Source organism: Brevundimonas sp. GW821-FHT10A07 (assembly GCF_059415785.1).
The window spans coordinates 109526-164071 of sequence record NZ_JBWKNX010000002.1; the positions used below are offsets into that span (position 1 = coordinate 109526).

The following is a 54546-nucleotide window of genomic DNA, read 5'->3' on the forward strand; positions in this document are numbered from 1 at the left end:
CATCCGGGCGTTGATGGCCGCGTCGTGATTGGCCAGGCGCAGCGCCAGCCGGTCGGCCTGGCCCCGCAGGGATGCGCTCTCGGGTCCCGAAGGGTCGCGCGGCGGATGCGGCAGGGTCAGGACCCCGCCCGCCAGCCGCGGACCGTCCGACCCGAACACCACCTCCAGTTCGGGCTGTTCGGCCAGGGCGCGGGCGGCATGGCCCAGCGCGCGCTTGAAGGTTTCGGCAGGAGTATCCGGGGCGGCCATGGCCCTCAGTTAATCCCTTCGCGCCTGCGATAAAAGCGCGATCAGCCCGCTTTTCGGATCGGCGTCCAGCGGCCGTAGGTCAGACAGCGCCAGACCCACTCCAGCGGCCCCATGCGGAAGGCCGCCAGCCATAGCGACGACCAGACCATTTGAACCGCCCAGACGGCCGCCACCAGGCCCCACATGCCGACATAGTCCACCTGGCCGAACAGGCGCGGACCCCAGGGCATGTAGAACAGACTGGTCATGATCAGGGTCTGGGTCAGATAGTTGGTGAAGGCCATCTGGCCCACCGGCCGCAGGGGCGCCAGCCACGACGCCCCGTGCCGGGTGATCAGGACGATCAGGCTGACATAGGCCAGGGTGATGAAGATCGGGAAGGAGGCGACGACCTCCGACAGGCCGCGCGTCGGGTGGCTCCCCCGGGGCGCCATGAACTCGGCCCATTCCAGAACGCCCAGCAGGGCCAGAACCGCGCCGCCGACCGCGATGACCGCCAGATAGAGCCTCGTCGGCGCCCGGCCGCTGAGGAAACCCGCCTTGAACAGGCCCATGCCCGTCATCATCAGGGCCACGGTCGAAAAGACGAACATGCTCAGACTGGCGCCCTGAAGGAACAGCCAGGCCGTCAGGTTCTGGCCCATGGCCCCGGCCCAGCCGCTGCGATAGGCGGCGATGGCGGCGTTGACGGCGTCGAGCGAATACTGCGGGCCGCCCTCGCTCATGGCGTCGACGACCACCGGCGGGCCGGCGACCATCAGCCAAGCCGCGCCCGCCTGCATGGCGCCCAGCGCCAGGGTCACGGCCAGGCCGATCCCGATCAGCAGCCGGGCGGAGAACGACCGCATCAGCATCACGAACAGGCCGGACCAAGCGTACAGCAGCAGGACGTCGCCGTACCAGAAGGCCAGGCCGTGGATCAGGGCGATGACCGCCAGCCAGAACAGCCGCCGTCGCAGCAGACGCCCGCGCGCCGCATCGCCCCGCTCGCCCCCGACCAGGAAGATCGAGGCGCCGAACAGCATCGAGAACAGGGTGATGAATTTCTGGTGTAAGAAGACATCCACCGCCCAGCGCGCCACGGCGTTGGCGCCGGTCACGGGAAAGGGGCTGAGGTCCGCGTCGCCATAGACCATGAAGGGCAGGCCGAACGAGGTGACATTGACGGCCAATATGCCCAGCACCGCCAGACCGCGCATGACGTCCAGGCTGACGATCCGCGCCCCCGCCTCGACCGGCGCCAGGACGGCGTCGCCGACCACGGCGTGGTCATTCCTCTGGTTTTCCATCGACATCGGATTCCCCAATCCCGCAGCCGAAAGGGCCGCCGGCCTCAGCCCCTCGGCATCAAGCCCAGCCGGTCCTTGACCGCCGGCTTGGCCTCGAAGGCGATGAAGGCGGCGCAAAGCCCCGCCCACAGGGCGTAGCTGACGCCCACGATCATGGCGATGGGCAGGCCCCCGACGCCGTAGATCAGCAGGGTCGTCTCGGTCGCGCCCAGAGCCTGCATCACGTCGCCGGCCTCGAACCAGCCCGAGATCACCATCCCCAGGGCCACCGCCACCTGCAAGCCCGCCGCGGCCAGTCCGCCGAACAGCATGAACCGCCACACCACGCCCAGGCGTGATCCCGGCCGGCCGCTGTCGCGACGCTCGACGATGATGCGCCACAGACCCAGGGGGACCACCACCAGTCCGATCAGCAGCACCATGAGACGCCAGTCCAGATCACGGCCGAGCGCGACGGCGTGGGGCGGCCACAGCGGCAGGGTCAGCAGCAGCGGCGGCCAGGCGGCGCCGGCGACGGACGCCAGGATCGGATACAGGGGCGCGGGGCGCGAATGGATCGTCGCCTGCCCCGGCAGGTCGCTGTAGCTCTCGAACCGGCTCATCGCGTCGGCGCCGGCGTGTCGCCGGAATAGTCATAGAAGCCGCGCCCGCTCTTGCGGCCCAGCCAGCCGGCCTCGACATATTTCACCAGCAGGGGGCAGGGCCGGTATTTGCTGTCGGCCAGGCCGTCGTACAGCACGTTCATGATGGCCAGGACCACGTCCAGACCCATGAAGTCCGCCAGCTCCAGCGGCCCCATCGGGTGATTGGCCCCCAGGCGCAGCGCCTTGTCGATGGAGGCGACGTTGCCGACCCCTTCGTACAGGGCGAAGATCGCCTCGTTCATCATCGGCACCAGGATGCGGTTGACGATGAAGGCCGGGAAGTCCTCGGCGTCGGTGGTGGTCTTGCCCAGGCTCTCGGCGAAGGCGACGGCGGCCGAATGGGTCTCGGCCGAGGTGGCGATGCCGCGCACGATCTCGACCAGTTTCATCACCGGCGCCGGCTTCATGAAGTGCAGGCCGATGAACCGGTCGGGCCGGTCCGAGGCCGAGGCCAGGCGGGTGATCGAAATGGAGGAGGTGTTGGAGGCCAGCAGGGTGTGCGGCCCCAGGTGGGGCGCGACCTGGGCGTAGACGCTCTTCTTGACCGCCTCGTCCTCCAGCGCGGCCTCGATCACCAGGTCGGCGCCGGCCACGGCGTCGGCGATGACCTCGGTGACGGTGATGCGGGCCAGGGCGGCGTCGGCGTCGGCCTGGCCGATCAGGCCGCGCGCGACATGGCGCGACAGGCTGGCGGCGATCTCGCCCTGAGCCAGCGGCAGTCGGGCGGCGGCCACGTCATAAAGCCGGACCGAATAACCGCCCAGGGCCACCGCGTGGGCGATGCCTGCGCCCATCTGTCCGGCGCCCAGGACGGCGACTGTGGTGATCGTGCTCATGAACCGTGGTCTATAATGGTCGGGCAGGCACCTTTAGGAAGGTGGCGGCGCGGCGCAAGGGTGGAATCGTCCCTGCACATGAGAATCCTGCGCACCGTGTCCGCCCGGACCGACGCCCGGCCTCAGCCCAGAAGCCCGATCAGGGCGGGGGCGGCGGCGCGGTTGAACAGGACGCTGGCGAACTGAAGCAGCAGGATCACCACGATGGGCGAGATGTCGATTCCGCCCAGGTTCGGGATGATGCGGCGGAACGGCTCCAGCAGGGGCGCGGTGATCCGGTCCAGGAAGGTGCCGACCGAATAGACGAAACGGTTGCGGTAGTTGATCACGTCGAACGCGACCAGCCAGCTCAGGATCGCCTGGGCGATGATGAACCAGATCATCAGACTGATGACGGCGTTGACCAGCCAGACGATGGCGAAACCCATGGACGCTTCTCCTGCTTGAGCGAGCGGCGCTTTTAGCCTGTCCGGCCCCCTTCCGACAACGCCCCTCGCGACCCTACTTCGATTGCGCGCACAAGCCCGTTGACACCACGCCCGCCCGCCTTCTATGTCCCGGCCTCGCCTGGAGGCCCGATCCAGCACTGGAAACGGGGCCGTAGCTCAGTTGGTAGAGCGCGTCGTTCGCAATGACGAGGTCAGGGGTTCGACTCCCCTCGGCTCCACCAGGCGTTACATAAGCATTTGATCTGCTTATGTTTCCATGAAAATCAGCCACTTAGGTATGCCGAAGCGCCCTGTGTCTGTTACACATGGAGCAATGGACGACATGCCTAAGGGAATGATGCGACGCGGAGGGGCTTACAGCCTTAGGCGACGTATTCCAGTGGACCTGATCGGCGCATATGGCGGTCGTAAAGAGATCGTGCGGGCGCTGGGCACCAACGACTATGGGGAGGCTAAACGGCTTCACGCCCGCATGTGGGTGGCACTCGATGACGAGTTTCAGAGCCATCGGTCTGATTTGGTGATGGGCGGCGTTGCGCCCGCACGACCGCGCCCTGCGGAAGAAAGCTGGACCTATGAGCAGTTCGAGTATGAGATGGAAAGCTTGGCGTATTTCGAGCAGCAATCTCTTGATTATGAATGGCGACAGGAAGATCGGGACCGCATCGAACGTGAGCTAGCGCAGCCTGACGACAAACTAACTGCCGAGCAAATGGCCGTCCGCGACTTGATACGAGACGCAAAGGGAGATCAGAAGCATGCAGAGCAAATGATGCTACTTGCTCGGACGCCATCCTCACCTGATCGTCAGACGATCAGCAAGATAACTACCAAAGTAGATGTTGATGCTTCGCCCTCCTTCGCAGAGCTCATAGATCAATGGGCCAATGAGCGTAGCGTTTCATCTAAAGGTGTCGCCGACCACAAAGCGGTGGTCCGATGGTTCGAGGAATGCGTGAGCGGTCTAAGCTTGACCAAGATTGAGAGGCGGCACGTCATCGATTTCAAGAATAGCCTCGTATCGAAAGGTCACTCTTCCGCAAATATAAAGGTCAAGCTTTCTCGGTTACGAACAATCTTTAGCTATGCCGTATCCAACGCCATTATTCAGGCGAACCCCGCCGAAGGGGTGACAGTCCTTGTGAAAGGCGACGAGGGCACGCCACGTATTCCGTTCAAAGCCGACACACTCAAGTTGATTTTTGACGGCCCCGTACATGCGGCAGGCGCTCGCCCCGCTGGCGGCAAGGGCGAAGCGGCATACTGGCTCCCTCTATTGGCCGTTTACACTGGGGCGCGCCTTGAAGAGCTTGGGCAACTTCGCGTCGTTGATTTGATAGATGAGACTTATCCGACCGTGGGGGAGACGTTTGCTACAGACAAGTTCATTTATATCCGGGCAGACGCCGACGATAATCTTAAGGTCAAGAATGCCGGGAGCGTGCGCATGGTGCCGGTTCACAGCGAACTCGTTCAATGCGGCTTCCTCCGATTTGTGGAGCACCAAAAGGAGATGGGACAGGAGCGCCTGTTTCCCGACCTCAAACCGAACAAATTTGGGCGGCTTACGGCCAAGTGGGGTGAATGGTTCAGCGGCTACCGAAAGGAATGCGGCGTGAGCCACAAAGGCCTCGTGTTCCATTCTTTCCGGCACACGTTCAAGCACTGGGCTCGACATGTCGGCATTATCGAAGGCGTGCAGCGGCAGATAATGGGACACTCCGCCAAGGACGTCGCGGACGGATATGGCGACGGTTACTCCCTCCACCAGATTGTCGAGGGAATGCGCCTCTACCGTGTCCCTGGCTTCAAGCCCCCGATCCACCCCAAGTTTGGCCAGCCTGCGACCGAGTTTTAGAACAAGACAGATTGCGCGCGGACGGCGGCTCCGCACACTTCAGGTCGTCAGCGTCCTGCCGATCTTTCCAAAACCCGTCATACCCACAAGTCCCGGCGAGGCCTGCCTTCCTGAGAGGCCGAGAAGGCCGATTTCCGGTGCCGGGAGCGGCCTTCATCGTCAACCGCGAGGATGGGGCCGCCAAGGCGACGCCGAGGCCTCCCAGCTCGAAAATTCCGCCGGTCGTGAGGTCCGCAGATTTCATCAAAGCGAAGCTCTTAAGAGGATGGCAGAGGGTTTCATTCCAAGCTCCCTAGCTATGCGCAGTATGTTGAGAAACGTCACGTTGCGTTCCCCCCGCTCAATCTTTCCCAAGTGGGATCTATCGATGCCCGGTGCATCAGCTAGCCACCCAACGCTGTACAGCGGTAAAGGCACGCGGCTTCCTAGGCCGGAGATCACCGCGATTGCCGCTCTTGCTGGAGCGGGTCGCGGTTCCGCTGGTAACGCGATAACGTCAAACATATTCCAGCTTGCGTTGGGTGAGGCGCTTATTCGGTTCAGCAACATCTACACGGCGAATAGGTTGAGGCTCAGCGAGAACGAAGACCGGCTGTTTCAAGATGCCTACAATATCTATCATGATACAAGCCTCGACCTTATCGACGCGTAGCGTAACTACTGGACAGTCATGGCACCGTCCATGATATTTACAATCGGCTTATTGGATAATATATAGAAGATATATGCTATCATATGTGACCAAAGATTGGATGAGTTGTTCGTAGGCTGCCCGGCTCTCTCCCCAAATAGATAGGATTTTGCCAGCTCAGCGCGCCAAACCTATGGATGTGACCATGAGTTGTCTTGAGCGTTGCGTGAGTTTTGCCCGGTGATCGCCGTTAGCTTCGCTAACCTCTCTCGGAATTGCTTCCTACCACGACCATAACCGTTGACGTAGGTCCCCCGCATCTGCGGACGGCTAAGAGCATCTAATTGCTCCTTTGCATGAGGGTATCAATTACAAACCGCTCAAAATCAAAGCTCACCGGCCTTGACCACCGCACTCGGCAATACGCCCAGCGCATCCGCCACCTTGCAGATATTCAGGAAGCTGACATTTCGCTTCCCTCGTTCGATGCGGCTCATATGTGAACGGTCGATCCCAGCAGCATCAGCCAATGCCTCTTGCGACAGGCGCAACTCCTCCCGAAGCGCCCTAATTCCCGCACCCAGCCGCACAAGGCGCTGATCGGCGTCCTGTTTGACCGACATTCTGACCACAGCCAGAAGTTCGTGACATGCGGATCATACGACCACGGCATTTACGGCAATTGCACAGCTCTGCTAGACGTATCCGCATTCTCAATGGGGGCCGACGGTGTTTGGAAAATTCAAGAGCTTGGTGAAGCTCACTGAGGCGGGCGGCATCATCGAAGATGCCATCCGAAGAACTAGCCCGTTTAGCCCAGAGTTCGATGTCAAAACTCTGTCTAGCCGCCTTGTTGCAATGCTCTATTCGACCAAGCCAGATTTGTTCGACGGAAAGATGGGGCTGCGTCCCCATCCGTTAGCAACCGCTGCCGCCTCTTTGGCTCAGGGCTTGAAGCAACGCCCCCAAGGTTTTTCCGAAGATGTCGATGCCTCCATGTTTCTGGCGCTCGGCAGTCTTTTGCAAAGCGCCTCGGCAAATTCGCAAACCTACCGCTTCGGCGGGTATGACGTGCCGCTATTGAAGGTGTCTGAGCAATCCTATTGGGAGCACGAAGCTAAAACGCGCGAAGCGACAGACAAAATTATCGGCTCGTTAGGCCTGTAGTATGCGGCTCTTGCTGTCGGAGGGATGCTCCACAATCAAGGACGAGCACTCCCGTCGCCGAACCCGTCGAAAATATCCCATCGGCCCTCAGGTCCGACTGTCGCGCGGGACGATGCCTGGGCGAAAAATCCTGACACCTTCGCCATATGCCCTGTGGAGGGTGGTGGGGCCGGGAAGGCGTCGGCGCCCCCCAAGGTCGAGCGGGCTGGAGAGGCCCGCCCACGGGCCGGAAATCCGGCCCAGCGTGGCCGCTGCGATCCCGGCCTATGCCGCCGCCTCATTGAGCAGCCGATAGACCGATGCGCGGCCCATTCCGAGGCGCTTCGCGATCTCCGTTGCGCCCACCCCCTCAGCCTTCAACGCCTTGACCTGATCGCGAGGAAGACTGGTCGGGCGGCCCTTATAGGCACCACGATCCTTGGCCTTCTCAATACCTTCCCGCTGGCGCTCTTTCCTCAGGTCCGTCTCGAACTCTGCGAAGGCTGCAAGCATGTTGAGCATCAACCGTCCGTTGGGCGTGGTGGTGTCTACGGCGGCCTGATCCAGAACGCGGAAGCCTACGCCCTTGGCGTCCAGTTGATCGACAATGGTGCGAAGGTCGGCGTCTTGTTTGACTGACGTTCGGACCACACCGAACCGTCCAGCGACTTGGCTGATACGGCCACGGCATTTACGGCAATTACGCTCCCGTGTATGTTCAGGTGTTTGGATGTTCGAGGGGCGAGTTGATGTGGGCTTTTCTAGCTGCGCTTGCGGCAGTAACTTTCTGGCTTGTCGCCGGGCGTCGTCTTTGGCGCGAGTACCGTTTAGGCATTCACCTCACTCGCATGACGAATGTGTTTGAGCAGATCGAGCTGACGCGGCTCAGGATGCCAATAGGCATGGGCGGCGGCATCGACAGCCTGTCATCAATCGAGCAGTCACGTGCGGTGCGCACCCTAGAACAGGGCGTGTTGTATCTCCGGGCGTTCCCCCGGCACGAAGTCACGACGGCCCTGATGCGAAACGCGACCATTGCTAACAGCTTGAATAGGACCATGCGGCTTCGCGGCATGGATCGCCTTCTCGACTTCCTCATTGGGCGCGATGTTGCGATTAACTTCGACGAGTTCGCCGCCTCCTACGCCAACTAAGCGCCCGCCTCGCGACTGGCTTTGGCGCTGTACCGCTTGACGGTCGCCAGAGACAAACCAAACTGCTTGGCGGTGTCCGCTATGCTGGCCCCGTTTTCTCGCCGCCAGAGGTTCACCGCAGTCCCGTCCTGGGCCATCGGTCGGCCGAGGCTGGACTTGCCTCTGTGGGTGCGCCCGGTGGCCGTCAGCGCCGCCCTTGCAACCTCTCGGCCAGCGCGGGTGCGCTCGGCGATCCGCTGCCTTTCCATGTCCGCAATCTGAGCGAGGACAGCTAGGATCAACTCGCCAACTCCACGCCCTATTGGACCTAAGCCGTGAACGTGGACCGTGACGTCCATGTCGAGAAGTCTGCGCACGGTGGTTTGAACGTCCAGCGCATCCCGCCCGAGGCGGTCAACCGCGTATACGTGAAGTGTGTCGCCTGACCGTACCTTCGTCAGCAAGTCTGAGAAGCCGGGCCGAGTGGCCGCGACCGTTGCGCCGCTGATACCCTCGTCGCTAAACTCCTGATCGAAGCCACCGCCCAGCGATGCGCGTTGGGCTTCGATGCTCTGGTCGCCGGTGCTGACCCGGTAGTACGCGATGCGGTGCATGATGGCTCACAAGTTAGGGGCGGTTCCTAAGTGGCTCATAACCATAGCGCATAACTGCCGTCAACATATCTTGTGAGCCATGGCGCACAACTTACAACTTTCGAGCCTATGGCGATCCTATAGGTGGTTGGCTGAACTTCATCCTAGTGCCCGGGAGGGGCGTGCGGGGGCAGCCCAGCTTCAACGGTTGGAGGTTGCCCCCTCGGAAATACGAGACAAATTTTCAGTCCGGGGTAGCTGCTTGCGTTGTGCGCCCTTCAGTGCCCCTACTGGACTAGACAGCCGTTCCACGGTTGATCAGAGTTGTAGGACAGGGAATTGGGCGCGGCGATGAAATACGCAGAGATGTGGCAAACGCCACTGGCGATAGCGGCAACGCTGATTGTCCTTTTGCCGATCTTAATCGCAGCGTTTGTAGCGGTGGCTTGCTTGGACTTCCTTCAGCGTCTGACCGGGACGTGGGAGGGTGATGGTTTAAGTTTCTATCTGGTCGGTATCCAATGGGGATTTGCCGCTGCTGGTGCGGTATTCTGTCCCCACTTGCTGTTTAAGCGCGCCAATCCTTACATAGTAGCTTGGGCGCTCATCGGTTTGGTTGCTGCAGTATTGCTTTTCCTCGCTGTCGGCACTCTCATCAATGGGGATCCGGCCAGCTTCAACCAATGGCTTACGTTTGTTTCCATTCCCGTGGGGACAGGCATTGGGGCCCTCTCGGGTGCCCAAGCCGTAAGGCGCAGAACGCCGAAATCAGCTGATGCATTAGCGCAGTCTTCTCGCGTATTGCCATGATCAGCCCAGATCAAGACCGGCGAATTCCTGTAGCGGTCTGGCTTACGACTGCGCTGCTGCTAATACTAGCGGCAGTAGGTTCTTGGCCGTATGGGTTTTACATGCTGCTGCGGTTGGTGGTTTGCGTGGCCTCGATTTTCGTTGCGTGGAGGCTTGGCCAGCACCGTCCATTAATGTGGGTCTTTATATTCATTGCAATCCTATACAACCCGGTTTTCCGCGTGGCATTTGAACGCGATACGTGGTCCATTCTTAATGTCGTGTCGGCCCTTCCATATGTCGTGGTAGGCTTTCTTCAACGACCAAGAAAGGCAGATCGTTAGAGGGGTCAGTCGTCGCTTAGCCGGCGTTGAACTCGTCTTCGCTCACCCGCTGCGGGCTCACGTTGCCTCCAGGAACGTTGTATAGCGTCAACGTTAGATTGCTCTTGATGATCTGGTTACCTTCATATTGCGTGATGAAGGTTTCTTTTCCCGGAAATCTCTGTGTTAGCACGTCCCCGGAAAAGCGGCGGCAGCTTTCATCAAGTACGTCACCTGTCGCAAACAGCATCTCGTACTCTCCATCTGGAAGGTCGTTGAATGATGCCTGCTGCCCACGTTTAACAAACATGGTCGAAACTATTTTCCTAGATGGATACTCACGAATTTTTACAAGCGCATCGCCGGAACCCCCGTTCTTTATGGTGATGCGATGCCCATCTTCCTCTAAGCCGTCGCGAGCAAACTCGTCCCCGTTCAAAGGCGGGGTGTCGCATGAGGCCAGAATAACTTTGGGCTCAGGAATTGCCTTAGGGACATTCGTTGGAGCCAACGGCGGGCCAGGGGCGGGCTCGGTGTACGTGGGAGAATACCGAGGTGGCGACGCGTAGCTTGATCCGCCATCAAGCATAACGACGGCTAGCCCGACTGCTGCCGGTAGACCAAGCAGTGAGGCTCCATGTATTGCCCAGCCTCGCCCAGCCGGTTTCCATCCGGACTTAAGCGCAGGATTGTTCTTCGGGACGCCGCGACGCTCCAGCTCATCGACAAGCCGAAGCGCTTCTAATGCTAGCCGCTCGTCGGTCGAGCCGCGAACCTGCCGGGCAATGGCATGAGCGAGGCTGAAATTCCCGCGAGAAGCAAAGGCGACTGCGTTGTAATAAGCTAAGCGATCATCGAGAGCAGGTTTCCTGTCTCCACCCGCAGCGTTCCGAACGATTTCCTTGATGGTCAGGATCGGCCCCCAAGGAACGCCCCACCACCCAAACAACCCTGTGGTTATTGAGGCTTTGATTGCTGTTTTTTGCGCGCAGTCAGAGCAAAAAATGCCTTGAACGGGCGTTGTGATAGTGGTGAGGATAACACTCACCACGCTTCTGAAGGTCACGTTCCGGGGTTGCGCGGTCACCTTTCGGCAGCGCGAGCAACTTATCGGCTCAAGAGCCTCGTTCGCTTCAATGTCTGAAGCCGCATGTTCGTAGGCGGCGCTGTCGTAATGAGCACGCTTATCTGGATCTCCGAGTATAGCGTACGCTTCAGAACATGCAGTAAACCTCTCTGATGCCCTAGGATCTGAGTTAACATCAGGATGGAGTGCTTTGGCGAGCGACCGGTATGCAGTTTTAATCTCGCTGAGGCTCGCATCAGGCGATAAGCCCAAGCGGCTATAGAAGCCTTTCGGATCGTGGTTCACGGTGCCCTCCCCAGAGGCCGTCACCCTAACGTTGCATCGCACAGCCCACTACCAAAAAAGTGGCAGGTTTCGCGACTGGCATCCGCAGGGGCCGGATGCTACACAGAGGGCCCACACGGGGCGCACGGCGTCACATATAAGTTATTGATTTTGTTAGGTTGAGCGAGCCTCCCCTCGGCTCCACCAGGCGTTTCTGATTTCCAAATGAAGAGTGTTCAGGTTTGGTGACTTGAACGCTCTTAGAATAGCGGCATCAGAGGACGCCCTTCGGTAGGGATTTAAAATCTACGAACTCATACGGAGGCGGCATAGGTCCGCGCGGCTCGCGGCTGCCATCTGTCCCGTTTGCTATAATTTCATCAACTAGAGGCTCTTTCCATACCCGCCCTAGTGCCACATCGGCTTCGTTCTGACCTGCCAACCGTCCCGAATAGACCCCGAGAAGACGGAACCCGTCGATCCCCATAATAATGCCTCCCTCTTCCCCAGTAGCTTGTCCTCTGAAGCGCTGAATTGCTGGCGCTCCCGACATTCCGGCTGCGGTCGCAGTGTCGATCAGCCTTAGCGGCAAGCCGTCCACGTCAACATCTGGCTCACTGGCGATGCTTGCACGCTTCCAGATGGCATGGCGATCAGGTCCAATGCCGCGAGGAAATCCTAAGACGAATACATCAGTCCCAACCTGGCGAAGCGCCTTGTGGGTGGGCGTCTCGTTCAAAGCGAAAACCGATCCGCCCCAGTCTCCCAGGGGGATCGACACGACATCGACTGCTGAGCGCCAGTAGCTGTGCTCCCGCCACAAGGGGGCACCATCAGCCGCCAAGATTGGCAGTTCCACGGTGCGTCGTCGGTTAAGATCTCGGCCTTCAAAGACGTCAATCAAAAGTCGATCTGGCTCGCCTGCGTGGTCTGACAAGTGCTTACCGGTTAGCGGGTGGCGGCCAGTCACAACATGCCAGTTGGTAAGGAGGTGTACACCTTCGCCGTGAGCCCAAAAAAATCCAGTAGCGATTGCGAGCTCTTGCGCTTTCAGCCGGCAGGAAAGCGAAGTCACTGCTGCGGTGCAACGGTCGATTGATACGTTCGCCATTGCTATCCTAGCTCTGCTTAGATGGCCTTGTGTGCGCCTCGCAGAGAACGCCTAGGCTTCATACGTCCCTATGACGTTTCCTACTTCAACACCGCATACCCGCGCTCCACCATCCGGCGCAGGGCCTCGTAGACTTCGGCGAGTTCGTCGAAGGCGGTGCGGGCGGCGGTCAGGCGGGCGACCTGGTCGGCGGTGACCGGCGAGCCCGAGTGGGCCAGGCGCAGGGCCTCGGCGCCCCATTTGGCGCGGGCGCCGGCGGTCAGGACGGCCAGTTTCTGCAGGGAGGCGGCGTCCAGCCCGGTCAGGGCCTGGCCGATCAGCTCTTTGTTGGCGACATAGGCGGCGTAGTCGATCTGCTCCAGCTGGCCGCGCAGGCGGCGCTGCTCGTGCGGATCGGTGTCCTGCGGCTCGAAATGGTCGCTGTGGCGACGCACGCTCGAGGTTATTTTGGTCGACATGGGCCGGCCCTCCACGGCCGATCCAGACGGTTGCTGGCGGCCACATGAAGACGAAGGTGCGCTGCGTCGGTTAACGCCGCGTTGCGCTGACGCTACGGAAACCCGATATCCGCCGCCTGAGCCAAAGCATGGAGCCGACATGGACCTGAAACTCACGCGCAAACGCGCCCTGATCTGCGGCGGTTCGTCCGGCCTGGGCCGGGCCGTGGCCACGGCCCTGGTGGCCGAAGGCGCCCATGTGGCCCTGTTGTCGCGCGACGCGGCCAGGCTTCAGGCCGTGGCCGACGAACTGAACGCCATGGGCCCGGGCAAGGCGGCCGTGGTCACGGCCGATCTGGCCGATCACGAGGCCCTGATGAGGGCCGCCGACCTGGCCGAGGAGCTGCTGGGCGGCCATATCGAGATCCTGCTGAACAACACCGGAGGGCCGCCGCCGTCGGGCGTGTCGGGGCTGGAGCCGTCGGTCTGGCGCGATCATTTCGAATCCATGGTGCTGTCGGTCTTCCGCCTGACCGACCGGGTGCTGCCGCGGATGCGGGCCGCCGGCTGGGGGCGGATCCTGAACGTCGCCTCGATCACCGTGGTCGAGCCGTCGGCCGCCCTGGGGGTGTCCAACACTTTGCGGGCTTCGGTCGCCGCCTGGGCCAAGACCCTGGCCAACGAGGTCGGGCCGGACGGGGTCACGGTCAACACCCTGCTGCCGGGCCGGATCGACACCCCGCGCATCGCCCGCCTGGACCAGGCGACGGCCGAACGCACCGGCGTGACGCCGCAGGAGGCCCGCGCCGAATCCGTGAAATCCATCCCCGTCGGCCGGATCGGCGCGACCGAGGAGTTCGGCGCCACCGCCGCCTTCCTGGCCAGCCCCCTGGCCGCCTATGTCACCGGCTCGCTGATCCGGCTGGACGGTGGCGCGGTGAGGGCGATCTAGTCACGCGGGAGATCGGGCATTACGCGCGGGGATGGGCCGCCGCATAGGCGTTCAGCAGGCGTTCGGCGTCGACGCCGGTGTATTTCTGGGTCGTCGAGAGACTGGCGTGGCCCAGCAGTTCCTGGATCGACCGCAGGTCGGCGCCGGCGCCCAGCAGATGGGTCGCGAAACTGTGGCGCAGGGCGTGGGGGGTGGTGCGTTCAGGCAGGCCCAGCCGCCCGCGCAGCCGCTGGACCGAGGCCTGGACGTGGCGCGGGCTGAGCGGACCGCCGCGCCGGGCGCGGAACAGGGCGTCGGACGGCTGAAGCGGAAAGGGCTGGAGCGCCAGATAGGCGTCCACCGCGGCGCGGACCGCCGGCAGGACCGGGACGATCCGGGTCTTTGATCCCTTGCCGAGAACACGCAACGTCTCACCCAAGGGAGCATCGGCGCGGGTCAGGGACAGGCCCTCGGAAATCCGCAGGCCGCAGCCGTAGAGCAGGGTCAGGACGGCGCGGTCGCGCGCGGCCTCCCAGGGTTCGGCGTCCGGGTCGGCGTCGGGTTCGGCCAGCAGGCCGCGCGCCTGATCCTCCGTCACGGGCCGGGGCAGGGACGGCTTGATCCGGGGGCCGCGCACCAGGGCCAGCTGGGGGGCGGGCGTGTCCAGCCGCCGGTCGAGAAAGGCGTGAAAGCCGCGAATGGCCGACAGGCTCTGGCTGAGGGACCGGGCCGCCAGGGGATGATCGCCGGATCGGCGCTCCGCCATATGGGCGCGGACCTCGGCGGCGGTGACGGTTCCCAGGCCTTTCAGCGACAGGGCCTCGCCGCGATGGCGTTCGAGGAAGGCGACATACAGCCGACCGATATGGCCGTAGGCCTCGAGGGTGCGCGGCGACAGCCGCCGCTCGTGCGCCAGATGCTCGAGCCAGGCGAGCAGGGCGTCGGCGGCGGTCAGTTCAACACCGGCCATCGCTCGGCCATCCGCTCCACCACCCGGGCCAGGAAGGCCGCCAGTTCGCAGCCCATGGTCGGGGTGAAACCCGCTTCCTCGGGCGAGCCGAAGGCGCACAGGCAGGACCGGGGCGGTTCGCCCGGCGTCAGATGCGGGGCCATGCGGATCAGGGCGACCGACTTCACCTGGTCTCCGGCCGCGCCGAACAGGTCCAGTCCCTCGAACACCGGCCCCAGCCACGTCAGGCCATGCTCGCCCAGCAGATTGTCCACCGCGCCGGGCTCCAGCGCACGCCAGCCGAAGGGCACGCCGCCCGGCTTTTCCATGGCGATGGCGGCGCCGGCCAGACCGAACCGGCCCTGGGCCGCGGCATCCAGACGGCGCGCCAGGTCGGAATGATTGCGCGCCTCCATCAGGTCCAGGGCGGCGACATGGGTCTGGGTCTGGGCGGCGAAATTGGCCCGGGCGATCATCTCGACCTCGCGCCGGGCGCCGGTCTCGCGTTCGACCACCGCCTCGAGCCGGGTCAGGGCGGCGGCGCCGAACTCGACCACATTGCGACCGTGCGGACGCAGGCCGATCTCCTCCAGCAGGGAGCGATCGTCCAGCAGGGTCTGGGCGTGCGTCTGCAGCCAGCCGCGCACCTCGGGCCAGTGCAGGCCGTCGCCCAGATGGGGGACCGGCTCCGCCTCGGCGGTTTCGAAAAGGTCCAATGAGCCGCTCAAACAGACCTCTCCGTGACGCGCGATTTACAGGATGGACTGACCGGTCTTGGCCCAGTCCGCCACGAAGGCATCAAGACCTCTGTCGGTTAACGGGTGCTTTACCAGGGCCTTGAATGTGTCGGCGCCGAAGGTGGCGGCGTCCGATCCGGCCACGGCGGCGGCGGCCACATGGGCGACATTGCGCAGCGAGGCGGCCAGGATCTGGGTCTCGAAACCGTGCACGTCATAGAGGACGCGGATTTCCTCCAGCAGGGCGATGCCGTCGGCGCCATTGTCTTCCAGCCGGCCGACGAAGGGCGAGACGAAGGTGGCGCCGGCCTTGGCGGCCAGCAGGGCCTGGGCGGCCGAGAAGCACAGGGTGACGTTGGTCTTGATCCCCTTGTCGGTGAAGACGCGGCAGGCGCGCAGGCCGTCCCAGGTCAGGGGCAGTTTGACGACCACGTTGGGGGCGATGGCGGCGAGCTTGTCGCCCTCCTTGACCATGGTCTCGAAATCGAGCGAGACGGCCTCGGCGGAAATCGGCCCCTCGACCAGGGCGCAGATTTCGGCGATGACCTCGGCGATGTTCCGACCCGACTTGGCGATCAGCGACGGATTGGTGGTGACGCCGTCCACCATTCCGGTGGGGACCATGTCCTTGATGACGGCGACGTCGGCGGTATCGAGAAAGAGTTTCATGAGTTTGGCTTTTAGCGGCGTGGAGATCGAGACGCGAGCCAAATCCTCCCCCGTCGGGGGAGGGGGACCGCGGAGCGGTGGAGGGGGCCTGCCCGCGCGCAGGCGCTCCACGCTCCACACCCAGTCCGCCCTTGCCCCCTCCACCATCCTTCGGGCGGTCCCCCTCCCCCAATGGGGGAGGATCGCATGAACGTCGCCTCGGTCTTCATTCCCCTGCCCGTGCCGGAAGCCTTCGATTATGAGGTTCCCGAGACGCTGAGCCTGGTGCGCGGCGATCAGGTCGCCGTGCCCCTGGGGCCGCGGCTGATCCGGGGGGTGGTGGCCGAGGTGTTCGAGACCACCGGCTCCAACCGGCGGCTGAAATCGGTCGAGTCGAGACTGGACGACCCTGCGCTACCGGCTGGGGTGATGGACTTCGTCGAATGGGCCGGCCGCTGGACCCTGTCGCCGCCCGGCGAGATGGCGGCGACCGCGCTGAAGGGGCTGCGCGCGCCGCGTCCCCGGCCGGAACGCCGGGTGCGGCGTGTCGGCGAGCGCCAGCCGGCGCGCGCCACCCCGGCCCGGACGGGGGTGCTGGAAGCCCTGGGCGACCGCGCCATGGCGGGCGCCGATCTGGCGCGCGCCGCCGGGGTGTCGTCGGGCGTGATCAAGGGACTGATCGACGAGGGGGTGCTGGAAATCGTCGAGATCGCGGCGGAGGCGGCGTTCGACCGGCCCGACCCCGACCATGCGCCGGCGACCCTGAACGGCGACCAGGCGGCGGCGGCTTCGGCCCTGGCGGCCGGGGTGACGGGCGGCGGTTTCCGGCCCTTCCTGCTGGACGGGGTCACGGGATCGGGCAAGACCGAGGCCTATCTGGAGGCGATCGCGCGGGTGCTGCGGGCCGATCCGGCGGCGCAGATCCTGATCCTTCTGCCCGAGATCGCCCTGACCCAGGCCCTGATTGAGCGGATCACGGCCCGGTTCGGCGCCGCCCCGGCCGAATGGCATTCCGGCGTCGCCCCGCCGCGCCGCCGTCAGGTGTGGGAGGCGGTGGTCGCCGGCCGCTGCAACATCGTGGTCGGCGCCCGTTCGGCCCTGTTCCTGCCCTTCGTCGATCTGCGGCTGATCGTGGTGGACGAGGAGCACGACAGTTCGTTCAAACAGGAAGAGGGTCTGGTCTATCACGGACGGGATCTGGCGGTGGCGCGGGCGCGGATCGAGGGGGCGGCGGTGGTTCTGGCCTCGGCGACGCCGTCGCTGGAGACACTGTGGAACGCCCAGGCCGGGCGTTACGACTGGCTGAAGCTGGGCGCCCGGCACGGGGTGGCGGTCATGCCCGACATCGAACTGCTGGACCTGCGTCAGCACACGCCTGATCCCCAGACCTGGCTGTCCCAGCCCCTGCGTACGGCGGTGGCCGAGACCCTGGCGCGGGGCGAGCAGACCCTGTTGTTCCTGAACCGGCGCGGCTATGCGCCCGTCGTCCTGTGCCGCGTCTGCGGACACCGCCTGACGGCGCCGGATACCGACAGCTGGCTGGTCGAGCATCGCTATACCGGCCGTCTGGTCTGTCACCTGACCGGCTTTTCCATGGCGCGGCCCAAACTGTGCCCGTCGTGCGGAGCTGAGGACTCCCTGGTCTCGGTCGGCCCCGGCGTCGAACGGGTCGAGGAGGAGGTGCGCCAGCTGTTCCCCGAGGCGCGGACGGCGGTGTTCAGCTCTGACACCGCGCCCGACGCCAAGTCGGCGCGGGCCTTGATCCAGCGGATGACCGACGGCGAGATCGACATCCTGGTCGCGACCCAGGCCGCCGCCAAGGGCCACAACTTCCCCCGCCTGACCCTGGTCGGGGTGGTGGATGCGGACCTGGGCTTGCGCGGCGGCGACCTGCGGGCGGCCGAGCGCACCTATCAGCTCTTGGCTCAGGCGACGGGGCGGGCGGGCCGCGCCGACCGGCCGGGGCGGGCCATTTTGCAGACCTGGACCCCGGAACACCCGGTGCTGATGGCGCTGGCCGCCGGCGACCGCGACGCCTTCGTCGAGGCCGAGATGGCCGAGCGAGAAGCGGCGTCCCTGCCCCCCTTCGGCCGACTGGCGGCGATCATCCTGTCCAGCGAGAATGCGGCGGCGGTGGAGAAGGTCGCCGCCGACCTGGCCCAGGCCATTCCCAACGCCGAGCGGCTGGAGGTCTATGGCCCCGCCGACGCGCCCCTGGCCCTGGTGCGGGGGCGACGCCGCAAGCGGCTGCTGGTGCGGGCCGACCGCGACGTGAACCTTCAGGCGTTTCTGCGGGCGTGGCTGGCGCGGGTGAAGGTCCCCGCCTCGGTCCGGCTGACGGTGGACGTCGATCCCTACTCCTTCCTCTGACGGCAAGGAGAGGATGGAGGCCTGGCCTCCGAGTCGAACGGAGGGTTTTCGGGCTTGCAAGCCCGCCGCGTAGCCACTCCGCCACCAGGCCGTAACGCGTAGAGACTGCCACAGGCCCGGCTGGGACTGATGTCGCGCGCGTTTCGACATGTAACGCGCTGTAGCGGCGAGATGGGGCGCAAAAACGCCTTGAGCGGGCGGCGACACGCGCATCGTCGGCGGCGGAGACGGTCATTCACGAAGGCCGGGTGGTCGCTCCCGCATGTCCGATGGCGAAGGCGTGCCCTCGTCTTCAGGGTCCAGTCATCGAGGGCCGGTCGTCGGCCCGGCATGAACAGGACGCCCGCCATGAAGACCCTTTCCGCCCTTTGCGCTTCCGCCGCTCTTGCAACCGCCCTGGCATCGACCTCCGCCTTGGCCGCAGACATCACCTTCGACTTCGACGTCGCTGCGCCGACCGGGCGGATCATGGTCGCCCTGTTCAACAGCGAGGCCAACTACGGCGGCGAGGGCCAGCCGGTTGGTTACGCCATGGTGGACGCGGCAGGCGCTTCCAAACAGGTCCGGTTCGAGGACCTGCCGGACGGCGACTATGCGATGCGCGCCTTCCACGACGTCGATGGCGATGGGAAGATGAAGACCAATCCGTTCGGCATGCCGATCGAGCCCTTCGCCTTCTCCAACAACGCCGCCGGAAACATGGGGCCGGCCTCGTGGGAGCGCGCGAAGTTCGCGGCGACAGGCGCCGTCGCCCAGACCATCAGCCTGAAGTAACCAGACCTAAGCCCGGAGCCGGACCATGACCCCTTCACGCCGTTCCTTCCTGATGGGCGCCGCCGCCCTGTCGGCCGCCGTCGCCACGCCCGAGATGGTCCGCGCCGCTGCGGCCCTCGACGTCGCCGCCCAGGCGGACTGGACCCTGGCCACCCGCGATGTCGAAGGCGACCTGCCGCGTCAGACGATGCGCCTGATCCACGGCCGCGCGCCGGCGGGGCTGGAGGGTGCCCTGTTCCGCAACGGACCGGGCCGGTTCCGGCGTCCGGGCGGATCGGTCACCCACTGGTTCGACGGCGACGGCCTGATGCGGGCGTTCCGAATCCACGACGGCCAGGCCACGCTGGAGGCCCGGTTCGCCGATACGCCCAAGCGTCGGGTCGAAACCGAACTGGACGCCGTCGTGACACCCGGCTTCGGCACGCGCGGAGACGCCCGCGCCCGCGTCGGCTCGAACGACGACGCCAACGCCGCCAACACGGCCGTCATGGCGGCGGGAAACCAGATTTGGGCTCTGTGGGAAGGCGGCTCTCCGCTGGCCATGGATGGGGCCGACCTGTCGACCCGAAGCTTTGTCACCCTGCGCGACGACCTGAGGGGCATGCCGTTCCAGGCCCACCCCCGCCGCGCGCCCGACGGTTCAATCTGGAATGTCGGCACGGCCGGAGACCAGGCCGTGATCTGGCGGCTGAATCCTGATGGCGGCCTCAAGCACGCCGAGATCATCCGTCTGCCGCGCGCCAGCTATATGCACGACTTCACCGCCACCGACCGCCACCTGATTCTGGTGCTCCAGCCGTGGATCCAGGAACGCCAAGCCATGCCGATCATCAACGGCCTGGTATGGCGGCCCGAGACGGGAACCCAGGTCATGGTGCTGGACAAGGACGACCTGACGCAGCGCCGGATCTACGACTTGCCCGGCTTCTTCCATTTCCATCTGGGCGACGCCTGGGCCGAACGCGACGGCACGATCCGTTTCGACGTCGCCGCCAGCGGCGATCCACGCTTCGCCGTCGACGGGGCGCGGGTGCTGGTCGAAGGCCATGGCGTCGTGCCGGGCGACCCGGCGAAACTGGCCCTGATCACCCTTCGCCCCGATGGCGCGGCGGAGATGTTCACCAGCGAGAGGGTCGGCGAGTTTCCCAAGTCGGATCCGCGCCGCGCCGGCCTGGCCCGCAGCCTGACCGCCCACACCTCGGGCGAGACGCGCGGCCGCCCCCTACCGACCGGCCTAGCGGTCCAGGACTGGAAGACCGGCCGATCGCAAGGTTTCGACTTCGGTCTTCACCAGATCGTCGAGGAGACGGTCTTCGTACCCAAGCCCGGGGCGACGGCCGAGGCCGAGGCCTGGCTGGTCGGGCCGTCGATCAATCTGCGCGAGGGCCGCACCGAACTGCACGTCTATGACGCCGCTCATGTCGAGGACGGGCCGGTCACCTCCTGGGCCGCCGACATCGCCCTCCCCGCAGGCTTCCACGGAACCTGGGTGGGATAGGGTGGCCAAGGCACGGCGCTTGCGGGCCTTCACGGTTCGCAAAGCCCGACGTGCCAAGGTGAGATCATGACCCCCGTCCAGACGCCCGCCGACCTGCGCCCCATCACCGCCCTGCGTTTCGGCGCGGCGATCTGGGTGGCCGTCTATACCTACTGGGAAAACCTGGCCGGCGCCGGGTCCTCCGGCCTTGTCGACAAGGGCTATCTGGGGGTCGAACTGTTCTTCGTCCTGTCCGGCTTCATCCTCAGCCACGTCTATCTTCAGTCGGCTGGCGAGAAGCGGTTTTCGTATCGCGGCTTCCTGTGGGCGCGGGTGGCGCGGGTCTATCCCCTGCATGTGGCGACCCTGGTCGGGGTGGGGTTGCTGGCCGCCGTCGCCCTGGTCGCCGGGATGAACGTGGACGGCAATGTGCTGTCGTGGGTCTCGCTTCCGGCCAATCTGCTGATGGTCCACGCCTGGGGCCTGGCCCCCGTCGCCGGTTGGAACCATCCGTCCTGGTCGATCTCGGCGGAATGGTTCGCCTATCTCTGTTTCCCCCTGTTCGCCTTCGTCTTCTGGCGCGCGCGTGAAAAGCCGGTAGCGGCCGTGGTCGGTACGGCCGCCTTCTTGACGGTGCTGTATTATGGGTTCGAGCGCGTCGCGGGCTTTCCGTTGACCGAGGCGACCATCCGCTGGGGCGCCTTGCGGATCGTGCCCTGTTTCGCCCTGGGCTGCGCCCTGTACCTCGTCTACCGCAAGGCGCCGCTGAAGGCGCCCTGGACCGCCTCGGCCGTGTCGTTCGGTCTGATGGTGTTGAGCGCGGCCCTGGGCCTATGGGACGGGATCACCGTCCTGCTGGCCGGGGCCCTGATCCTGTCCTTGGCCTCCCTGCCGAACGAGCGGGCCGGATGGCTGGCGTCCAGGCCGGCGGTCTATCTGGGGGAGATCAGCTATTCGGTCTATATGGTCTGCGTGCCTTGGAAACTTCTGGCCATTAACCTCGCGGCCAAGCTGACCGACGCCCCGGACAAGCAGCTTCAACTTTTCGTGTGGTTGGCGATTCTGGCGCTTTTGCCGGTCGTGGCGGCCCTGTCCTACCACCTGGTGGAACACCCGGCTCGCAAGGCTTTGAGAGGGATGGCGCAAGGACGCAAAACAGCGTCAAGCGACAAACCGCAGGACGGCGATACGCCGAAAAGGGTTTTTCAATCCTAATTTCCTATGGTCTAAAAAGACCATCGGCAGTCGGGACGAGACCTCAGCATGATGAAACGGCTCAAAGCCGCCGCGGTTGCGGCGACCCTCGGTTTTTTTGCGCTGGGCGTCACCCCCGTTTCCGCAAAGGCCGATGAGCCGTACTGGCAGTGCGTGACCTTCGCCCGCATGTTCTCGGGCATCAACATCTTCGGCGACGCCTGGACCTGGTGGCGTCAGGCCACCGAGAAGTTCCGCACCGGCGACGCGCCCGAAACGGGTTCGGTCTTGGTCTTCCGTCCCGAAGGCCGGATGAGCCGGGGCCATGTCGCCGTCGTCTCCGACATCCTGACCGACCGGGTCGTGCGCGTGACCCACGCCAACTGGGGCGGCAGCCGCGGCAAGGTCGAGGAAAACGTCACCGTCGTGGACGTCTCGCCGTCCAACGACTGGTCTCAGGTCAAGGTCTGGTACAATCCGATCAACGGCCTGGGCACGACCGTCTATCCGACCTACGGCTTCATCTACAAAGGCGCCCGCGACGCCTTCGACGCCGGTCGTCAGATCGCGTCGAACGCTTCGAGCCAGGGCCAGCACTAGGCCGGCTTGCGCATCCGCCCCCCGCGGGCGATAGCGGCGCATGACCCAATCCAGCGACATCACCTACGCCGGCTATCTGGCGTTGGACGACCTGCTCTCTACCCAGCATCCGCTGTCGGATCAGCATGACGAAATGCTGTTCGTCGTCATCCACCAGACCAAGGAGCTGTGGCTGAAGCAGATCCTGCACGAGACAGCCCTGGCCCAGCAGCTGGTTCGCGCAGGCGACCTGGTCCCGGCCTACAAGAGCCTGGCCCGGGTCTCGCGCATCCAGGCGGTGATGACCCACAGCTGGGACATTCTTTCGACCATGACCCCGTCGGACTATCTGCGGTTCCGGGGTTCGCTGGGCTCCTCCTCGGGCTTTCAGAGCGACCAGTTCCGCCGGTTCGAGGCCATGCTGGGCCTGAAGGACGCCAGCTTCCTGAAGTTCCACGCGGACCGGCCCGAGGCCCTGGCCGCGCTGGAAGCCGCCATCGCGGCCCCCAGCCTGTACGACGACGCCCTGGCCCAGATGGCCCAGGCGGGGCTGTCCATCCCGGCCGAGGTGCTGAACCGCGACGTGACCCAGCCTTATGAGCCGTCCGAGGCCGTCGAGGGGGCCTGGCTGGAGGTCTATCGCGACACCGAGCGCTGGTGGGCCCTGTATCAACTGGCCGAGAAGCTGGTCGATCTGGACGACGCCCTGCTGACCTGGCGGCACAAGCACGTCGTCACGGTCGAGCGGATCATCGGCCGGCGGCGCGGCACCGGCGGCACCGAGGGTGCGGCCTATCTGGCCTCGACCCTGACCAAGCGCTGCTTCCCGGAACTGTGGTCCCTGCGCACCAAACTTTGATGTCGCGGGGCGGCAACCAAGGCCTCGCCCAGCCATTCCGCCGTTCGACCGCAATCGCGGAGGAACGGAAGACATGACCAATCCCAACGCTCACGACATCAAGGTTCTGAACAGCCTGATCGAGACGACCCTGGACAGCGCCGACGGCTATGGCGAAGCCGCCGTGGAATCCCGCGATCCCGATTACACCAACCTGTTCGAGCGCCGCAGCATCGAACGCCAGCAGGTGGCGGACGACCTGTCCGAGGCCGTGCGGGGCCTGGGCGGCGACCCTGAGTCCAAGGGCTCGATCCTGGCCAAGGCCCACCGCGCCTTTCTCGACGTCAAACACGCCCTGCTGCGCAACGACGACACGGTCGTCGGCTCCATCGACAGCGGCGAAGGCTTTATCGCCGCCAAGTTCGAAAGGGCGTTGGAAGACGCCAGCATTTCGGCCACGACCCGCGAGACCATCCGTCGGGCCTACGCCTTGGTGAAGGCCGATCATGACGAGGTTCACGACCTGAATCGCAGCCTGGAAGGCCAGAGGGACGCGTCCAATCCCCTGTACCCGCAGTAGGGTCAGTCACCGCGCATGAAAAAGGCCCCGGCGGTGTCGCCGGGGCCTTCGTCATTTCAGCACGATCCGCGCTCAAGCCGCGCGCGACAATGTCAAATCAGGCTTCGTCGCCCTTGGCGGCCGAACCGGTTTCCGGAACCACGACGCCCTTGGCGGGACGGACGGTCTGGCGTTCGGCGATCCGGGCCGACTTGCCGCGACGATCGCGCAGATAATAGAGCTTGGCGCGACGCACGACGCCGCGGCGCTTCACTTCGATCAACTCGATGTTCGGCGACAGAATGGGGAATTTACGCTCGACGCCTTCGCCGAACGAGATCTTGCGGACGGTGAAGGTCTCGCTGATGCCGCCGCCGTCACGGGCGATGCAGACGCCTTCGAAGGCCTGGACGCGCTCGCGCTCGCCTTCCTTGATCTTCACGTTGACGCGCAGGGTGTCGCCGGGCTGGAAGACCGGGATGGTGCGTTCGCCCAGGACGCGGGCTTTTTCTTCGGCGTCCAGCTGTTGAACGATGTTCATGTCATTTCTCCTCGAGCTTTGCGCTCTTTGCCTGTGATTTGGCGAGATGCGCTTCCCAGAGGTCTGGTCGTCGCTCCCGCGTGGTCTCTTCCCGCTGCGCCTCGCGCCATTTGGCGACCTTCTTGTGGTCGCCCGACAGCAGCACCTCGGGTATCTCCAGTCCCTCGAACGTCCGCGGTCGCGTGTACTGCGGGTGTTCCAGAAGCCCGTCCTCGAAGCTTTCGGACGACAGGCTGTCTGCCGCGCCGAGCACCCCGGGGATCAGTCTTACGCACGCCTCGATCACGACCATGGCCGCCGCCTCGCCGCCAGCGAGCACCGCGTCTCCGACCGAGACCTCCTCGAACCCGCGTGCGTCCAGCACCCGCTGATCCACCCCCTCGAAACGGCCGCAAAGCACGACGATTCCGTCGGCTTTCGCCCATTCCTTGACGCGCGCCTGGGTCAGGGGCCGACCCCGGGCGCTCATGTACAAAAGCGGGCGCCCCCTAGAAGGGTTGGTCGGTCCCGGCAGGCTATCCACCGCCCGGGCCACCACGTCCGCCTTAAGCACGGCTCCCGGGCCGCCACCCGCAGGGGTGTCGTCCAGGAAGCCGCGCGTATCTGTGGAAAAGCCGCGAATGTCAACCGTATCCAGGCTCCACAAGCCTTTCTCGCGCCAGGCCGTGCCGATCAGCGACACGCCGAGCGGGCCCGGAAAGGCCTCGGGAAACATGGTCAGGACGGTTGCGGTGAAGGGCATGGCGGCGGCTCATACACATAAAGTCGGAAAAATCCGACTCCAGACCTTTCCCTCCCCGCTCCGGGGAGGGTGACCGAGCGAAGCGAGGTCGGGTGGGGGCGGCAAAGCGCCGTCCTCAGCAATTTTTCCGACATCATCAAGTGCGTTCCTGCCGGGCCGCTCCCACCCGGTCGCTTCGCGACCCCCCTCCCCCGAGGGGGAGGGAGAAGGGCGTGTCTAGGTCGTCGGCGCCCCGCCGCCCGCCGCGATCCAGCCATCGACCTGGTCTTCCAGCACGTCCAGCGGCACCGAGCCGGAGCCCAGGACCACGGCGTGGAAATCCTTGATGTCGAACCGGTCGCCCAGGGCCGCCTTGGCGCGGTCGCGCAGTTCCTCGATCTTCAGCTCGCCGATCTTGTAGCTGGTCGCTTGGCCGGGATTGGTGATGTAGCGCTCGACTTCCTTTTCGATGTCGCGCTCGGACAGCAGGGAGTTCTGACGGAAATAGTCCATCGCCTGTTCGCGGCTCCAGCGCTTGGCGTGCAAGCCCGTGTCCGTCACCAGACGCACCGCGCGCCACAGCTCGGTCGAGAGCCGGCCGAAGTCGGAATAGGGGTCCTGATAGAAGCCCATCTCCTTGCCCAGCTGCTCGGCATACAGTCCCCAGCCCTCGGCATAGGCGCCGTAACCGCCGAAGCGGCGGAAGCGGGGCAGGCCCTCGATCTCTTGCGCATAGGCGATCTGGAAATGGTGGCCGGGCGCCCCCTCGTGATAGCTGATGCCCTCGATCTGGGGCTTCAGCACCTGGGTCATGTCCGACAGGTTGACGTAATAGATGCCCGGCCGCGACCCGTCCGGCGCCGGGGAGTTATAGAAGGCGATCGAGGCCGTCGCCTCCCGGAACGGCTCCACCGCCCGCACCTCCAGCGCCGCCTTGGGCAGGGTCGAGAACCATTGCGGGGCCGCCGCCATCACCTGGGCGATGAAGCCGCGCGCGTCGGTCAGATACTGCTCCTTGCCCTCGGGCGTATTCGGATACTGGAAGCGCGGATCGGTCTTCAGGAAGGCGAAGAATTCCTGCAGCGAGCCGGTGAAGCCGACCTGGGCCTTGATGGTCTCCATCTCGGCCTGGATGCGGGCGACCTCGTCCAGGCCGATTTGGTGGATCTGGTCGGCGGTCAGGTCGGTCGTCGTCGAGAGCTGGAGCCGGGCGTTGTAATAGGCCTCACCCTGCGGCAGGCGCCATACGCCGGCGTCGCTGTCGGCCAGAGGCTGAACCTCGGCCAGGGCCGCCAGCACGGTGTCGAACCCGGCCTTGTAGGGGCCGGTCAGGGCGGCGCGTCCCTCGGACAGCAACCGGTCCTTGGTCGCCTGGTCGGCCTCCAGCGCCGCGACCTTCTTGTTGAAGTCGGCCCAGACCGGATTGTCGGCGCCGTCGTCGAACGGGGCGCCGGAGATGACGTTGCGGGTATTGGCGATGGAGGGGGCAAAAACGAAGCGGGGCGACACCACGCCGGCCGCCGCGCGTTGGCGCAGTTCGTCGGCGACCTGGCTCATCTGGACCTGGGCGGCGCGCAGCCGGGCGACATAGGCCTCGGCGTCGGCGACGCTGGAGACGCGGTGATTGTTGATCAGGAAGACGGGCAGACTGGTGGTCGGATTGCCATTGGCGGCGAACTGAAAGCCCCAGTCGCGCCACTGGTTCGATAGTCGGGCCTGTTGGACGCCGTATTCGAACATCCGCCACGACAGCCGCGCCTGAGGTCCCAGCTTCTGCGGATCAAACTCGGTCTTCATCCGGGCCAGCTGGCTTTCGGACAGGGCCAGGGCGCGGTCGGCGGCGGCGTCCGAGACGTCGTCCAGCCTGTCATAGTCGGTCTTGATGCCCAGCGAGGTCATCTGTTGCGGGCTGAGGGCGATGCGGGCCTGGAAGGCCTCTTCGAAGAAGGCGTTCAGCCGCGCGTCCTCGCTCTGGGCTTGGGCGGGCGGCGCGGCGGGCGGCGCCGCGTTTGGCGTCTGGGCCAGGGCTGGAACGCCGGACAGCAACGCCAGGACGGCGGTGGACGAGATCAGAAGACGACGCATGAACAACCCCTCGAAGAACAGGCGTCCACCTTCGGGGCGTCGCCCGTCCGACGCAAGCGTGTCAGCAGGGCAGCGTCACGACGATCCAACAGGGAGCGGTCGAAATCGCGATATGGCGCCGCTTGATGCAACCTATGCCCAGGCGCGGCGTTGGGGGACAGCTTGACCATAACATCCGGGTTTTCACCATGCGCAAGATCATCGCCCTCTCCATCGTAGCCGCCGCCCTGGCCGTGTCGGCCTGCAACACCATCTCGGGCGTCGGCCGCGACGTCTCCGCAGCCGGTTCGGCCGTCAGCCAGGGCGCCGAAAACGCCAAGCACTAGGACCGGCCAACGCTGGAACGAAGAAGGCCCGCCGGCGTCCGGCGGGCCTTTTCTTGGGCGTCGTCCGTCTCGTAATCCGACCAGAAGCGGACTAGTCGGCGGCGCCGACGGTCGCACGCTCCAATTTGCGGCGTTCGAACGTAAGACGAACCCATTCCAGTAGGCAGAAGGCGACGGCGACCAGCCCGATAAGGGCTGCGAACTGGAACATGGGCGCGAAGCCTTCGCGGTCAACCAGTTCTCCCAACGGCGCGCGCCCCAGTGTTCCGATAAGCAGGGCCAAGGACGCAAAGACGGCGAACTGCACCGCGCCGAACAATCTGTTGGACAGGGCGGACAGATAGGCGACGAAAGCCGCGCCCGCGAAGCCGCCCGCGATATTCTCGCCGGCGATTGCGGCCATCAGACGCGCCAACGGTTCTCCGACTCCGAATGCGCCGAACAGGCCGTAGAGGCCCGTCGCCCTCATGAAGGGGTCGATGACGGGCGCGCCCATCGCCAGGTCCATCATCAGTAGGTTGGTGGCGGCGCTGAGGACTGCGCCGATCAGAAGACAGGGCATGCGGCCGACGACGACCAGAGCCCAACCTCCCAGGCCGATGCCCAGGATGGTCATGACGACGCCGAAAGTCTTGGACGCCAAAGCAACTTCCGTCATCGTCCGCCCCAGGCCGCCGCCCTCCGTACCAAGATAGAAGGGATAGGCGAACGGCCCCCAGACGCCGTCGGTGATCCGATAGCTGAGCACCAGGCCCAGGACGATCAAGGCGCCCCAGCCGAGCCGACCCATCAATTCGACGAGGGGCGCGAGGATCGCATCATAGAATCGATCCCCGACACCCATCGACTCCTGACCCGTCGAGACCGCTGACCGGCCGCGCCAGACCAAGGCGCCAGCGAGAGCGGCCGGAAGCAGAACCGCCGCCGCCACAATGCCGGGTCCCCAGGACTGGATGAACTGACCCGCGCTCGGCGCGGGCACGGTCGTCAGGGCGGTGATCATGAAACGGATCAACATGAAGGCCGCCCAGGCCCAGGCCGCCAGGGTGACCAGCAGGGCGGCCCGGCGAAGCCGAGGCGAGCCTACCCGCTCGCGCGCCACGGCCTGATCGGCCACGACGGCCGGTTCCGGCGCGATCAAGCTTCCGGCCAGGCCAAGCCCCATCAGGACAGCCGCCGCCACAAATGTCGCCGGCCAGCCGGCCGTATCGGCCAGGACCAGGGCGCCGGCTCCGCCGACCAGGGCCGCCGTGCGGAATCCCAGTTGATAGACCGATGACAGAAGATCGACAGGCAGGCCGTCATCGGCCGCCTCGATCCGCCAGGTATCTATGACGATGTCCTGGGTGGCGGAGGCGAAGGCGCCGACGGCTGCAGCCATGGCCAGGACACCGATCGCGCCGCCTGTCGGATGCGATGCGGCGATGACGATGAAGACCAGGGCGAGGACCGACTGACAAACGACCAGCCAGGACCGGCGCCGGCCCATTCGTGCGACCAGCGGCAGCCGAAGCCCCACCGCAGGAGACCAAAGGAACTTGAAGGCGCCGAAAAGACCCACCCAGGAGAGGATGCCGATGGTCGCGACCGAGACATCGACCTCCGAAAGCCAGGCGTTCAGGGTGCCGAACAGCATGGCGAACGGAAGACCGGCCGAAAACCCAAGCAAAAGCATGGCCAAGGTCCGACGTTCGCGGAAGGCGGCCTTGATGACGCCAAATCCCTTGGGCTGAGGCCGCAGGGCTGCGACTTCTTCGGCGGGGGTGGCTTGATCGGTCATGCACGGCTCCGGCGGCGGCCGGAATCGCGGGCGCCTGTAACTCAGCCGACCTTGGCGCGGATGTCGCGTTTCGTCCAGCGGGCCAGGGCGGCGCGCAGGGCCTCGGCGTCCAGCGGCTTGACCAGATGGTCGTTCATTCCGGCCTCCAGGCACAGGCGCCGGTCCTCGGCGAAGGCGTTGGCGGTCAGGGCCAGTATGGGGGTGGCGTCGCCCGCAGCGCGGATGGCGCGGGCGGCGGCGGGACCGTCCATGCCCGGCATCCGCATGTCCATGAAGACCAGGTCATAGCGGGCGCGCGCCAGGGCGGCGACGGCCTCATGGCCCGTGGCGGCGGTCTCGACGGTGCAGCCCTCGCGCCGCAGCAGGGTGCGGGCCAGAAGGGCGCCGACCGGATTGTCCTCGGCCAGCAGCACGCGGACGCCGGCGAACCGGGCGGGGATCACGCGGTCGTCTTCAGGCGCGGAGACGGCGGTCGGGGCGGCGGGGTCCGCGCCCACGGCGGCCAGAACCCGTTCGGCCAGGGAGGCCCGGCGCAGGGGCTTGATCAGATAGCCGTGGAAGCCGGCGGCCCGATAGCGGGGGATCAGGTCCCGTTCGGACGGTTTCAGCAGCACGACGCCCCGCCCTGCGGGCGGAAGAGGCGCCAGGTCGCCGGCGGGGGCGCCCGCATGGTCGACCAGGGTCACCGGGGCCTTGGCGGCGACCCTGCCTCCGGACGCCTTGATCTGATCGGCGGCGGCGGCGCGGACGAAGGAATCGGGCGAGTCGATGCAGACCGTCTGGCCGTGCAGCGGGGTGTCGCGCGGGCCGGCGACGGGCAGGAAACCGGCCTCGAAGCGGAAACGGGCTCCGCCGCGAGCATCGGCGTCGGCGCCGTGCGGTCGATCCTCGACCCGAGCCGTCCCCCCCATCGCCGTCGCCAGTTTGCGCACCACCGCCAGGCCCAGGCCCGCGCCGTCATGGCGCACGGCGTCGGAGGAATCGGCGTGGCCGAACTCCTCGAAGATGCGGGCGCGGGCTTCGGCCGGCACGCCGGGGCCGGTGTCGTCGATGATGAAGGCCAGGCGGACGCGCTCCTCGTCCATGTCGGAGGGATCCGGGGTGACGCGTTCGACCGACAGACGCACGCCGCCGGTCTCGGTGAACTTGACCGCATTGCCGGCCAGATTGAACAGCACCTGTCGCAGCCGGCCCTCGTCGGCCAGGATGTCGGGGGCGTCGGCGGCGACCGACCAGACGATCTCCAGCCCCTTGTCGTGGGCGCGCGGGCTCAGCAGTTCGGCGACGCCGCGCACCAGGCCTTCCAGATCGACCGGCGCCAGGTCGAACTCCAGCGACCCCGCCTCCAGCCGGGCGTAGTCCAGCAGGTCATTGACCAGGCCGAGCAGATGTTCGGCCGACTGGCGCGCATTCTCGGCATAGGCGCGCTGGGCGCCGTCCAGCCGGGTGCGTTGCAGGAGGTTGATCATACCCAGCACGCCGTTCAGCGGCGTGCGCATCTCGTGGCTCATCAGCCGCAGGAACTGCTGGGCCGGATCCACGGCCTGCGTCGCCTGCGTCTCGATCCGTTTCGTCGCCGCCCGTCGCGCCATCATCGTCTCCGTAGACCGGCAATATAGGGGTGGCGGGTTAAGGATTGCCCCTCTCACGAATAGAGGAAGGGCGTCTGTTCCAGCGTCGCCTCCCGGATCTCGGACCCCTCGCCCCGCTGGGCCTGGCGTCGGTCGAAGTCGGCCTCGGCGCCCACGGTGGTGCGGCGATAGATCAGGGCCTCGGCGATGTGGCGCCGCAGCACGCCGGTGCAGCCGTCCAGGTCGGCGATGGTGCGGGCCAGGCGCAGGGTGCGGGTCCAGCCCCGTGCGGTCAGCCCCCCGGCCTCGCCCGCCCGCATCAACAGCATCCGGCCCGCCTCGTCGGGCGTGGCGAACCGATCCAGAGTGTCGCCCGAGGCGCGGGCGTTCAGCCCCTGGGCCGGGTCCAGCCCCGCCTCGCGGACCCGATCCTCCTGCATGGCGCGGGCGGCGGCGACGCGGGCCCTAGCCTCGGCCGTGCCTTCGGCCGGCGGGGGCAGGGTCATGTCGGCGGCGGTGACGGGCGGGGTCTCCACCGTCAGGTCGATCCGGTCGAACATCGGGCCGGAGATGCGGTTCTGGTAATCGCGCTGGCAGCGGGGCGCCTTGCCGCAGGCGCCGCGCCCGGCCCCGCCCATGCCGCACCGACAGGGATTCATCGCCGCCACCAGCTGGAACCGGGCCGGATAGCGGATATGGGCGTTGGCGCGGGCCACCACGATCTCGCCCGTTTCCAGCGGCGCGCGCAGCGAATCCAGGGCCTGGGCGCTGTATTCCGGCAGTTCGTCGAGGAACAAAATTCCGTTGTGCGCCAACGAGGCCTCGCCCGGCTTGGCGCGCAGACCCCCGCCGGTCAGGGCCGCCATCGAGGCTGAATGGTGCGGGCTTCTGAAGGGCCGGTCCCGGGTCAGGGCGCCGCGCTCGATCAGGCCGGCGACCGACCAGACCATCGAGGTCTCCAGCAGTTCCTGCGAGGTCAGGGGCGGCAACAGGCCCGGCAGGCGTTGCGCCATCATCGACTTGCCCGATCCCGGCGGGCCGACGAACAGCAGATTGTGCCCTCCCGCCGCGGCGATCTCCAGCGCCCGCTTGGCCCCCTCCTGGCCCTTGACCTCGCGCAGGTCGGGCGCGACGCCGCCGGTCGCCAGCGGGCCGGGCTCCGGCGCGCGCAGGACCTGGGTTCCCTTGAAATGATTGACCAGGGCGATCAGAGAGCGGGGCGCCAGGATGCGGGCGCCGCCGGCCCAGGCCGCCTCCGGCCCCGTGGCCTCGGGACAGATCAGCCCCAGCCCCATGGCGTCGGCGGCCACGGCGGCCGGCAGGGCGCCGCCGACTCGCGCGATCTGGCCGTCCAGCCCCAGTTCGCCGATGGCCGCCCAGCCGTCCAGGGCGTCCGGCGCGATCACCCCCATGGCCGCCATCAGGGCCAGGGCCAGCGGCAGGTCGAAATGACTGCCCTCCTTGGGCAGATCGGCCGGGGCCAGATTGGCGATGATCCGTTTGGCCGGAAGCGCCAGGCCGATGCCGGCAAAGGCCCCCCGCACCCGTTCGCGGCTTTCGGCCACCGCCTTATCCGGCAGGCCGACGATGTTGAACACCGTCTGCTGATCCTGGCCGACCAGCTGGACCTCGACGTCCACGCGCCGGGCCTCGACCCCGTCGAAGGCGACCGTGACAACCCGCGCGACCATGACGTCCTCTCCCACCCGGAGAAGGAACGAACCATGAACTGAAATCTAATTCAAGTGGCGATCACGCAACCTGTGCGGCGCGCTTGGCCTCAATCACGTCCCACATCAGGGCGGTGGCGTCGACGCCGGTGAAGGTCTTCAGCTGCTGGGCGCCGGTGGGGGAGGTGACGTTGATCTCGGTGAGATAGTCGCCGATCACGTCGATGCCGACGAAGATCAGGCCGCGCTCTCTCAGGGTCGGGCCGATGGCGGCGCAGATCTCCAGGTCGCGCGGCGTCAGCTCGACCGGCATGGCCGTGCCGCCGACGTGCAGGTTGGAGCGGACGGCGCCGGCCGCCGGCACGCGGTTGATCGCGCCCACCGGCTCGCCGTCGATCAGCAGGATGCGCTTGTCGCCCTTGGACACGGCGGGGATGAATTTCTGGATCACCAGCGGATCGCGGCTGCCCACGGCGTGGATCTCGATCAGGGCGTCCAGATTGGGGTCGTCGGCGCGCAGCTTGACCACGCCCGAGCCCCCGTTGCCGTGCAGCGGCTTCAGCACCACCTCGCCATGCTGCTCGTGGAAGGCGTTCAGGGCGACGGGATCGGCCGAGATCAGGGTTGGCGGCTGAAGGCCGGGGAAGGCGGTGACCAGCAGTTTCTCGGGCGCCGAACGCACCTGGGCCGGGTCGTTGACGACCAGGGTCCTGGGGTGGACCGTCTCCAGCAGATAGGTGGCGGTGACATAGGCCATGTCGAACGGCGGGTCCTGGCGCATCAGGATGACGTCCACGTCCTCGGCCAGGTCCAGCTTCACCCAGTCGCCGAAGTCGACGTGGTTGCCGACCTCGCGTCGCACGATGATCGGCCGGGCGCGGCAATAGAGGCGGCCCTCCTCCAGCGCCAGGGTGCGGAAATCATAGACCCACAGCTGGTGCCCGCGCGCCTGGGCCGTCTCGGCCATCAGGAAGCTGGTGTCCCCGGCGATGTCGACGGCCTCGATCGGGTCCATCTGGATGGCGATTTTCAACATCGGTAGGCCTTCTCTATGTAGCGGGTTTACGGGATGGGAACGCCGGAACACCGGTGAAACCCCCATCCGCTCATCCCGGCAAAAGCCGGGACCCAGTTCTTTCGCTCGGCAGTGCGTGGGGACAAGGCTGTGCGAACCACACCGACCTTTCGCCCAAAGCACTGGGTCCCGGCTTTCGCCGGGATGAGCGGAGTATAAGTCAGTCCAGCTGACGGGCTTCCTCGGCCAGCATGATCGGCACGCCTTCGCGGATCGGATAGGCCAGTTTGGCGCCGACGGAGATCAGCTCGCCCGCGTCGCGGTCGTAGGTCAGCTTGCCGCGCGTGACCGGGCAGACCAGCACCTCGAGCAGGCGGGGATCGACGGAGACGGGCGTGTTGAAGGCGTCACTCATTGTTCTGGGCCTGTCGCGCTTTGCGCTACTTGAGGGTTCTTTAGGGGGCTACCGCGCTTCGCGCTACTTGAGCCCGTCATTGCATGGACGGCGCCGCGTCGTCACCGGCGTCGGCGGCGTCGATGCGGAGCAGGGCGGTCAGGGCCTCGGCGCGGGGCAGCAGGCCCATGGCCTCCAGAAGGGCCTGTTTCTCGGCCGGTTCGAACGGCAGGGCCATCGACAGGCTGTTGATCAAGGCCTCCATCGGCGCGCTCTCGGCCGTATCCCAGTCGATGTCCAGCAGCCGGTGGGTCATGTAGGCGCGCAGGGCGTCGAGGAAGGCGTGGCGGTCGAAGTCCGGCTCTTCCGGCGGGGGCGCCAGATCGTCCTCATAGGCGTCGAAGGCCGCGCGCACCTGGCGATAGGGCGCCTTGGACGGCAGTTCGGCGGCGATGCGGAACCGCGACACCCCGGTCAGGGTGATCAGATACCGACCGTCCGAGGTTTCCGCAAAACCGGTGATCCGCCCGGCGCAACCGACCGGCGACAGGCCGGGCAGGGCCGGAGTCCCGCCCTTGGGCTGGACCAGGCCGATGATCCGGTCCCCGGCCATGGCGTCGTCCACCATGTTGAGATAGCGCGGCTCGAAGATGTTCAACGGCAACTGGCCGCGCGGCAGCAGTATGGCCCCCTCCAGCGGGAACACCGGGATCACCTGCGGCAGATCGAGGGCTCGAACATAGCCTTGAGGCATCATGTCTCCTTGGCCTATCGCCCTTCGGGCTGCTTGAGGCCGGTGTTGCTTGGCCTATCGCCCTGCGGGCTATTTGCGGCCGGTGTTTTGGCGCCTACGAGAAAAGAATGGAGGACAGGCGGCGACGCCCGTCCTTGGCGACGTCGGAACTGACGCCGGCCGCGTCGAAGATGACCAGCAGCTGCTTGCGGGCCGCCTGGTCGTTCCACTCGCGATCGGCCTGGATGATGTGCAGCAGATTATCGACCGCGCCCTTGAAGTCGCCGGCCGCGCTCTGGGCCTCGGCCAGGTCGAACCGGGCCTGGTGGTCGTCGGGGTCGGCCGCGACCTTGGCCTCAAGCTCGGCGGAAGCCCCGGTCGGCGCCTTGGCCGCCAGGGCCAGTTGCGCGCGCACGCTCTGGACCGCCGGCTCCTTGGAGTCCTGGGGGGCCATGGCGATGGTCTGGGCGGCCTGTTCGGGATCGCCGCTCGCCAGATAGACCCGCGCCATGCCGGCGATGGCCTTCTCGTTCTCGGGCTCGATCGACAGGACGTGGGCGAAGGCCTGGGCCGCGCCGCCGAAGTCGTTCAGGCCCAGCGACTCCTCGCCCAGCTCCAGCAGTTGCGCCGTCTCGGTCGAGCCGCCGGCGCCGCCGGTCAGCTTGTCGATGAAGGCCTTGATCTGGCTGTCGGGGATCGCGCCCTGGAAGCCGTCCACCGGCTGGCCGTTGACGAAGGCGTAGACGGTGGGGATCGACTGCACCCGCAGCTGGCCCGCATAGGCCGGGTTGGCGTCCACATCGATCTTGACCATCTTCACCGCCCCCTTGGCGGCGCGCACGCCCTTCTCCAGCGCCGGACCCAGGGTCCGGCACGGCCCGCACCAGGTGGCCCAGAAATCGACGATGACCGGCTGATGCTTCGACGCCTCGATGACGTCGGTCATGAAGGAGGCGTCCGTGCCCTCCTTGATCAGGTCGCCCGAGAGATTGGGGTCCAGGGTGGGGTCAGCGAAGGTCATGTCGGGGGTCCGTGCTGGGTCGAAGGATCGTAACGGCTCAGATGGCGACGGGATGCGCCGGCATCAAGCGGCGAATTGACCCGCTGTGACCCAGGGCGGCGCCCCGCCGCGCGGAATTCAGACTCGGCCTGCGGAAAAACACCGTCTGAATCGTATGAATCGTCTGAAATCCCCCGCCTCACGCCCGGTTTCGCCGCGCCGCTGCATCCAGATGGGGCGCCGGGCGCACGGTTCAAGCGGCGAAAGCCGTCATCGCCCGCTTCGGCCGGGCGGTCCTAGTGCTGGTTTTCCGGCAGGCGCACGACCAGGCCGTCCAGGGCGTCGGACACGCGGATCTGGCACGACAGCCGGCTGTTGGGCTCGACCTCTTCGGCGAAGTCCAGCATCGACTCCTCCATGGCCGAGGGTTTGCCCGTCGCCTCGCGCCAGGCCTCATCGACATAGACATGGCAGGTGGCGCAGGCGCAGGCTCCGCCGCAATCCGCATCGATTCCCGGCACATTGTTCCGGATCGCGCCCTCCATGACGGAAAGCCCCGGTTTCACGTCAACGACGTGCTCGGTTCCGTCATGCTCGATATAGGTGATGCTGGCCATGGCCCGCTCATATCAAGCCGGGGGGATGGTGCAAGGGCGCTCATCGACGGCGCAGACGCTCCATGGCATCCTCCCCCCATGACCGACAGGCGCAAGATCCCCGCCGCCCCGCCCGCGCGCCCTTCGGCGCGGTGCCCCAACGCGACCGGTCAGGGCGTGACGAAAACCCTGCGCCAACCGCTGGGAACCCTGGCCCGTTCCGACTGGAGCCGCCGGATGCTGGCTCTGGAAGGCCGCGCGCCGCTGGACCTAGATCTGGACGACCTGCGCCGGGACGGCGCATAGACTGATTGAAACGGCCGGTTTGTCGCGGTCGAACTTGTCCTCGGCCCTAAATCTAGGCTCTCGCATCCAGCCAATCCGCGAGCGGCTGAAGATCATGGGACCAAAAGACCAGGACATCGCTGTCGAGCAGACGCGCCACATCCTTGTACGCGACCACCCCTTGCAGTAGGGCCGCCGTCTGGATGAAGCCGCCCCATTGGTCGTTCCAGGCCTTAGTCTTGTCCATCACGTCGCTGACGCGCTTCACCGAATTGGTGGCGTCGTTGGACACCTTGCACTCCATGGCCATGATCAGGCTGGGGTTCACGCCGTAGGCGATGTCCACCTCCTTCGTGGCCGTACGCGTTTTACAACGCGTCTTGCGCATGAAGTGCTGCGGCGGAAGGTCGGCGGTATTGTTGACCGTGGTCGAGGGCGAGCGAACCCAGCCCTTGGTCTCCAGCAGGGCGACCACCGCCTTCTCCTGCTCGTCGGACAGGCGATTGCGCCGGACCGTGTTGAAGATCTGACTGCTGATCATCGGCGTCAGCGTGTCCAGAAGCTTCTTGACCTGTCGCCGGTTCGGGTTGGCGTTGGTCGATAGCCAGGCCGTGAGGTTCTTGTCACGTCGCGCCGCAAAGGCGGCGGCGAAATCATCCGCCGCCTGTTTCGACAGCCGGGTCGAGCCTTTCTCCGCTCCCTTGGGGTAGGATTTCACGATCAGCTTCAGCTGATCCTGGCTGATGGGCGGCGCGAAAAGGTGACGCAAGACCAGGATATGCCTGCCGGTTTTCGTCAGGGACTCCTGAAGATCGCGAAGTCCCTTTGTCTCTATCAGCGTGCGCAGGATTTCCTTGCGAACAGCACGACAGACCTGTCGCCATTCAGCCGCCAGCGGGTCAGGCGCCATGCCCCCGACATAAATCTCGACCGCCTTCGCGGCGGCTTCGCGGTGATAGGTTTCGTCAGTCCCAGACTTCGCCGTCGTCATGCGCGAACGAGGACGCGGCGTTTTGCCGGCGCCTCTCGGCGCGACGGACCGTTCCGGCGCTCCTCGCGCCGAGTGTAATCAATGGCGGATTGAAGACGCTCCGGCAACGGCGTAGGCGCGGCCCATGTCATCTTCCGGTCCTCGCCCTCGCAAGAGGCCAGCAGCGTCGCCCCCACTGCCTCGGCCAAGCGCGGCGGAACAGCATTGCCGATCAGTCGATATTGATCGACACGCCGACCGGTGATGATCCAGTCGGTGGGGAAGCTTTGCAGCGCCGCGCACTCTTTCGGCGTCAACCGGCGTAGCCCGTGCCGTGGATCGCGGACCCAGTCCTGCTGCGGATTGGCCGTGACCGTACGAGCGGGTAGGGCGGGATCAGCGACGAAAGCGCCCTGTTTGTAGCCCCAATGACCACCAGGCCGTGTCGCTTCTGATTTGCCGGGGCTCTTGACGCCTGACCCCGGTTTGATGCCGTCCAAATCCCGCGCGAGCTTGCCCGTGGGCCGAATGATTTCTTCCTCAGACAGCGGGGTCAAGGCGCCGATACACTCTCCAAGGCTGACCCAGGGCCGTCTGCCGTCCTCCTCGAGTTTGTCGTGCGTCGGATCAGGCAGTCGTGGCAGATCGCCCGTCCGGTAGCCGACCAGCACCACACGGACCCGGCGCTGGGCGACGCCGTAGTCGGCCGCGTTGAACAGCTCGACATGGGTTTGCCAGCCACGCGCGAACAGCTGCTCGCGCAGCCAGGCCAAAGCAGACCCAGGAACGCCGTCCGGGCCGCGCGCCGTGATCAGGCCGCGCACATTCTCGAAGAGCAGATAGCGACAGTCCAACTCCGACGCGATGCGCAGATAGTCCTTGATCAACTGGCCCCGAGGATCGTCGAAGCCCAACTGGTGTCCTGCGCTGCTCCACGACTGGCAGGGCGGCCCGCCTGCAAGCAGACCTATATCCCCGCGCCGCTGTCCCGACTTGGCCAGGACATCCTCGCCTCGAAGCACACGAACGTCTCCGACTTCGATGTGCGCGTCACCCATGAACCCTCGCCCGCCGGCCAGGCGGCGACCACGGTTCGCCTCAAGGCTCTCAATCGCGCGGGGATCGATGTCGGTGGCGTAGACACAATCCCAGCCTGCGGCTTCCAGACCCAAATCGAGTCCGCCCAGACCGCTGAAAAGCGACACGACTTTCTGCATCTGTCTCGCCTCCGCTGGGCATGCTCTCTGTCGCGTTTCGGAACGCGTCCGTTGCGCGAGGATCATGTTGTACAAGCCGTTAACAGTCGGTGTTTCGGCCGATCCGTCAATCTGATCCCGGAAAATCACCTCGGCCTAGCCAAGGGTTTTGGGAACAGATCGCAGCATTTATGTTCTTATCTTGTTCTGGTCAAGTTCGGCCCGGCGAGGGCGTTAACGCCCCTCGCACCTACACCCACGCCTCCGCCGCCGCCGTCATGCGCACCCGGCGATTAAGCCTCCGCTCATAGGCGTCGGCTGCGGCCTATCCCAGACGGTGGCCTCAGAGAGCGACCGAAGACGGCCGTCTGGACCGCCGGGTCCTGCAGCGTGCCATAGGCGAACAGCAGGACCTCAGCGGTCATTGACGCCGCGGCGTCGGCGGTTAGGCCGCCTGTCTCTTCCGGCTCGGCGAAACCATCAGCTTCTTGGTTTCGGCGATGGCCTTGGCCGGGTTCAGGCCCTTGGGGCAGACCTGGGCGCAGTTCATGATGGTGTGGCAGCGGTACAGTTTGAACGGGTCTTCCAGGTCGTCCAGACGTTTCTGCGTGGCGTCGTCGCGGCTGTCGGAGATCCAGCGATAGGATTGCAGCAGGGCCGCCGGGCCGAGGTATTCCTCCTGGTTCCACCAGTAGCTCGGGCAGGAGGTCGAGCAGCAGGCGCACAGGATGCACTCGTACAGGCCGTCCAGCTTCTCGCGCTCGGCCGGGGTCTGGAGCCGTTCCTTCTCGGGGTCGGGCTCGTCCGACTGGAGATAGGGCTGGATCGAGTCGTACTGGGCGTAGAACAGGCTCAGGTCCGTCACCAGGTCCTTGACCACCGGCTGGTGCGGCAGGGGGGCGATGGTGATGTTGTGCGACTCGCACTCGTCCCAGCCCTTGGTGCAGGCCAGGGTGTTGCGCCCGTCGATGTTCATCGAGCAGGACCCGCAGATGCCCTCGCGGCAGGACCGCCGGAACGACAGGGTCGGGTCGATGGTGTTCTTGATGTGGATCAGGGCGTCCAGCAGCATCGGGCCGTGGTCGCCGGTCGGCACCTCATAGACGTCCCAGCGCGGGTCCGCATCGACCTCGGGGTCGTAGCGATAGACCTTGTAGGTGCGGACGTCCTTGGAGCCGGGCGCGGCCTTGTGGACCTTGCCCTTGGTGGGCTTGGAGCCGCGGGGGAGGGAGAGTTGAACCATCTGCGTTCGACCTCAGTAAACCCGAGCCTTGGGCTCGATGTACGCGATGTCGTCGGACATCGTGTAATTGTGCACGGGGCGGTAGTCGATCTGGACCTGCTCGCCCGGACGCTTCCACGCCAGGGTGTGTTTCATCCAGTTGGCGTCGTCCCGATCCGGATAGTCCTCGCGGGCGTGGGCGCCGCGCGATTCCGTGCGATTCAGGCCGCTCTCGATGGTGACGACGGCCTGGGCGATCAGGTTGTCGTACTCCAGCGTCTCCATCAGGTCGGTGTTCCAGATCAGGCCGCGATCCGTGGTCTTGATGTCGGCGCCGGCGGCGTCGATGGCCCGCAGCTTGTCGGTGCCCTGTTGCAGGGTCTCGCCGGTGCGGAACACCGCCGCGTCGGCCTGCATGGCGCGTTGCATGGACAGGCGCAGCTCGGCGGTCGGGGTCGAGCCGTCGGCGAAGCGGAAGCGGTCCAGGCGGGCCAGGTGGGCGTCGGTCTGGGCCTTGGAGGCGGACGGCACGGCCGAGGCCTTGTCCACCACCTCGCCGCAGCGCAGGCCGACGGCGCGGCCGAACACCACCAGGTCGGTCAGGGAGTTGGAGCCCAGGCGGTTGGCGCCGTGCACCGAGACGCAGGCCGCCTCGCCCACGGCCATCAGGCCGGGCACCACGCTGTCGGGGTTGCCGTCGCGCAGCGTCAGGACTTCGCCGTGATAGTTGGTCGGGATGCCGCCCATATTGTAGTGGACGGTCGGCAGGACCGGGATCGGCGCCTTGGTCACGTCGACGCCGGCGAAGATCTTGGCGCTTTCGGAAATGCCCGGCAGGCGCTGGTGCAGGATCTTGGGATCCAGGTGGTCCAGGTGCAGGAAGATGTGGTCCTTGTTCGGACCCACGCCGCGGCCTTCACGGATTTCGATGGTCATGGAGCGGCTGACCATGTCGCGCGGCGCCAGGTCCTTCACGGTCGGCGCATAGCGCTCCATGAAGCGCTCGCCTTCCGAGTTGGTCAGATAACCGCCCTCGCCGCGTGCGCCCTCGGTGATCAGGCAGCCGGCGCCATAGATGCCGGTCGGGTGGAACTGGACGAACTCCATGTCCTGCAGCGGCAGGCCGGCGCGCAGCACCATGGCGTTGCCGTCGCCGGTGCAGGTGTGGGCGCTGGTGGCGCTGAAATAGGCGCGACCGTAGCCGCCGGTGGCCAGAACCACCATCTTGGCGCGGAACTGGTGAAGCTGGCCGTTGTCGAGCTGAAGCGCCGTCACCCCGGTGCAGGCCTGAGTTCCATCAGACTGGGCCTGCATGATCAGGTCGAGCGCGAAATATTCGACGAAGAACTTCACTTCCCGGCGCACCGACTGGCCGTACAGGGTGTGCAGGATGGCGTGGCCGGTGCGGTCGGCGGCGGCGCAGGTGCGCTGCACCGGGCCTTCGCCGAAGTTGCGGGTCATGCCGCCGAAGGCGCGCTGATAGATCTTGCCTTCGTCGGTGCGCGAGAAGGGCACGCCCCAGTGTTCCAGCTCGTACACGGCCTTGGGCGCGTTACGGACCAGATATTCAATCGAGTCCTGGTCGCCCAGCCAGTCCGACCCCTTGACGGTGTCGTACATGTGCCATTGCCAGCTGTCCTCGCCCATATTGCCCAGCGAGGCGGAGATGCCGCCCTGGGCCGCGACCGTGTGGCTGCGGGTCGGGAAGACCTTGGTGACGCAGGCGACCTTCAGCCCCTGCTGGGCGGCGCCGAGCGCGGCGCGAAGGCCGGAGCCCCCGGCGCCGACGACGACGACGTCGTATTCGTGATCGATCAGTTCGTAAGCGGCCATCAGCTAATCAGGCTCCGAAACCAGCGGGCAGGGGCGCCGAACCCAGCGCCATCCGCACGATGAAGAAGACGCTGGCGGCCGCCAGCACGAGGAAGACCAGGTTCAGCAGCGCCACGAGCGCCTTGCGCGTTCCCGGCTGGGGCACATAGTCCTCAAGGATCACCTTCCAGGCCACGCTGACGTAGCCGAAGAAGACCACGGCCGTCAGCGCCAGCAGGCCGGCGTTCAGCCGGTTGGCGAACCAGTCCTGCACGGCGTCATAGCCGGCGCCCGTCAGGGTGAAGGCGGTCGAGGCGACCCACAGGCCCAGCGGCAGCACGACGGCCAGCAACACCCGCTCGGCCAGCCATTCGCCGGCGCCGTGGCGCTCGGAAATCTTGACGTTGTTCTTGAACCGGGCCCCGTTCCCTTTGACTTGACCGCTCACAGCGAAACCCTCCCGACGGCGAACAGGACGACCCAGAACAGGATCGCCAGCGGAACCGGCGCCCAGACCGCGATGCGCGACAAGGTCGTGGACGACTTGATGGTCAGGCCATTGCCGGTGTCGTTGATCGTGTGACGCGTCCCGTTCAGGATGAAGGAGAACAGCACGACCGTCAGGCCGAAGCCGACGAACAGGCCCAGCGGCGACCCGGCCAGGGCCAGGGCGGCCGCATAGGCGTCCGGTCCGAAGGCCAGGGCCCCCAGCCAGGCGACGACGATCAGCGCGCCGACCGTGGCGGCGATGATGGTGGCCCGGAACAGGATGGAGGCCGCCATGGTGACGTGCCAGCGCCAGATGCCGATGTGGGGCGAAAGCGGTGTGACGTGACCGTTGGGCTGGGTGACGAAACGACCGGTCCGGTCGCTAGAGGCGCCACCCGAGGTCGGGCTGGGCTGGGTCATGCGAATGGTTCTCAAAAGCGAATGAATTCAATCGCCGTGTGCGGTTGCGAAGGCTTTTGTGTCTCTAGAACGACGGTGTCAACGGACCGTGACCAACATCGCGAATTCTTGCCGCCTGTGGCCTGTTCCGTGTCGTGGTCGTCGGATTTGCGCATGATCGATCCACGCTCTGTCTCGGATAGAGGATTTACGCAGGCGGCCGGGAATTGGATTTTTCCGATCTGGCGGCGCTTCAAGCCCGTCTCCGATCTCGCCATGTCCAATCCGCCACCCTATATGTGACGAATGACCGAGATCACGCCCCGCCCCGTCCTTCGCCTGCATCCCGCCCATCGCGACGACATCGGCGACCTGACTACGCGCCGCCCGGTGCCCGGTCCGGGCCTGGACCAGGTCGATCCCTTCCTGTTCCTGAACCACCACGGGCCCCAGACCTATGCGCCGGGCAACGCCGGCCTGCCGTTCGGCCCGCACCCGCACCGGGGGTTCGAGACCGTCACCTTCATCCTGGACGGCGAACTGGCCCATAACGACTCCGGCGGGGGCGAGAGCATCATCAAGGCGGGCGGCGTCCAGTGGATGAACGCCGGCTCGGGCCTGATCCACGCCGAACTGTCGCCGGCCGACTTCAAGCGGAACGGCGGGCCGATGGAGATCCTGCAGCTGTGGGTGAACCTGCCGTCGCGGCTGAAGATGACCAAGCCCGACTATGTGGGACTTCAGGCCGCCGACATCCCCACCTTCACCACCGAGGGCGGCGTGGTGGTCGAGCCGGTGTCCGGCGAATGGCTGGGGGTCAAGGCGCCGATCCAGTCGCTGATCGACATCCATCTGGCCGTCGTCCGCCTGCCTGCCGGCGCCCGGTTCCAGGTCCCGGTCGCCGCCGGCCGCAATGTCTTCTTCTATGCGGTCAAGGGCCAGGTCTCCGTCGCCGGAACCCCCGTGCCCGAATGGAACCTGGCCGCCCTGGGCGAGGGCGACGCGGTCGAGATCACGGCCCAGACCGACGCCGTCGTCCTGCTGGGCCACGCCGAACCGATCAACGAGCCGGTCTTCAGCCACGGCCCCTTCGTCATGACCACCCGCGAGGAAATCATCCAGGCCATCCAGGACTACCAGTCCGGCAAGTTCGGCCCGCCGCCGAAGGTGTGAGGCGCATGAGAGGGGCGGTTCATCGAACCGCCCCTCGCCGATCAGTAAGGCCAGTCGGGTGGCAGATACGGCCCCATCTCCGAGCAGACGAACATAGGCGTCTCGTCGTAATAGGCGGTAGGGATGTTGGGCCTTATGACGTAGATGTTGTTGCCGCTTTTGCGGCATGTGTCCCAAGCTGTACCAAGCTGCTGAGTCTTGGCCGCATCGGCGTAGTAGACATAAGAATAGGCCACGTGACTAGGATCCCAGGAACTCTGGACCAGGGCCTCGGCAGGGCCGAAAGCCACCGTCGTCGTGGCGACCGTCGCGATCGCGATGGCGAGGTTTTGAACGCGTTTCATTTCAGTCCTCTCAAGAGGCGCGAAATTGCGCGCTTCGAACGTGTGCATCAATCAATCACAAGTTCAACTCACATGTTTTGACCTCTCGCAGGTGTCAGCACCCGACCTTAGAGCAGCTATCCAGGACGTTGCCGATCATCACCAGCCAAAAGGCGACGACCACCAAGGGCGCCAGTAGGAGAGTGCGCAGACCTTTGCGGCCATTATTCCGAACATCAAAAACCACGAGTGCGATCCAAGCGCCAGCTATCGCAATTTGAAGGTAAAGCCAGGGCGGCTGCGCTATTGGGAAAATGTAAAACAGCATTGCCATCACCCTGATTGGACTCGTGACAATCGACGGCTAGCGCCCTGTGCGCAATGTCCGCAACGGGTCGGTTTGCGAAACCGGCCTTAGCCCTGAAATCCGACCTTGGCGTTGACGCAGGTGGACCCGTCGGCCTCCCGGAATCCTCAGAAACCGATCGTCACCGACGGCGCGCTACGCCGCGCCTCGCCATGGTGCACAGCTTCGATGTTGTTGCCGTCGGGATCGAGCACGAAAGCGGCGTAGTAGCCCGGATGATAGGCCCGCTCGCCCGGCGCGCCGTTGTCGCGTGCGCCATGGGCCAGCGCCGCCCGATAGAAGGCGTCGACCGTCGCGCGGTCCTTGGCCTGAAAGGCCAGGTGATGCCGACCCGTCAGGACGCCCCGGCTCTCCGCGCTTTCCGGCGAGGACACGACGAGTTCATCGGCCCAGAAATAGCCGTCGGCCGTATCGATGACGGGAATCTGCAGCACGTTGAGAACAGCCGTGTAGAATTCCCGACTGAGCGCGAGATCACGGACGACCAGCTGGATGTGGTCTATGAGCCGACCGCGATGCAGTTGTGTCGTTCCCATGGTCTGTCCTGTTTCCTTGGCGTCGCGACCTCGAATTCCATCCGGGTTTCGAGCCGACCTGTGTCACGCCCCAGAATGGGGCGTCTCGCCAGGATCGCCTTGATCTTTCGCAAAGCCATCCCCCGGTTCGACCGCGACGGGCGCTGTCAGGTCGAAGTTCGTCGTGGGGGTCGGGTCGGGCGTCATCCGCCCGAGATGCGAAAGGAGGGGGCGGGACCAGATGATGCGTTCCCCGACAAAACCCTATATGACGCCGGTTCCTTGCGACGACCGAGCCGAAGACACGCCCAAATGCCCAGCCTGAACGAGATCCGCGCCACCTATCTGAACTTCTTCGCGGCCGACGGCCACGAGAAGGTGCACTCGGCGCCGCTGGTGCCGCAGAACGATCCGTCGCTGCTGTTCGTCAATGCGGGCATGGTGCCGTTCAAGGACTATTTCACCGGCGCGTCCAAGCCGCCCTATCCGCGCGCCACCTCGTCGCAGAAATGCGTCCGCGCCGGGGGCAAGCACAATGACCTGGACAATGTCGGCTACACCGCCCGCCACCTGACCTTCTTCGAAATGCTGGGGAATTTCTCCTTCGGCGACTACTTCAAGGAACACGCCATCGACCGGGCGTGGAAGCTGGTCACGCAAGAGTTCGGCCTCGACGCCAAACGCCTGCTGGTCACCGTCTATATCGACGACGACGAGGCCGCGGCGATCTGGAAGAAGGTCACCGGCTTCGGCGACGACAAGATCATCCGCATCGCCGGCTCTGACAATTTCTGGGCCATGGGCGACAGCGGCCCCTGCGGTCCCTGCACCGAGATCTTCTGGGACCACGGCGACAAGATCCCCGGCGGCCCTCCCGGTTCGCCGGACGAGGACGGCGATCGCTACGTCGAGATCTGGAACAACGTCTTCATGCAGTTCGAGAAGGAGAACGACCAGATCGTTCGCACCCTTCCCAAGCCCAGCGTGGACACCGGCATGGGGCTGGAGCGGATGACCACCGTGCTCCAGGGCGTGCATTCGGTGTTCGAGACCGACCTGTTCAAGACCCTGATCGCCGCTTCGGAAGACGCCACCTCGACCAAGTCGGACGGCGAGCGCGCCGCCAGCCACCGGGTCATCGCCGACCACCTGCGCTCCTCCTCCTTCCTCATCGCCGACGGCGTCACCCCGTCGAACGAGGGCCGGGGCTATGTGCTGCGCCGGATCATGCGCCGCGCCATGCGCCACGCCCACCTGCTGGGCGCCGCTGATCCGCTGATGCACCGTCTGGTCCCGACCCTGGTGGCCCAGATGGGCGACGCCTATCCCGAACTGGCCCGCGCCCAGCCCTTCATCGAGGACACGCTGAAGCAGGAAGAGGTCCGCTTCCGCACCACCCTGGGCCGGGGCATGGCCCTGTTCGACACGGCGGTTCAGGGCTTCAAGCCGGGCGACATGCTGGACGGCCAGACCGCCTTCACCCTATCCGACACCTACGGCTTCCCGCTGGACCTGACCCAGGACGAGGCCCGGCGTCGCGGCTTCTCGGTCAATGTCGACGGTTTCGAATCCGCCATGGCCGAACAGCGCCAGCGTTCGCGCGAACACTGGAAGGGCTCGGGCCAGACCGCCAACACCAATGAATGGCTGGCGATCCGCGACCGCATGGGTCCGACCGTCTTCACCGGCTATGACGCCATCGAGGGTTCGGGCGAGGTCCTGGCCATGATGAACGGCGGCGCTCCGGTCGAGACGGCCGAGGCCGGCGACATCGTCGAGATCCTGTTCGACGCCACCCCCTTCTACGCCGAAAGCGGCGGCCAGAGCGGCGACCAGGGCACGCTGGAATGGCCCGGCGGGGAAGCCGAGGTGCTCGACGTCAAGAAACACGCCGGCGACCTGCATGTCCTGTCGGCCCAGATCACGGCCGGGACGCTTGAGATCGGCGCCCGCGTCGCCCAGCTGGTGGACGCCGACAAGCGCACCACCACCCGCGCCAACCACTCGGCCGCCCACCTGCTGCACACGGCCCTGAAGAATGTGCTCGGCCCGGCGGTCGCCCAGAAGGGCCAGTTGGTCGATTCCGAGCGCGCCCGCTTCGACTTCAGCCACGGCGCCCCCGTGACCGAGGACGAACTGGCGGCCATCGAGGCCGAGGTCAACGCCGTCATCCGCCAGAACGTCCCAGCGGAGACCAGGCTGATGGCCCCGCAAGAGGCCATCGAGGCCGGCGCCATCGCCCTGTTCGGCGAGAAATACGGCGACGAGGTCCGGGTCCTGACGCTGGGCCGGTCTTTGGTCAGCGACAACGCCCCCTATTCGGTCGAACTGTGCGGCGGCACCCATGTGGCCCGCACCGGCGACATCGGCCTGTTCAAGGTGGTCCAGGAAACCGGCGTCGCCGCCGGCGTCCGCCGCATCGAGGCCCTGACCGGCGAGGCGGCCCGCCTCTATCTGGAATCCCAGGCCAAGGTGACGCGCGGCCTGGCCCGCGACTTCAAGATCCAGACCCAGGACGTGCCCGGCCGGGTCGAGGCCCTGCAAGGCTCGGTCAAGACGCTGGAGAAACAGGTCGCCGAGCTGAAGAAGCAACTGGCCCTGGGCGGCGGCTCGGGCGCGGCGTCTGCGCCCGAAGAGATCGGCGGGATCAAGCTGATGGCCCGTGTCCTGGACGGCGTCGACGGCAAGGGTCTGCGCGGCGTGGCCGAGGACTTCCGCAAACAGGTCGGGACCGGCGTCGTCGCCCTGATCGGCGTGACCGAGGGCAAGGCCGCCGTCACCGTCGCCGTCACCTCGGACTTGGCCGGTAAGGTCAACGCCGCCGACCTGGCCCGCGCCGCCGTCATCGCCATGGGCGGCCAGGGCGCCGGCGGCAAACCCGACTTCGCCCAGGGCGGCGCCCCGGATGGATCCAAGGCCGAAGACGGTCTGGCGGCGGTGCGGGCGGCCCTGGCGGGCTGACCTCGACTTTCGTCATCCTCCGACGAGCGTAGCGAGATCGGGGGACCCAGCGGCGCGCGATAGCGCGAACCTGTCGCGGATTGCGTGTCTCGATATCGTGCGGCGGAGACATCGCCTTCGGCGCCGCTGGGTCCCCCGGTCTGCGCCGCGAAGACGCGGCTTGCCGGAGGATGACGAAAGGAAAAAGGTGGCGGCGTCAGACAGTCTTCAAAGTTCAGCCTGCCTCAACCCATCGGATCCGGCGTCAGATCCACCCCGGCCAGTTTCCAGTCGAACATCCCCCGACGCTCCAGGATCAGCACCAGGGCGTCGTCGGGCTGGTCGTCGCGCGTCAGGGTGACGGCGAAACGGTCGAACCCGCGATAGGCCCAGGACTGGTGGATTTCGGCCTTGGGCGCGGCCGGGGTGTCCGTTGCGGGCACGGGCCGCTCCGGCCGAGGCTTTTCGCCCGACCGCACCATGGCGGCGACGGCCTGGGGGGTGACGAAATTATCGACGGCCCCGTCCACCAGCGACGGCGCCAGCAGCATGCCCAGGGCGGCCAGGCCCGTGTCGTCCCCCGCCCGGTGGCGGATCTCCAGGGCGGCCCGGGCGTTCAACTCGCTCTTCAGACTGGCGCGGAAGGCGGGAAAATCGACGCGGCGTTCCAGTCCCGCCGCATCCCCGGTGCGCGCCGCCCGGATCAGGCCCTGGGCGGCCACGAAGGGCGAGACGAAACAGGTGATCAGCAGGCCTGCGGCCACGGCGGCCAAAAGCCCGACGACGATCTTCTTCAGCATAGGAACTCCATCCTCACTCAACGCGGATTCCGGCCGGCCGGTTGCCTCAGCGTGGGGCGGCGGCCGTCTCGCCGGAAACCGCAGCGACAGGCGCGGCCACGGCCGGCGCCGCGCCGTCCGGCAGGCCGATCTGGACCAGGATCCACTCAAACGGACCCCGGCGCTCGAAGGTGAAGATGGTGCGCGATCCGCCCTGGTCCGCCACCGCCATCCGCGCCCGGTTCACGCCCCAGAAGATCGGCTTGGGCCAGGGTTGGGGCGCATCGTCCGCAATGGCGGTCGCGGTCATGCTGGACCGTTGGCTGGCGTACCGGCCCTCGCCGCGCGTCAGGGCCGCCAGGGCGGCCGGGGTCAGATAGGCGTCCACGTCCGGCCCGTTCAGCACCGGGTTCCGCTCCATCTGGCGCCGCACGGCCCCGATGGGGTCTTCCAGGAAGGAGGGCGCGGGCGCCAGGGCCAGGGCCTTTCCGGTCAGCTGCGGCCGCAGCGACTGGCGCACGGCCGCAAAATCGATCAGGCGCGCCAGGCCCTGCACGTCTCCCGCCTCGGCCGCAGACCGGATGGCGAAGAAGCCGACGGCCGGCGCGGCGAAAAAGGCCACGGCCGCGGCCAGGACCGCCAGGATCAGAAGATTGCCGAACAGTCGTTTCACGAAGCCTCCCCGACGCTGGAACCGATCATGCACGGCCTCCGCGACGACGCAATGAAAAGCCCCGCCGGATCGTTCCGGCGGGGCTTCATTCTTGTTTGTCCTACCGCGCTTCGCGCTGCTTGAGGACGTTGAGCGTCCTGTCGGCAAGGGGTTGCTGCCGGATCTTGTGGCTCAGCCGACGTCGGGCAGGGCGGTCTTCAGGTTCTCGGCGACCTTGTCGAGGAAGCCCTCGGTGGTCAGCCAGCCCTGTTGGTCGCCGACCAGCAGCGCCAGGTCCTTGGTCATGAAACCGGCTTCGACCGTCTGGACCACAACCTTTTCCAGGGTGTCGGCGAACGTGCCTAGGGCTTCGTTGCCGTCCAGCTTGGCGCGGTGCTTGAAGCCGCGGGTCCAGGCGAAGATCGATGCGATCGAGTTGGTCGAGGTGGCCTCGCCCTTCTGATGCTGGCGATAGTGGCGGGTCACGGTGCCGTGGGCGGCCTCGGTCTCCAGCACCTTGCCGTCCGGCGTCATCAGCACCGAGGTCATCAGACCCAGCGAGCCGAAGCCCTGGGCCACCACGTCCGACTGGACGTCGCCGTCATAGTTCTTGCACGCCCAGACGAAGCCGCCCGACCACTTGATCGCGGCCGCGACCATGTCGTCGATCAGACGGTGTTCGTAGGTCAGGCCCTTGGCCTTGAAGTCCTCGGCGAATTCGGCGTCGAACACTTCCTGGAACAGATCCTTGAAGCGGCCATCATAGGCTTTCAGGATGGTGTTCTTGGTCGACAGATAGACCGGGTAGCCGCGTTGGAGGCCGTAGGACAGCGAGGCGCGGGCGAACTCGCGGATCGACTCGTCCTGATTGTACATGGCCATGGCCACGCCGGCGCCGGGGGCCTTGTAGACCTCGTGCTCGATCACTTCGCCGTCGTCACCGACGAACTTGATCGTCAGGGTGCCGGGTCCGGGCATCAGGAAGTCGGTGGCCTTGTACTGGTCGCCGAAGGCGTGGCGGCCGACGACGATGGGCTGGGTCCAGCCGGGCACCAGGCGCGGCACGTTCGAGCAGATGATCGGCTCGCGGAAGACCACGCCGCCCAGGATGTTGCGGATGGTGCCGTTCGGCGACTTCCACATCTTCTTCAGGCCGAACTCCTTCACCCGCGCCTCGTCCGGGGTGATGGTGGCGCATTTCACGCCGACGCCGTGCTTCTGGATGGCGTGGGCGGCGTCGATCGTCACCTGGTCGTCGGTGGCGTCGCGGTGCTCCATGCTCAGGTCGTAATAGTCCAGATCGAGATCCAGGAACGGGAAGACCAGCTTGTCCTTGATCATCTGCCAGATGATGCGGGTCATTTCGTCGCCGTCGATGTCGACGATGGGGTTTTCGACCTTGATCTTGGCCATGCGTGAGGTCCGCCTCTGAACTTTGGGGAATGATATCGTGGCGGGGATATAGCGGGGCTGGGCGTCCGCGCAAACCCCGCCGTCCGTTAACCCTGCTTGGAAAAAACCTGACGGCCAGGTTGAACCCGCGTCACGGGTTTCGGCTTGTTAGACCCCAAGGGCCTGACCGGTCGCAGCGGCGGACGACGGAATGACGGATGAAGAGCGCGAACTCGTCGAGCGGTGGATCATCACCTTCTGCGAGACGCCGCCGGTGATCGATGTGGAACTGATGCGAAGGCTGATCGCTGAACAGCAAGCGACGCCGCAAGGAGTTCACCCATGCCAGCCAAGACCTTCAGGACCGGCGACCGCGTAAGGTGGGATCACAGCCAGGGCGCATCCGTCGGCCAGGGGGGCAGGACGATCACCGCCGAAACCCACATCAAGGGGCACAAGGCGGCGGCGTCGTCCGATAATCCGGAGTATGTCGGCGAGAGCGCAAAGACCGACGCCCGCGCGGCGCACAAACCTTCGGAGCTGAACAAGGCATGAGGACCATCGATCTGTTGCGGGGCGTCGCCCTTTCGGCGCTGGCGGCGTCTGCGCTCGCCGTCGCGGCCTGCGGCGACAAGGACGCCGCTCAAAAGGCGGGTTCGCCCCAGGCCCCGGCCTCTTCGACACCGCCTGCCGCCGCCCCGGCGCCCGTGCTGCAGACCCGCAGCGAGACCCGCCAGTTCAAGGACTGGCGCGCCACATGCGGCAATGACGGGACCTGCTGGGCCTTCGGCTTCGCGCCCGAATTCGCCGCGGGCTGGGTCCGCATCGCCCTCCAGCCCGGCCCTGACGCCAGGCCCGAGGTCAGCTTCGGCTATTGGCCCGACGGGGACGCGCCCGCCTCGCGCCAGATCGGCCTGGCGATCGACGGCCGCACCTTTGCGGCGACCCTCAACGACGATGGCGACAGCCAGGCCCCGGTCGGCCTGATCCGCACCGACGCCCGTCCTGTCATCGACGCCATGGCCCAGGGCAAGTCCATGGTCGTTCGGGGCGCCTCCACCCAGGCGGTGTCGCTGAACGGGGCGGCCGCCGCCCTGCTCTGGATCGATGAGAAACAGGGCCGCCTCAACACGCCCACCGCCCTGATCCGTCGTGGCGACCGTCCTGCCTCCACCGTCCCCGTCGCTCCGCCCCTGCCGACGGTCACGCCCGCGCCGGCTGTGGATCAGGCGGGCTTCGGCGACGTGAACCAGCGCGTGCCCGCCGCCCTTCGCGCCCGCACCGAGGTCGGAACCTGCCTGAAGGAATCGGCCATGCCGGCGGTCAGCGACATGGTGATGTCCGCCCGGCTGGACGCCCGCACCGTGCTTTGGGCCGTGCCCTGCGGTTCCGGCGCCTATAACGTGACCCACAACTGGTATCTGACGGGGCCGGATGGTCGCGACCCGCGTCCGGCGATCCTTGCCGGAACGGCCGGACCCGGCGCCGACCCGGTCATGCCCGACAACTCCACCGTCAACGGGGCGTATGATCCCAAGACCCGCACCCTGTCGGCCTTCGCCAAGGGGCGCGGCATCGGCGACTGCGGCTCGGCTCAGACCTGGGCCTGGACTGGCGACCGCTTCGTCCTGACGCAGGAGAGCACGATGGGGGAATGCGCGGGCGTGCCGTCCGACTTGTGGCCCGTCGCCTGGCGCACGCGGTGAACGACCCGGAGGTCCTGATCATCGGCGCGGGCCCGGCCGGTCTGACGGCGGCGACCTATCTCGGGCGGTTTCGTCGGCGGACCATGGTGATGGACGCCGGCGCGCCGCGCGCCTGCTGGATCCCGCTCAGCCACAATATGCCGGGCTTTCCGGCCGGCATCACGGGCGCCGATATTCTGAAGCGGATGCGCGAACAGGCCGAGGAATACGGCGCCGTCATCAGGCCGGGTCGGGTCGAGAGTCTGGTCCATGACGGCGAAGGCTTCATAGCCCAGGTTGAGGGGAGATCCATCCGCGCCCGCGCCATCCTGCTGGCCACGGGCGTCGTCGATCATCACCCCGACTTGCCGGGCGTGGAGCGCGCGGTGCAGAAGGCGCTGGTCCGCATCTGCCCCATCTGCGACGGCTATGAGGCGACCGGCAAGGCGGTCGCCGTCATCGGCGACAGCGACAAGGGCGCGCGCGAGGCCGCCTTCATGCGCACCTATTCGGACCGGGTGACCCTGATCCACATCGGCCCGGCCGACGCCCTGACCCGTCGCGACGAACTGGACCGGCTGGGCGTCGAACTGGTTCTGGCCCCGCTTGAGGCCATCGATATCGAACAGGACCGGGTGACCGCCCTGAGCTATGGCGGCCAGAGCCGGACCTTCGATCTCGTCTATTCGGCCCTGGGCACGTCGCCCAACGCCGAACTGGCGCAGGGCCTCAAGGCCCGGCTGGCCTCCGACGGCCGGCTGGAGGTCGATCTGCACCAGGCGACCAGCGTGCCGGGTCTCTACGCCGCCGGCGACGTGGTGCGCGGCCTCAACCAGATCGCCGTCGCCACGGCCGAGGCCGCCGTCGCCGCCACCGACATCCACAACCGCCTGCGCCGGATCGACGGCCTGACGGTCGCCGACTAGGCCCCGACTAGACTAAGCCTGGGTCGCCACCCAGCCGTCCACGATCCGCTCCAGCACCGACAGGGGCACGCCGCCGGTGGCCAGGGCCGTGTCGTGGAAGCCCTTCAGGTCGAACCGGTCGCCCAGGCTGGTCCTGGCCTTCTCGCGCAGGCGGACCCATTCGTTGTGGCCGACCTTGTAGGCGCAGGCCTGGCCCGGCCAGCCGCAATAGCGTTCGACCTCGGACACGGCCGCGCCTTCCTGGTCGCCATAGGCCTCCATCATGTACTGGATGCCCTGTTCGCGGCTCCAGCCCTTGGAATGGATGCCGGTGTCCACCACCAGACGGGCGGCGCGGAACATCAGCGACTGGACATAGCCGATCTGGCCGACCGGATCATTCTCATAGGCGCCCAGTTCGTCGGCCAGCTGTTCGGCGTACAGGCCCCAGCCCTCGACATAGCTGGAGAAGCCCAGCAAATTCATTAGCTTGGGCGCGGCCGCGCTCTCCTGTTGAAGGCTGATCTGCAGGTGGTGGCCCGGCGTCGCCTCATGATAGGTCAGGGTCGGCAGGGTCCAGGACGGCCATTCCGCCGTGTCCTTCAGATTGATCCAGTAGATGCCCGGCCGGGTCCCATCCAGGCTGGGCGAGTTGTAATAGCCCATCGGGGCGCCGGCCTCGATCTCGGGCGGGACGCGCTTGATCTGGACCGAGGCCTTGGGCAGGCGGCCGAAGGCGCCGGGCAGGCGGGCCTGCATGTCGGCCATCTGCTCGTTCAGCTTTTCGATCAGCTCGGCCTTGCCCGCGTCGGTGTTGGGATAGACGTATTTCGGATCCTGACCCAGGGCGCGGATCCGTTCGGCCACCGATCCCTGCGTCAGGCCCTGGGCCTTCAGCAGGCCGTCGGCGCGGGCGGTCAGCTCGGCCATCTGCGCGCGGCCGGTGCGGTGAATCTCGTCGGCCGTCAGCCGCGTGGTGGTGATGAAGCGCAGGCTGTTGGCGTAATACTGCTGGCCCTGAGGCAGGCGACGCACCGAGGCCTCGTGGCCGGCGCGGGGCAGGGCGGCCTTCAGCAGGGCGTTCTGGGCCGACAGGGCCGGATAGACCCGCTGCG

Annotated in this window: 59 protein-coding genes and 2 tRNA genes (2 of these 61 only partly in view); 22 read left to right on the forward strand and 39 right to left on the reverse strand. The window is 66.1% G+C overall.

The features are described from left to right. The 5 genes from cobT to AC07NC_RS02010 form a co-directional block, all read right to left on the reverse strand. Positions 1–249 carry the start of a cobaltochelatase subunit CobT gene (gene cobT / locus AC07NC_RS01990; protein WP_494568441.1) on the reverse strand. 1635 nt of this gene lie to the left of the window's left edge, so the window shows 249 of its 1884 coding nt (coding positions 1–249); the start codon lies at positions 247–249; the stop codon falls past the left edge of the window. Positions 250–290: 41 nt separating this feature from the next. Next, positions 291–1544 carry a DUF418 domain-containing protein gene (locus AC07NC_RS01995; RefSeq protein ID WP_494568442.1) on the reverse strand — a complete coding sequence of 418 codons (1254 nt, stop codon included), beginning with the start codon at positions 1542–1544 and terminating at the stop codon, positions 291–293. A gap of 38 nt (positions 1545–1582) precedes the next feature. After that, entirely contained in the window at positions 1583–2140 is a 558-nt protein-coding gene (locus tag AC07NC_RS02000; RefSeq protein ID WP_154725830.1) for a phthalate transporter, read from the reverse strand. After that, positions 2137–3018: a 3-hydroxybutyryl-CoA dehydrogenase gene (locus AC07NC_RS02005; protein WP_494568443.1), complete on the reverse strand. Its 882-nt coding sequence runs from the start codon at positions 3016–3018 to the stop codon at positions 2137–2139. Before AC07NC_RS02005 ends, AC07NC_RS02000 begins: the two co-directional genes overlap by 4 nt. Positions 3019–3140: 122 nt before the next feature. Then, the gene (locus AC07NC_RS02010) at positions 3141–3446 is read right to left on the reverse strand and encodes a YggT family protein (protein WP_008262663.1); all 306 of its coding nucleotides are present in this window, start codon (positions 3444–3446) and stop codon (positions 3141–3143) included. 166 nt (positions 3447–3612) lie between these two features. Here AC07NC_RS02010 and AC07NC_RS02015 point away from each other — a divergent pair. Both AC07NC_RS02015 and AC07NC_RS02020 read left to right on the forward strand, forming a co-directional pair. Beyond that, positions 3613–3688 (forward strand) — tRNA-Ala (locus AC07NC_RS02015). 92 nt (positions 3689–3780) lie between these two features. Next, positions 3781–5325 (forward strand): DUF6538 domain-containing protein, encoded by a 1545-nt coding sequence (locus tag AC07NC_RS02020; protein WP_494568444.1) that lies wholly within the window; start codon positions 3781–3783, stop codon positions 5323–5325. A gap of 243 nt (positions 5326–5568) precedes the next feature. On the opposite strand, the gene AC07NC_RS02025 is transcribed toward AC07NC_RS02020, so the two are convergent. Together AC07NC_RS02025 and AC07NC_RS02030 are read right to left on the reverse strand one after the other, a co-directional pair. Further along, on the reverse strand, positions 5569–5874 hold the full coding sequence (locus tag AC07NC_RS02025; protein WP_494568445.1) for a helix-turn-helix domain-containing protein: 306 nt from the start codon (positions 5872–5874) through the stop codon (positions 5569–5571). Between the two features lie 468 nt (positions 5875–6342). Then, a complete protein-coding gene (locus AC07NC_RS02030; RefSeq protein ID WP_494568446.1) occupies positions 6343–6579 on the reverse strand; it encodes a helix-turn-helix domain-containing protein in 237 nt (78 codons plus the stop codon). Between the two features lie 127 nt (positions 6580–6706). Here AC07NC_RS02030 and AC07NC_RS02035 point away from each other — a divergent pair, with 127 nt between their 5' ends. After that, entirely contained in the window at positions 6707–7123 is a 417-nt protein-coding gene (locus AC07NC_RS02035) for a hypothetical protein (RefSeq protein ID WP_494568447.1), read from the forward strand. Positions 7124–7387: 264 nt separating this feature from the next. On the opposite strand, the gene AC07NC_RS02040 is transcribed toward AC07NC_RS02035, so the two are convergent. After that, positions 7388–7753 carry a recombinase family protein gene (locus AC07NC_RS02040; RefSeq protein ID WP_494568448.1) on the reverse strand — a complete coding sequence of 122 codons (366 nt, stop codon included), beginning with the start codon at positions 7751–7753 and terminating at the stop codon, positions 7388–7390. A 98-nt stretch (positions 7754–7851) separates the two neighbouring features. Here AC07NC_RS02040 and AC07NC_RS02045 point away from each other — a divergent pair, with 98 nt between their 5' ends. Then, entirely contained in the window at positions 7852–8256 is a 405-nt protein-coding gene (locus tag AC07NC_RS02045; protein ID WP_494568449.1) for a hypothetical protein, read from the forward strand. Here AC07NC_RS02045 and AC07NC_RS02050 read toward each other — a convergent pair. Then, entirely contained in the window at positions 8253–8849 is a 597-nt protein-coding gene (locus tag AC07NC_RS02050) for a recombinase family protein (protein ID WP_494568450.1), read from the reverse strand. The two genes, AC07NC_RS02045 and AC07NC_RS02050, sit on opposite strands and share 4 nt — an antisense overlap. 330 nt (positions 8850–9179) lie before the next feature. On the opposite strand from AC07NC_RS02050, the gene AC07NC_RS02055 reads away from it, so the two are divergent. Both AC07NC_RS02055 and AC07NC_RS02060 read left to right on the forward strand, forming a co-directional pair. Then, complete coding sequence (locus AC07NC_RS02055; protein ID WP_494568451.1) at positions 9180–9638, forward strand: hypothetical protein; 459 nt, start codon at positions 9180–9182, stop codon at positions 9636–9638. Beyond that, the gene (locus AC07NC_RS02060; RefSeq protein ID WP_494568452.1) at positions 9635–9961 is read left to right on the forward strand and encodes a DUF6804 family protein; all 327 of its coding nucleotides are present in this window, start codon (positions 9635–9637) and stop codon (positions 9959–9961) included. The genes AC07NC_RS02055 and AC07NC_RS02060 overlap by 4 nt, the downstream gene beginning before the upstream one ends. A gap of 16 nt (positions 9962–9977) precedes the next feature. On the opposite strand, the gene AC07NC_RS02065 is transcribed toward AC07NC_RS02060, so the two are convergent. The 3 genes from AC07NC_RS02065 to AC07NC_RS02075 form a co-directional block, all read right to left on the reverse strand. Beyond that, positions 9978–11312 carry a DnaJ domain-containing protein gene (locus tag AC07NC_RS02065; RefSeq protein WP_494568453.1) on the reverse strand — a complete coding sequence of 445 codons (1335 nt, stop codon included), beginning with the start codon at positions 11310–11312 and terminating at the stop codon, positions 9978–9980. Between the two features lie 253 nt (positions 11313–11565). Further along, positions 11566–12402, reverse strand: coding sequence for a trypsin-like peptidase domain-containing protein (locus AC07NC_RS02070; RefSeq protein ID WP_494568454.1), 837 nt, complete (start codon positions 12400–12402; stop codon positions 11566–11568). A gap of 80 nt (positions 12403–12482) precedes the next feature. Next, positions 12483–12860, reverse strand: a complete 378-nt coding sequence (locus tag AC07NC_RS02075; protein ID WP_035309283.1) for a hypothetical protein — start codon at positions 12858–12860, stop codon at positions 12483–12485. Positions 12861–12999: 139 nt separating this feature from the next. Here AC07NC_RS02075 and AC07NC_RS02080 point away from each other — a divergent pair, with 139 nt between their 5' ends. Beyond that, positions 13000–13791, forward strand: a complete 792-nt coding sequence (locus tag AC07NC_RS02080) for an SDR family oxidoreductase (RefSeq protein ID WP_008261776.1) — start codon at positions 13000–13002, stop codon at positions 13789–13791. A gap of 19 nt (positions 13792–13810) precedes the next feature. Here AC07NC_RS02080 and AC07NC_RS02085 read toward each other — a convergent pair whose 3' ends face one another. Genes AC07NC_RS02085 through fsa form a run of 3 tightly spaced genes read right to left on the reverse strand, consistent with a single transcriptional unit; the run spans position 13811 to position 16125 of the window. Further along, positions 13811–14740, reverse strand: coding sequence for a tyrosine recombinase XerC (locus tag AC07NC_RS02085; RefSeq protein WP_292148420.1), 930 nt, complete (start codon positions 14738–14740; stop codon positions 13811–13813). Next, positions 14722–15435: a DUF484 family protein gene (locus AC07NC_RS02090; protein ID WP_494568455.1), complete on the reverse strand. Its 714-nt coding sequence runs from the start codon at positions 15433–15435 to the stop codon at positions 14722–14724. The genes AC07NC_RS02085 and AC07NC_RS02090 overlap by 19 nt, the downstream gene beginning before the upstream one ends. Before the next feature lie 36 nt (positions 15436–15471). Next, entirely contained in the window at positions 15472–16125 is a 654-nt protein-coding gene (gene fsa, locus AC07NC_RS02095; RefSeq protein WP_271165077.1) for a fructose-6-phosphate aldolase, read from the reverse strand. A gap of 186 nt (positions 16126–16311) precedes the next feature. Here fsa and AC07NC_RS02100 point away from each other — a divergent pair, with 186 nt between their 5' ends. Continuing rightward, positions 16312–18474 carry a primosomal protein N' gene (locus AC07NC_RS02100; RefSeq protein WP_494568456.1) on the forward strand — a complete coding sequence of 721 codons (2163 nt, stop codon included), beginning with the start codon at positions 16312–16314 and terminating at the stop codon, positions 18472–18474. A gap of 14 nt (positions 18475–18488) precedes the next feature. Here the strand turns inward: AC07NC_RS02100 and AC07NC_RS02105 are convergent. Then, a tRNA-Ala gene (locus AC07NC_RS02105) sits at positions 18489–18565 on the reverse strand. Between the two features lie 257 nt (positions 18566–18822). Here AC07NC_RS02105 and AC07NC_RS02110 point away from each other — a divergent pair. The 6 genes from AC07NC_RS02110 (at position 18823) to AC07NC_RS02135 (ending at position 23916) form a co-directional block, all read left to right on the forward strand. Continuing rightward, positions 18823–19248, forward strand: coding sequence for a DUF2141 domain-containing protein (locus tag AC07NC_RS02110; RefSeq protein ID WP_494568457.1), 426 nt, complete (start codon positions 18823–18825; stop codon positions 19246–19248). 25 nt (positions 19249–19273) lie between these two features. Next, on the forward strand, positions 19274–20746 hold the full coding sequence (locus AC07NC_RS02115; RefSeq protein WP_494568458.1) for a carotenoid oxygenase family protein: 1473 nt from the start codon (positions 19274–19276) through the stop codon (positions 20744–20746). Positions 20747–20812: 66 nt separating this feature from the next. Then, entirely contained in the window at positions 20813–21940 is a 1128-nt protein-coding gene (locus AC07NC_RS02120) for an acyltransferase family protein (RefSeq protein ID WP_494568459.1), read from the forward strand. 48 nt (positions 21941–21988) lie between these two features. Beyond that, positions 21989–22519, forward strand: a complete 531-nt coding sequence (locus AC07NC_RS02125) for a CHAP domain-containing protein (RefSeq protein ID WP_008259345.1) — start codon at positions 21989–21991, stop codon at positions 22517–22519. Between the two features lie 40 nt (positions 22520–22559). Next, entirely contained in the window at positions 22560–23357 is a 798-nt protein-coding gene (locus AC07NC_RS02130) for a tryptophan 2,3-dioxygenase (protein ID WP_008262447.1), read from the forward strand. A 73-nt stretch (positions 23358–23430) separates the two neighbouring features. Continuing rightward, complete coding sequence (locus AC07NC_RS02135; RefSeq protein ID WP_490334309.1) at positions 23431–23916, forward strand: PA2169 family four-helix-bundle protein; 486 nt, start codon at positions 23431–23433, stop codon at positions 23914–23916. A 97-nt stretch (positions 23917–24013) separates the two neighbouring features. Here the strand turns inward: AC07NC_RS02135 and rplS are convergent, their stop codons facing one another. From rplS to AC07NC_RS02150, 3 genes are all read right to left on the reverse strand, one after another. Next, entirely contained in the window at positions 24014–24436 is a 423-nt protein-coding gene (rplS, locus tag AC07NC_RS02140; protein WP_494568460.1) for a 50S ribosomal protein L19, read from the reverse strand. 1 nt (position 24437) lies between these two features. Then, entirely contained in the window at positions 24438–25178 is a 741-nt protein-coding gene (trmD, locus tag AC07NC_RS02145) for a tRNA (guanosine(37)-N1)-methyltransferase TrmD (RefSeq protein ID WP_494568461.1), read from the reverse strand. Between the two features lie 216 nt (positions 25179–25394). Next, positions 25395–27242: a DUF885 domain-containing protein gene (locus tag AC07NC_RS02150; RefSeq protein ID WP_494568462.1), complete on the reverse strand. Its 1848-nt coding sequence runs from the start codon at positions 27240–27242 to the stop codon at positions 25395–25397. 188 nt (positions 27243–27430) lie between these two features. Here AC07NC_RS02150 and AC07NC_RS02155 point away from each other — a divergent pair, with 188 nt between their 5' ends. After that, positions 27431–27568, forward strand: a complete 138-nt coding sequence (locus tag AC07NC_RS02155; protein WP_008261150.1) for an entericidin A/B family lipoprotein — start codon at positions 27431–27433, stop codon at positions 27566–27568. Positions 27569–27659: 91 nt separating this feature from the next. Here the strand turns inward: AC07NC_RS02155 and AC07NC_RS02160 are convergent, their stop codons facing one another. From AC07NC_RS02160 to AC07NC_RS02195, 8 genes are all read right to left on the reverse strand, one after another. Further along, complete coding sequence (locus AC07NC_RS02160) at positions 27660–29348, reverse strand: AmpG family muropeptide MFS transporter (protein WP_492322594.1); 1689 nt, start codon at positions 29346–29348, stop codon at positions 27660–27662. Positions 29349–29389: 41 nt separating this feature from the next. Further along, on the reverse strand, positions 29390–30943 hold the full coding sequence (locus AC07NC_RS02165) for a response regulator (protein WP_494568463.1): 1554 nt from the start codon (positions 30941–30943) through the stop codon (positions 29390–29392). Between the two features lie 50 nt (positions 30944–30993). Continuing rightward, complete coding sequence (locus AC07NC_RS02170) at positions 30994–32610, reverse strand: YifB family Mg chelatase-like AAA ATPase (RefSeq protein ID WP_494568464.1); 1617 nt, start codon at positions 32608–32610, stop codon at positions 30994–30996. 61 nt (positions 32611–32671) lie between these two features. Further along, positions 32672–33625 (reverse strand): glutathione synthase, encoded by a 954-nt coding sequence (gshB, locus tag AC07NC_RS02175; RefSeq protein ID WP_494568465.1) that lies wholly within the window; start codon positions 33623–33625, stop codon positions 32672–32674. A gap of 199 nt (positions 33626–33824) precedes the next feature. After that, positions 33825–34019, reverse strand: coding sequence for a Trm112 family protein (locus AC07NC_RS02180; RefSeq protein ID WP_008261770.1), 195 nt, complete (start codon positions 34017–34019; stop codon positions 33825–33827). Positions 34020–34095: 76 nt separating this feature from the next. Then, positions 34096–34752, reverse strand: a complete 657-nt coding sequence (locus AC07NC_RS02185) for an LON peptidase substrate-binding domain-containing protein (RefSeq protein ID WP_369733966.1) — start codon at positions 34750–34752, stop codon at positions 34096–34098. A gap of 94 nt (positions 34753–34846) precedes the next feature. Then, positions 34847–35752 carry a tetratricopeptide repeat protein gene (locus AC07NC_RS02190; protein WP_492322532.1) on the reverse strand — a complete coding sequence of 302 codons (906 nt, stop codon included), beginning with the start codon at positions 35750–35752 and terminating at the stop codon, positions 34847–34849. Positions 35753–36027: 275 nt separating this feature from the next. Then, complete coding sequence (locus AC07NC_RS02195) at positions 36028–36348, reverse strand: 2Fe-2S iron-sulfur cluster-binding protein (protein WP_008259676.1); 321 nt, start codon at positions 36346–36348, stop codon at positions 36028–36030. Positions 36349–36426: 78 nt separating this feature from the next. Here AC07NC_RS02195 and AC07NC_RS02200 point away from each other — a divergent pair, with 78 nt between their 5' ends. Next, the gene (locus tag AC07NC_RS02200) at positions 36427–36633 is read left to right on the forward strand and encodes a hypothetical protein (RefSeq protein WP_494568466.1); all 207 of its coding nucleotides are present in this window, start codon (positions 36427–36429) and stop codon (positions 36631–36633) included. A gap of 52 nt (positions 36634–36685) precedes the next feature. Here AC07NC_RS02200 and AC07NC_RS02205 read toward each other — a convergent pair whose 3' ends face one another. The 6 genes from AC07NC_RS02205 to sdhC all read right to left on the reverse strand — a co-directional run bounded on the left by AC07NC_RS02205 (position 36686) and on the right by sdhC (position 42721). Further along, on the reverse strand, positions 36686–37603 hold the full coding sequence (locus tag AC07NC_RS02205) for a XamI family restriction endonuclease (RefSeq protein ID WP_494568467.1): 918 nt from the start codon (positions 37601–37603) through the stop codon (positions 36686–36688). After that, the gene (locus AC07NC_RS02210; RefSeq protein ID WP_494568468.1) at positions 37600–38799 is read right to left on the reverse strand and encodes a DNA cytosine methyltransferase; all 1200 of its coding nucleotides are present in this window, start codon (positions 38797–38799) and stop codon (positions 37600–37602) included. The genes AC07NC_RS02205 and AC07NC_RS02210 overlap by 4 nt, the downstream gene beginning before the upstream one ends. A gap of 424 nt (positions 38800–39223) precedes the next feature. After that, positions 39224–40021, reverse strand: a complete 798-nt coding sequence (locus AC07NC_RS02215; protein WP_035310651.1) for a succinate dehydrogenase iron-sulfur subunit — start codon at positions 40019–40021, stop codon at positions 39224–39226. Between the two features lie 12 nt (positions 40022–40033). Continuing rightward, positions 40034–41833, reverse strand: a complete 1800-nt coding sequence (gene sdhA, locus AC07NC_RS02220; RefSeq protein WP_035310652.1) for a succinate dehydrogenase flavoprotein subunit — start codon at positions 41831–41833, stop codon at positions 40034–40036. A gap of 7 nt (positions 41834–41840) precedes the next feature. After that, on the reverse strand, positions 41841–42260 hold the full coding sequence (sdhD, locus tag AC07NC_RS02225; RefSeq protein ID WP_292147967.1) for a succinate dehydrogenase, hydrophobic membrane anchor protein: 420 nt from the start codon (positions 42258–42260) through the stop codon (positions 41841–41843). After that, a complete protein-coding gene (gene sdhC, locus AC07NC_RS02230; RefSeq protein WP_494568469.1) occupies positions 42257–42721 on the reverse strand; it encodes a succinate dehydrogenase, cytochrome b556 subunit in 465 nt (154 codons plus the stop codon). Before sdhC ends, sdhD begins: the two co-directional genes overlap by 4 nt. A gap of 285 nt (positions 42722–43006) precedes the next feature. On the opposite strand from sdhC, the gene AC07NC_RS02235 reads away from it, so the two are divergent. Further along, entirely contained in the window at positions 43007–43873 is an 867-nt protein-coding gene (locus tag AC07NC_RS02235; protein ID WP_494568470.1) for a pirin family protein, read from the forward strand. Between the two features lie 41 nt (positions 43874–43914). On the opposite strand, the gene AC07NC_RS02240 is transcribed toward AC07NC_RS02235, so the two are convergent. Next, positions 43915–44265 carry a hypothetical protein gene (locus AC07NC_RS02240; protein WP_372705922.1) on the reverse strand — a complete coding sequence of 117 codons (351 nt, stop codon included), beginning with the start codon at positions 44263–44265 and terminating at the stop codon, positions 43915–43917. A 405-nt stretch (positions 44266–44670) separates the two neighbouring features. After that, positions 44671–45099 (reverse strand): VOC family protein, encoded by a 429-nt coding sequence (locus AC07NC_RS02245; protein ID WP_292147963.1) that lies wholly within the window; start codon positions 45097–45099, stop codon positions 44671–44673. 291 nt (positions 45100–45390) lie between these two features. On the opposite strand from AC07NC_RS02245, the gene alaS reads away from it, so the two are divergent. After that, positions 45391–48039 (forward strand): alanine--tRNA ligase, encoded by a 2649-nt coding sequence (gene alaS / locus AC07NC_RS02250; RefSeq protein WP_494568471.1) that lies wholly within the window; start codon positions 45391–45393, stop codon positions 48037–48039. Positions 48040–48263: 224 nt separating this feature from the next. On the opposite strand, the gene AC07NC_RS02255 is transcribed toward alaS, so the two are convergent. From AC07NC_RS02255 to AC07NC_RS02265, 3 genes are all read right to left on the reverse strand, one after another. Continuing rightward, positions 48264–48818, reverse strand: a complete 555-nt coding sequence (locus tag AC07NC_RS02255; protein ID WP_494568472.1) for a DUF2939 domain-containing protein — start codon at positions 48816–48818, stop codon at positions 48264–48266. A gap of 46 nt (positions 48819–48864) precedes the next feature. Then, positions 48865–49470, reverse strand: a complete 606-nt coding sequence (locus AC07NC_RS02260) for a DUF2939 domain-containing protein (protein ID WP_494568473.1) — start codon at positions 49468–49470, stop codon at positions 48865–48867. 171 nt (positions 49471–49641) lie between these two features. Continuing rightward, on the reverse strand, positions 49642–50862 hold the full coding sequence (locus tag AC07NC_RS02265) for an NADP-dependent isocitrate dehydrogenase (RefSeq protein ID WP_008258947.1): 1221 nt from the start codon (positions 50860–50862) through the stop codon (positions 49642–49644). 190 nt (positions 50863–51052) lie between these two features. On the opposite strand from AC07NC_RS02265, the gene AC07NC_RS02270 reads away from it, so the two are divergent. Genes AC07NC_RS02270 through AC07NC_RS02285 form a run of 4 tightly spaced genes read left to right on the forward strand, consistent with a single transcriptional unit; the run spans position 51053 to position 53452 of the window. Further along, the gene (locus tag AC07NC_RS02270; RefSeq protein ID WP_492071888.1) at positions 51053–51220 is read left to right on the forward strand and encodes a hypothetical protein; all 168 of its coding nucleotides are present in this window, start codon (positions 51053–51055) and stop codon (positions 51218–51220) included. Next, positions 51184–51396: a hypervirulence associated TUDOR domain-containing protein gene (locus AC07NC_RS02275; RefSeq protein WP_494568474.1), complete on the forward strand. Its 213-nt coding sequence runs from the start codon at positions 51184–51186 to the stop codon at positions 51394–51396. The genes AC07NC_RS02270 and AC07NC_RS02275 overlap by 37 nt, the downstream gene beginning before the upstream one ends. Beyond that, positions 51393–52547 carry a DUF1176 domain-containing protein gene (locus AC07NC_RS02280; RefSeq protein ID WP_494568475.1) on the forward strand — a complete coding sequence of 385 codons (1155 nt, stop codon included), beginning with the start codon at positions 51393–51395 and terminating at the stop codon, positions 52545–52547. The genes AC07NC_RS02275 and AC07NC_RS02280 overlap by 4 nt, the downstream gene beginning before the upstream one ends. Then, positions 52496–53452 (forward strand): NAD(P)/FAD-dependent oxidoreductase, encoded by a 957-nt coding sequence (locus AC07NC_RS02285; RefSeq protein WP_494568476.1) that lies wholly within the window; start codon positions 52496–52498, stop codon positions 53450–53452. The genes AC07NC_RS02280 and AC07NC_RS02285 overlap by 52 nt, the downstream gene beginning before the upstream one ends. Before the next feature lie 12 nt (positions 53453–53464). Here AC07NC_RS02285 and AC07NC_RS02290 read toward each other — a convergent pair whose 3' ends face one another. Beyond that, positions 53465–54546: the 3' portion of a DUF885 domain-containing protein gene (locus tag AC07NC_RS02290; protein ID WP_292147953.1), read on the reverse strand. 754 nt of this gene lie beyond the right edge of the window; the window shows 1082 of its 1836 coding nt (coding positions 755–1836); the start codon falls outside the window, past its right edge; its stop codon occupies positions 53465–53467.

Coding starts and splice junctions, on each gene's coding strand:
- AC07NC_RS02160 (WP_492322594.1), bottom strand. CDS start 29,348: ATGACCGATCAAGCCACCCCCGCCGAAGAAGTCGCAGCCCTGCGGCCT.
- AC07NC_RS02000 (WP_154725830.1), bottom strand. CDS start 2,140: ATGAGCCGGTTCGAGAGCTACAGCGACCTGCCGGGGCAGGCGACGATC.
- alaS (WP_494568471.1), top strand. CDS start 45,391: ATGCCCAGCCTGAACGAGATCCGCGCCACCTATCTGAACTTCTTCGCG.
- sdhC (WP_494568469.1), bottom strand. CDS start 42,721: ATGACCCAGCCCAGCCCGACCTCGGGTGGCGCCTCTAGCGACCGGACC.
- AC07NC_RS02020 (WP_494568444.1), top strand. CDS start 3,781: ATGGACGACATGCCTAAGGGAATGATGCGACGCGGAGGGGCTTACAGC.
- AC07NC_RS02130 (WP_008262447.1), top strand. CDS start 22,560: ATGACCCAATCCAGCGACATCACCTACGCCGGCTATCTGGCGTTGGAC.
- AC07NC_RS02170 (WP_494568464.1), bottom strand. CDS start 32,610: ATGGTCGCGCGGGTTGTCACGGTCGCCTTCGACGGGGTCGAGGCCCGG.
- AC07NC_RS02240 (WP_372705922.1), bottom strand. CDS start 44,265: ATGCACACGTTCGAAGCGCGCAATTTCGCGCCTCTTGAGAGGACTGAA.
- AC07NC_RS02210 (WP_494568468.1), bottom strand. CDS start 38,799: ATGCAGAAAGTCGTGTCGCTTTTCAGCGGTCTGGGCGGACTCGATTTG.
- AC07NC_RS02150 (WP_494568462.1), bottom strand. CDS start 27,242: ATGCGTCGTCTTCTGATCTCGTCCACCGCCGTCCTGGCGTTGCTGTCC.
- AC07NC_RS02135 (WP_490334309.1), top strand. CDS start 23,431: ATGACCAATCCCAACGCTCACGACATCAAGGTTCTGAACAGCCTGATC.
- rplS (WP_494568460.1), bottom strand. CDS start 24,436: ATGAACATCGTTCAACAGCTGGACGCCGAAGAAAAAGCCCGCGTCCTG.
- AC07NC_RS02010 (WP_008262663.1), bottom strand. CDS start 3,446: ATGGGTTTCGCCATCGTCTGGCTGGTCAACGCCGTCATCAGTCTGATG.
- AC07NC_RS02100 (WP_494568456.1), top strand. CDS start 16,312: ATGAACGTCGCCTCGGTCTTCATTCCCCTGCCCGTGCCGGAAGCCTTC.
- gshB (WP_494568465.1), bottom strand. CDS start 33,625: ATGTTGAAAATCGCCATCCAGATGGACCCGATCGAGGCCGTCGACATC.
- AC07NC_RS02185 (WP_369733966.1), bottom strand. CDS start 34,752: ATGCCTCAAGGCTATGTTCGAGCCCTCGATCTGCCGCAGGTGATCCCG.
- AC07NC_RS02115 (WP_494568458.1), top strand. CDS start 19,274: ATGACCCCTTCACGCCGTTCCTTCCTGATGGGCGCCGCCGCCCTGTCG.
- AC07NC_RS02030 (WP_494568446.1), bottom strand. CDS start 6,579: ATGTCGGTCAAACAGGACGCCGATCAGCGCCTTGTGCGGCTGGGTGCG.
- AC07NC_RS02165 (WP_494568463.1), bottom strand. CDS start 30,943: ATGATGGCGCGACGGGCGGCGACGAAACGGATCGAGACGCAGGCGACG.
- AC07NC_RS02075 (WP_035309283.1), bottom strand. CDS start 12,860: ATGTCGACCAAAATAACCTCGAGCGTGCGTCGCCACAGCGACCATTTC.
- AC07NC_RS02190 (WP_492322532.1), bottom strand. CDS start 35,752: ATGACCTTCGCTGACCCCACCCTGGACCCCAATCTCTCGGGCGACCTG.
- AC07NC_RS02085 (WP_292148420.1), bottom strand. CDS start 14,740: ATGGCCGGTGTTGAACTGACCGCCGCCGACGCCCTGCTCGCCTGGCTC.
- AC07NC_RS02070 (WP_494568454.1), bottom strand. CDS start 12,402: ATGGCGAACGTATCAATCGACCGTTGCACCGCAGCAGTGACTTCGCTT.
- AC07NC_RS02045 (WP_494568449.1), top strand. CDS start 7,852: ATGTGGGCTTTTCTAGCTGCGCTTGCGGCAGTAACTTTCTGGCTTGTC.
- AC07NC_RS02050 (WP_494568450.1), bottom strand. CDS start 8,849: ATGCACCGCATCGCGTACTACCGGGTCAGCACCGGCGACCAGAGCATC.
- AC07NC_RS02205 (WP_494568467.1), bottom strand. CDS start 37,603: ATGACGACGGCGAAGTCTGGGACTGACGAAACCTATCACCGCGAAGCC.
- AC07NC_RS02270 (WP_492071888.1), top strand. CDS start 51,053: ATGACGGATGAAGAGCGCGAACTCGTCGAGCGGTGGATCATCACCTTC.
- AC07NC_RS02255 (WP_494568472.1), bottom strand. CDS start 48,818: ATGCTGAAGAAGATCGTCGTCGGGCTTTTGGCCGCCGTGGCCGCAGGC.
- trmD (WP_494568461.1), bottom strand. CDS start 25,178: ATGCCCTTCACCGCAACCGTCCTGACCATGTTTCCCGAGGCCTTTCCG.
- AC07NC_RS02155 (WP_008261150.1), top strand. CDS start 27,431: ATGCGCAAGATCATCGCCCTCTCCATCGTAGCCGCCGCCCTGGCCGTG.
- AC07NC_RS02215 (WP_035310651.1), bottom strand. CDS start 40,021: ATGGTTCAACTCTCCCTCCCCCGCGGCTCCAAGCCCACCAAGGGCAAG.
- AC07NC_RS02110 (WP_494568457.1), top strand. CDS start 18,823: ATGAAGACCCTTTCCGCCCTTTGCGCTTCCGCCGCTCTTGCAACCGCC.
- fsa (WP_271165077.1), bottom strand. CDS start 16,125: ATGAAACTCTTTCTCGATACCGCCGACGTCGCCGTCATCAAGGACATG.
- AC07NC_RS02265 (WP_008258947.1), bottom strand. CDS start 50,862: ATGGCCAAGATCAAGGTCGAAAACCCCATCGTCGACATCGACGGCGAC.
- AC07NC_RS02025 (WP_494568445.1), bottom strand. CDS start 5,874: ATGTTGCTGAACCGAATAAGCGCCTCACCCAACGCAAGCTGGAATATG.
- AC07NC_RS02055 (WP_494568451.1), top strand. CDS start 9,180: ATGAAATACGCAGAGATGTGGCAAACGCCACTGGCGATAGCGGCAACG.
- AC07NC_RS02200 (WP_494568466.1), top strand. CDS start 36,427: ATGACCGACAGGCGCAAGATCCCCGCCGCCCCGCCCGCGCGCCCTTCG.
- AC07NC_RS02195 (WP_008259676.1), bottom strand. CDS start 36,348: ATGGCCAGCATCACCTATATCGAGCATGACGGAACCGAGCACGTCGTT.
- AC07NC_RS02245 (WP_292147963.1), bottom strand. CDS start 45,099: ATGGGAACGACACAACTGCATCGCGGTCGGCTCATAGACCACATCCAG.
- AC07NC_RS02125 (WP_008259345.1), top strand. CDS start 21,989: ATGATGAAACGGCTCAAAGCCGCCGCGGTTGCGGCGACCCTCGGTTTT.
- AC07NC_RS02235 (WP_494568470.1), top strand. CDS start 43,007: ATGACCGAGATCACGCCCCGCCCCGTCCTTCGCCTGCATCCCGCCCAT.
- AC07NC_RS02280 (WP_494568475.1), top strand. CDS start 51,393: ATGAGGACCATCGATCTGTTGCGGGGCGTCGCCCTTTCGGCGCTGGCG.
- AC07NC_RS02180 (WP_008261770.1), bottom strand. CDS start 34,019: ATGAGTGACGCCTTCAACACGCCCGTCTCCGTCGATCCCCGCCTGCTC.
- AC07NC_RS02285 (WP_494568476.1), top strand. CDS start 52,496: ATGCGCGGGCGTGCCGTCCGACTTGTGGCCCGTCGCCTGGCGCACGCG.
- AC07NC_RS02120 (WP_494568459.1), top strand. CDS start 20,813: ATGACCCCCGTCCAGACGCCCGCCGACCTGCGCCCCATCACCGCCCTG.
- AC07NC_RS02275 (WP_494568474.1), top strand. CDS start 51,184: ATGCCAGCCAAGACCTTCAGGACCGGCGACCGCGTAAGGTGGGATCAC.
- AC07NC_RS02080 (WP_008261776.1), top strand. CDS start 13,000: ATGGACCTGAAACTCACGCGCAAACGCGCCCTGATCTGCGGCGGTTCG.
- AC07NC_RS01995 (WP_494568442.1), bottom strand. CDS start 1,544: ATGTCGATGGAAAACCAGAGGAATGACCACGCCGTGGTCGGCGACGCC.
- sdhA (WP_035310652.1), bottom strand. CDS start 41,833: ATGGCCGCTTACGAACTGATCGATCACGAATACGACGTCGTCGTCGTC.
- AC07NC_RS02060 (WP_494568452.1), top strand. CDS start 9,635: ATGATCAGCCCAGATCAAGACCGGCGAATTCCTGTAGCGGTCTGGCTT.
- AC07NC_RS02005 (WP_494568443.1), bottom strand. CDS start 3,018: ATGAGCACGATCACCACAGTCGCCGTCCTGGGCGCCGGACAGATGGGC.